The 54,386-nt window shown below is 65.8% G+C and carries 58 protein-coding genes and 6 tRNA genes (1 of these 64 running past the window's edge); 17 read left to right on the top strand and 47 right to left on the bottom strand.

Translation table 11 applies throughout. From position 1 onward, the window contains the following. Positions 1-184, bottom strand: partial view of an NADP-dependent oxidoreductase gene (locus D7T59_RS05015; RefSeq protein WP_180852088.1) — the start only. The gene continues 842 nt to the left of window position 1, outside the view; only the first 184 of its 1,026 coding nucleotides appear in the window; the start codon lies at positions 182-184; its stop codon lies beyond the left edge, outside the window. A 367-nt stretch (positions 185-551) separates the two neighbouring features. On the opposite strand from D7T59_RS05015, the gene D7T59_RS05010 reads away from it, so the two are divergent. The 6 genes from D7T59_RS05010 (at position 552) to dxs (ending at position 6,992) form a co-directional block, all read left to right on the top strand. Beyond that, a tRNA-Phe gene (locus D7T59_RS05010) sits at positions 552-627 on the top strand. 140 nt (positions 628-767) lie between these two features. After that, entirely contained in the window at positions 768-1,319 is a 552-nt protein-coding gene (locus D7T59_RS05005; protein ID WP_180852090.1) for a lipocalin family protein, read from the top strand. A gap of 167 nt (positions 1,320-1,486) precedes the next feature. Continuing rightward, entirely contained in the window at positions 1,487-1,963 is a 477-nt protein-coding gene (locus D7T59_RS05000) for an LEA/WHy family protein (protein WP_164138834.1), read from the top strand. A 65-nt stretch (positions 1,964-2,028) separates the two neighbouring features. After that, positions 2,029-3,819, top strand: a complete 1,791-nt coding sequence (locus D7T59_RS04995) for an acyl-CoA dehydrogenase C-terminal domain-containing protein (protein ID WP_164138836.1) — start codon at positions 2,029-2,031, stop codon at positions 3,817-3,819. A gap of 494 nt (positions 3,820-4,313) precedes the next feature. Then, the gene (locus D7T59_RS04990; RefSeq protein ID WP_019336875.1) at positions 4,314-4,979 is read left to right on the top strand and encodes an HNH endonuclease; all 666 of its coding nucleotides are present in this window, start codon (positions 4,314-4,316) and stop codon (positions 4,977-4,979) included. A 105-nt stretch (positions 4,980-5,084) separates the two neighbouring features. Next, positions 5,085-6,992 carry a 1-deoxy-D-xylulose-5-phosphate synthase gene (gene dxs / locus D7T59_RS04985; protein WP_180852116.1) on the top strand — a complete coding sequence of 636 codons (1,908 nt, stop codon included), beginning with the start codon at positions 5,085-5,087 and terminating at the stop codon, positions 6,990-6,992. Between the two features lie 149 nt (positions 6,993-7,141). Here the strand turns inward: dxs and D7T59_RS04980 are convergent, their stop codons facing one another. The 3 genes from D7T59_RS04980 to D7T59_RS04970 form a co-directional block, all read right to left on the bottom strand. Further along, a complete protein-coding gene (locus D7T59_RS04980; RefSeq protein ID WP_005410416.1) occupies positions 7,142-7,345 on the bottom strand; it encodes a hypothetical protein in 204 nt (67 codons plus the stop codon). Between the two features lie 169 nt (positions 7,346-7,514). Then, positions 7,515-8,075, bottom strand: a complete 561-nt coding sequence (locus D7T59_RS04975) for a DUF3011 domain-containing protein (RefSeq protein WP_180852092.1) — start codon at positions 8,073-8,075, stop codon at positions 7,515-7,517. Positions 8,076-8,208: 133 nt separating this feature from the next. Further along, positions 8,209-8,415 carry a hypothetical protein gene (locus D7T59_RS04970; RefSeq protein ID WP_180852094.1) on the bottom strand — a complete coding sequence of 69 codons (207 nt, stop codon included), beginning with the start codon at positions 8,413-8,415 and terminating at the stop codon, positions 8,209-8,211. 396 nt (positions 8,416-8,811) lie between these two features. Between D7T59_RS04970 and D7T59_RS04965 the strand changes: the two genes are divergently transcribed. The 4 genes from D7T59_RS04965 to D7T59_RS04950 all read left to right on the top strand — a co-directional run bounded on the left by D7T59_RS04965 (position 8,812) and on the right by D7T59_RS04950 (position 10,343). Further along, complete coding sequence (locus D7T59_RS04965; protein WP_164137566.1) at positions 8,812-9,096, top strand: hypothetical protein; 285 nt, start codon at positions 8,812-8,814, stop codon at positions 9,094-9,096. 12 nt (positions 9,097-9,108) lie between these two features. After that, complete coding sequence (locus D7T59_RS04960; protein ID WP_164137567.1) at positions 9,109-9,342, top strand: DUF1653 domain-containing protein; 234 nt, start codon at positions 9,109-9,111, stop codon at positions 9,340-9,342. Between the two features lie 82 nt (positions 9,343-9,424). Then, positions 9,425-9,997 carry a TetR/AcrR family transcriptional regulator gene (locus D7T59_RS04955; protein WP_180852096.1) on the top strand — a complete coding sequence of 191 codons (573 nt, stop codon included), beginning with the start codon at positions 9,425-9,427 and terminating at the stop codon, positions 9,995-9,997. Positions 9,998-10,010: 13 nt separating this feature from the next. Further along, positions 10,011-10,343, top strand: a complete 333-nt coding sequence (locus tag D7T59_RS04950; protein WP_164137569.1) for an SMR family transporter — start codon at positions 10,011-10,013, stop codon at positions 10,341-10,343. 22 nt (positions 10,344-10,365) lie between these two features. Here the strand turns inward: D7T59_RS04950 and D7T59_RS04945 are convergent, their stop codons facing one another. Further along, positions 10,366-10,539: a DUF1328 domain-containing protein gene (locus tag D7T59_RS04945; RefSeq protein WP_006380555.1), complete on the bottom strand. Its 174-nt coding sequence runs from the start codon at positions 10,537-10,539 to the stop codon at positions 10,366-10,368. Between the two features lie 94 nt (positions 10,540-10,633). Next, complete coding sequence (locus D7T59_RS04940; protein ID WP_180852098.1) at positions 10,634-11,275, bottom strand: LysE family translocator; 642 nt, start codon at positions 11,273-11,275, stop codon at positions 10,634-10,636. 153 nt (positions 11,276-11,428) lie between these two features. Here D7T59_RS04940 and D7T59_RS04935 point away from each other — a divergent pair, with 153 nt between their 5' ends. Continuing rightward, positions 11,429-12,121, top strand: coding sequence for an aspartate/glutamate racemase family protein (locus D7T59_RS04935; protein WP_180852100.1), 693 nt, complete (start codon positions 11,429-11,431; stop codon positions 12,119-12,121). 24 nt (positions 12,122-12,145) lie between these two features. On the opposite strand, the gene D7T59_RS04930 is transcribed toward D7T59_RS04935, so the two are convergent. Continuing rightward, on the bottom strand, positions 12,146-12,541 hold the full coding sequence (locus D7T59_RS04930; RefSeq protein ID WP_164137572.1) for a hypothetical protein: 396 nt from the start codon (positions 12,539-12,541) through the stop codon (positions 12,146-12,148). Positions 12,542-12,782: 241 nt separating this feature from the next. On the opposite strand from D7T59_RS04930, the gene D7T59_RS04925 reads away from it, so the two are divergent. Both D7T59_RS04925 and D7T59_RS04920 read left to right on the top strand, forming a co-directional pair. After that, positions 12,783-13,292 carry a DUF3011 domain-containing protein gene (locus tag D7T59_RS04925; protein WP_180852102.1) on the top strand — a complete coding sequence of 170 codons (510 nt, stop codon included), beginning with the start codon at positions 12,783-12,785 and terminating at the stop codon, positions 13,290-13,292. A gap of 86 nt (positions 13,293-13,378) precedes the next feature. Continuing rightward, complete coding sequence (locus tag D7T59_RS04920; protein ID WP_180852104.1) at positions 13,379-13,828, top strand: GNAT family N-acetyltransferase; 450 nt, start codon at positions 13,379-13,381, stop codon at positions 13,826-13,828. Here the strand turns inward: D7T59_RS04920 and D7T59_RS04915 are convergent. The 11 genes from D7T59_RS04915 to thrS form a co-directional block, all read right to left on the bottom strand. Then, on the bottom strand, positions 13,807-14,148 hold the full coding sequence (locus D7T59_RS04915) for a low molecular weight protein tyrosine phosphatase family protein (protein WP_180852105.1): 342 nt from the start codon (positions 14,146-14,148) through the stop codon (positions 13,807-13,809). The two genes, D7T59_RS04920 and D7T59_RS04915, sit on opposite strands and share 22 nt — an antisense overlap. Continuing rightward, positions 14,145-14,345: a hypothetical protein gene (locus tag D7T59_RS04910; RefSeq protein ID WP_164137576.1), complete on the bottom strand. Its 201-nt coding sequence runs from the start codon at positions 14,343-14,345 to the stop codon at positions 14,145-14,147. The genes D7T59_RS04915 and D7T59_RS04910 overlap by 4 nt, the downstream gene beginning before the upstream one ends. 117 nt (positions 14,346-14,462) lie before the next feature. Further along, positions 14,463-14,539, bottom strand: a tRNA-Pro gene (locus D7T59_RS04905). A 68-nt stretch (positions 14,540-14,607) separates the two neighbouring features. Continuing rightward, entirely contained in the window at positions 14,608-14,964 is a 357-nt protein-coding gene (locus tag D7T59_RS04900; protein ID WP_005410431.1) for a MerR family transcriptional regulator, read from the bottom strand. Next, complete coding sequence (locus D7T59_RS04895; RefSeq protein WP_005410432.1) at positions 14,945-15,244, bottom strand: integration host factor subunit alpha; 300 nt, start codon at positions 15,242-15,244, stop codon at positions 14,945-14,947. Before D7T59_RS04895 ends, D7T59_RS04900 begins: the two co-directional genes overlap by 20 nt. A gap of 27 nt (positions 15,245-15,271) precedes the next feature. Further along, the gene (gene pheT / locus D7T59_RS04890) at positions 15,272-17,653 is read right to left on the bottom strand and encodes a phenylalanine--tRNA ligase subunit beta (protein WP_164137577.1); all 2,382 of its coding nucleotides are present in this window, start codon (positions 17,651-17,653) and stop codon (positions 15,272-15,274) included. A gap of 83 nt (positions 17,654-17,736) precedes the next feature. Then, on the bottom strand, positions 17,737-18,732 hold the full coding sequence (locus tag D7T59_RS04885; RefSeq protein WP_005417865.1) for a phenylalanine--tRNA ligase subunit alpha: 996 nt from the start codon (positions 18,730-18,732) through the stop codon (positions 17,737-17,739). Positions 18,733-18,925: 193 nt separating this feature from the next. After that, positions 18,926-19,285, bottom strand: coding sequence for a 50S ribosomal protein L20 (gene rplT / locus D7T59_RS04880; protein WP_005410435.1), 360 nt, complete (start codon positions 19,283-19,285; stop codon positions 18,926-18,928). Positions 19,286-19,296: 11 nt separating this feature from the next. Beyond that, positions 19,297-19,494, bottom strand: coding sequence for a 50S ribosomal protein L35 (gene rpmI / locus D7T59_RS04875; protein ID WP_005410436.1), 198 nt, complete (start codon positions 19,492-19,494; stop codon positions 19,297-19,299). A gap of 264 nt (positions 19,495-19,758) precedes the next feature. Continuing rightward, a complete protein-coding gene (gene infC / locus D7T59_RS04870) occupies positions 19,759-20,301 on the bottom strand; it encodes a translation initiation factor IF-3 (RefSeq protein ID WP_005410437.1) in 543 nt (180 codons plus the stop codon). A gap of 48 nt (positions 20,302-20,349) precedes the next feature. After that, complete coding sequence (thrS, locus tag D7T59_RS04865; RefSeq protein WP_180852107.1) at positions 20,350-22,251, bottom strand: threonine--tRNA ligase; 1,902 nt, start codon at positions 22,249-22,251, stop codon at positions 20,350-20,352. Between the two features lie 430 nt (positions 22,252-22,681). Between thrS and D7T59_RS04860 the strand changes: the two genes are divergently transcribed. Genes D7T59_RS04860 through D7T59_RS04850 form a run of 3 tightly spaced genes read left to right on the top strand, consistent with a single transcriptional unit; the run spans position 22,682 to position 24,811 of the window. Further along, entirely contained in the window at positions 22,682-22,978 is a 297-nt protein-coding gene (locus tag D7T59_RS04860) for a hypothetical protein (RefSeq protein ID WP_049434122.1), read from the top strand. Continuing rightward, the gene (locus D7T59_RS04855; RefSeq protein WP_164137579.1) at positions 22,978-23,241 is read left to right on the top strand and encodes a hypothetical protein; all 264 of its coding nucleotides are present in this window, start codon (positions 22,978-22,980) and stop codon (positions 23,239-23,241) included. The genes D7T59_RS04860 and D7T59_RS04855 overlap by 1 nt, the downstream gene beginning before the upstream one ends. Positions 23,242-23,251: 10 nt before the next feature. Then, the gene (locus D7T59_RS04850; protein ID WP_180852109.1) at positions 23,252-24,811 is read left to right on the top strand and encodes a PepSY-associated TM helix domain-containing protein; all 1,560 of its coding nucleotides are present in this window, start codon (positions 23,252-23,254) and stop codon (positions 24,809-24,811) included. A 24-nt stretch (positions 24,812-24,835) separates the two neighbouring features. Here D7T59_RS04850 and D7T59_RS04845 read toward each other — a convergent pair whose 3' ends face one another. Both D7T59_RS04845 and D7T59_RS04840 read right to left on the bottom strand, forming a co-directional pair. Continuing rightward, a complete protein-coding gene (locus D7T59_RS04845) occupies positions 24,836-25,240 on the bottom strand; it encodes a VOC family protein (protein ID WP_164137581.1) in 405 nt (134 codons plus the stop codon). A 97-nt stretch (positions 25,241-25,337) separates the two neighbouring features. After that, positions 25,338-26,528 (bottom strand): glycoside hydrolase family 18 protein, encoded by a 1,191-nt coding sequence (locus D7T59_RS04840; RefSeq protein WP_180852111.1) that lies wholly within the window; start codon positions 26,526-26,528, stop codon positions 25,338-25,340. 229 nt (positions 26,529-26,757) lie between these two features. On the opposite strand from D7T59_RS04840, the gene D7T59_RS04835 reads away from it, so the two are divergent. Beyond that, a complete protein-coding gene (locus D7T59_RS04835; protein ID WP_258013049.1) occupies positions 26,758-27,753 on the top strand; it encodes a tetratricopeptide repeat protein in 996 nt (331 codons plus the stop codon). Positions 27,754-27,885: 132 nt separating this feature from the next. Here D7T59_RS04835 and pnp read toward each other — a convergent pair whose 3' ends face one another. The 27 genes from pnp to tpiA form a co-directional block, all read right to left on the bottom strand. Next, entirely contained in the window at positions 27,886-29,994 is a 2,109-nt protein-coding gene (gene pnp / locus D7T59_RS04830) for a polyribonucleotide nucleotidyltransferase (RefSeq protein ID WP_014037942.1), read from the bottom strand. Between the two features lie 151 nt (positions 29,995-30,145). Further along, complete coding sequence (gene rpsO, locus D7T59_RS04825; RefSeq protein ID WP_005410445.1) at positions 30,146-30,406, bottom strand: 30S ribosomal protein S15; 261 nt, start codon at positions 30,404-30,406, stop codon at positions 30,146-30,148. Between the two features lie 173 nt (positions 30,407-30,579). Beyond that, positions 30,580-31,488, bottom strand: coding sequence for a tRNA pseudouridine(55) synthase TruB (gene truB, locus D7T59_RS04820; RefSeq protein WP_164137584.1), 909 nt, complete (start codon positions 31,486-31,488; stop codon positions 30,580-30,582). A gap of 105 nt (positions 31,489-31,593) precedes the next feature. Next, entirely contained in the window at positions 31,594-31,977 is a 384-nt protein-coding gene (gene rbfA / locus D7T59_RS04815; protein ID WP_005410447.1) for a 30S ribosome-binding factor RbfA, read from the bottom strand. A gap of 81 nt (positions 31,978-32,058) precedes the next feature. Then, complete coding sequence (gene infB, locus D7T59_RS04810) at positions 32,059-34,704, bottom strand: translation initiation factor IF-2 (protein ID WP_049427045.1); 2,646 nt, start codon at positions 34,702-34,704, stop codon at positions 32,059-32,061. Between the two features lie 92 nt (positions 34,705-34,796). Continuing rightward, a complete protein-coding gene (gene nusA, locus D7T59_RS04805; protein ID WP_006458580.1) occupies positions 34,797-36,308 on the bottom strand; it encodes a transcription termination factor NusA in 1,512 nt (503 codons plus the stop codon). A gap of 4 nt (positions 36,309-36,312) precedes the next feature. Then, positions 36,313-36,903, bottom strand: coding sequence for a ribosome maturation factor RimP (gene rimP / locus D7T59_RS04800; protein ID WP_005410450.1), 591 nt, complete (start codon positions 36,901-36,903; stop codon positions 36,313-36,315). A 366-nt stretch (positions 36,904-37,269) separates the two neighbouring features. Beyond that, positions 37,270-37,346 (bottom strand) — tRNA-Met (locus tag D7T59_RS04795). A gap of 82 nt (positions 37,347-37,428) precedes the next feature. After that, a tRNA-Met gene (locus D7T59_RS04790) sits at positions 37,429-37,505 on the bottom strand. Positions 37,506-37,587: 82 nt separating this feature from the next. After that, positions 37,588-37,664: transfer RNA gene (locus D7T59_RS04785), tRNA-Met, on the bottom strand. Between the two features lie 127 nt (positions 37,665-37,791). After that, a complete protein-coding gene (gene nuoN / locus D7T59_RS04780) occupies positions 37,792-39,252 on the bottom strand; it encodes an NADH-quinone oxidoreductase subunit NuoN (RefSeq protein WP_005410451.1) in 1,461 nt (486 codons plus the stop codon). Between the two features lie 15 nt (positions 39,253-39,267). Continuing rightward, complete coding sequence (locus tag D7T59_RS04775) at positions 39,268-40,776, bottom strand: NADH-quinone oxidoreductase subunit M (RefSeq protein WP_005410452.1); 1,509 nt, start codon at positions 40,774-40,776, stop codon at positions 39,268-39,270. A 23-nt stretch (positions 40,777-40,799) separates the two neighbouring features. Further along, positions 40,800-42,974 (bottom strand): NADH-quinone oxidoreductase subunit L, encoded by a 2,175-nt coding sequence (gene nuoL, locus D7T59_RS04770; protein WP_099551931.1) that lies wholly within the window; start codon positions 42,972-42,974, stop codon positions 40,800-40,802. 7 nt (positions 42,975-42,981) lie between these two features. Continuing rightward, positions 42,982-43,287, bottom strand: coding sequence for an NADH-quinone oxidoreductase subunit NuoK (nuoK, locus tag D7T59_RS04765; protein WP_005410454.1), 306 nt, complete (start codon positions 43,285-43,287; stop codon positions 42,982-42,984). After that, entirely contained in the window at positions 43,284-43,940 is a 657-nt protein-coding gene (locus D7T59_RS04760; RefSeq protein ID WP_099551932.1) for an NADH-quinone oxidoreductase subunit J, read from the bottom strand. The genes nuoK and D7T59_RS04760 overlap by 4 nt, the downstream gene beginning before the upstream one ends. Before the next feature lie 9 nt (positions 43,941-43,949). Further along, positions 43,950-44,438: an NADH-quinone oxidoreductase subunit NuoI gene (nuoI, locus tag D7T59_RS04755; RefSeq protein ID WP_005410456.1), complete on the bottom strand. Its 489-nt coding sequence runs from the start codon at positions 44,436-44,438 to the stop codon at positions 43,950-43,952. Positions 44,439-44,442: 4 nt separating this feature from the next. Next, complete coding sequence (nuoH, locus tag D7T59_RS04750; RefSeq protein WP_049429536.1) at positions 44,443-45,537, bottom strand: NADH-quinone oxidoreductase subunit NuoH; 1,095 nt, start codon at positions 45,535-45,537, stop codon at positions 44,443-44,445. Further along, positions 45,534-47,768 carry an NADH-quinone oxidoreductase subunit NuoG gene (gene nuoG, locus D7T59_RS04745; protein ID WP_180852120.1) on the bottom strand — a complete coding sequence of 745 codons (2,235 nt, stop codon included), beginning with the start codon at positions 47,766-47,768 and terminating at the stop codon, positions 45,534-45,536. Before nuoG ends, nuoH begins: the two co-directional genes overlap by 4 nt. Further along, a complete protein-coding gene (gene nuoF, locus D7T59_RS04740; protein ID WP_180852122.1) occupies positions 47,765-49,105 on the bottom strand; it encodes an NADH-quinone oxidoreductase subunit NuoF in 1,341 nt (446 codons plus the stop codon). The genes nuoG and nuoF overlap by 4 nt, the downstream gene beginning before the upstream one ends. A gap of 4 nt (positions 49,106-49,109) precedes the next feature. After that, positions 49,110-49,637: an NADH-quinone oxidoreductase subunit NuoE gene (gene nuoE, locus D7T59_RS04735; protein WP_005410460.1), complete on the bottom strand. Its 528-nt coding sequence runs from the start codon at positions 49,635-49,637 to the stop codon at positions 49,110-49,112. A 97-nt stretch (positions 49,638-49,734) separates the two neighbouring features. Continuing rightward, entirely contained in the window at positions 49,735-51,042 is a 1,308-nt protein-coding gene (locus D7T59_RS04730) for an NADH-quinone oxidoreductase subunit D (RefSeq protein ID WP_106548825.1), read from the bottom strand. Then, positions 51,039-51,788, bottom strand: coding sequence for an NADH-quinone oxidoreductase subunit C (locus D7T59_RS04725; protein WP_005410462.1), 750 nt, complete (start codon positions 51,786-51,788; stop codon positions 51,039-51,041). Before D7T59_RS04725 ends, D7T59_RS04730 begins: the two co-directional genes overlap by 4 nt. A 33-nt stretch (positions 51,789-51,821) precedes the next feature. Beyond that, a complete protein-coding gene (locus D7T59_RS04720) occupies positions 51,822-52,376 on the bottom strand; it encodes a NuoB/complex I 20 kDa subunit family protein (RefSeq protein ID WP_005410463.1) in 555 nt (184 codons plus the stop codon). Then, positions 52,367-52,723 (bottom strand): NADH-quinone oxidoreductase subunit A, encoded by a 357-nt coding sequence (locus D7T59_RS04715; RefSeq protein WP_005414075.1) that lies wholly within the window; start codon positions 52,721-52,723, stop codon positions 52,367-52,369. Before D7T59_RS04715 ends, D7T59_RS04720 begins: the two co-directional genes overlap by 10 nt. A gap of 111 nt (positions 52,724-52,834) precedes the next feature. Then, positions 52,835-52,919, bottom strand: a tRNA-Leu gene (locus D7T59_RS04710). A 51-nt stretch (positions 52,920-52,970) separates the two neighbouring features. Then, positions 52,971-53,408 carry a preprotein translocase subunit SecG gene (gene secG, locus D7T59_RS04705; protein WP_049429531.1) on the bottom strand — a complete coding sequence of 146 codons (438 nt, stop codon included), beginning with the start codon at positions 53,406-53,408 and terminating at the stop codon, positions 52,971-52,973. Between the two features lie 31 nt (positions 53,409-53,439). Continuing rightward, positions 53,440-54,195, bottom strand: coding sequence for a triose-phosphate isomerase (gene tpiA, locus D7T59_RS04700; RefSeq protein WP_180852124.1), 756 nt, complete (start codon positions 54,193-54,195; stop codon positions 53,440-53,442). Positions 54,196-54,386 lie beyond the last annotated feature (191 nt).

Raw genomic sequence — 54,386 nt, 5'->3', positions numbered from 1 at the left:
AGGGGCCCTCATCCATGCGACCACGCATGTACGGGTCCAGCGACAGATAGCGGTTGCGCAGCAGCACGTCGCCGCGTGCAAGTTCCGGCAGTGCGGCCTGCTCCAGACGGAAGTTGGCTGCGCGTGGTGCGCCCTGCGGACGCGAGGCCAGCACGATACGGGAGGTAACGCGGGAATCGGACATGGTGACCGGCTCTGCTGTTGCCAGCATCAGGAAAGGAATGCCGACACTACGCCGCAACGATCGCCGGTAGCGGCCGCGAAAACAGCGTTCCATCGCCCGCCCCGACGCGGCACCGACACAGGCCTTGCCGTTGCGGCATTGCCGATCACCGCGGCCTGCTGATTTCCGCCACAGGGGATGATCAGGATCGCGCCGGGGCGCCCGCATCGATTCCAGGCCCTTCCCGCCCTGTACCGCGACGGCGGATCAACCACTTGCGGGCGCGCAGACGGCAATGTGAAGAAATCTTGGCAAAACGCTTGCCGAAGGCATCCGACCTCCGTAATATACGCCTCCTTGGCAGCGACCTCGCTGCTACGAAACATGTGGCCGAGTAGCTCAGTTGGTAGAGCAGGGGATTGAAAATCCCCGTGTCGGCGGTTCGATTCCGTCTTCGGCCACCAHHTTCRRAGRCCTGCAGAAATGCGGGTCTTTTTTTGTTCGCGCTCCGCGCAAGCGGCGGCCATACCACCCGGTTGACGAAACATTTACACCGGCATGTGCGGCGGCACCTACGCTCCAGACTCCTGCTTGGAGCCTGCCGATGCCTCTGCGCCCCGCCCTGCTCGCCTGCCTGCTGCTGGCCGCCTCCCCGGTGATCGCCGCCGAACCGGTGCGGGCGGTCGACACGCTGGACATCGACCGCTATGCAGGCCAATGGCACGAGATCGCGCACCTGCCGGTGTCGTTCCAGAAGCAATGCGTCGGCGACATCACCGCCAACTACGGGCTGCGCCGCGATGGCCGCATCAGTGTCACCAATGCCTGCCGCAACGCCGACGGTGAACGCGTGGTCGCAGAAGGCGTGGCACGCCCGGTGGCCGGCCATCCCGGCCAGCTGCAGGTGCGCTTCGTTCCGGACTGGCTGAGCTGGGTGCCACTGGTCTGGGCGGACTACTGGGTGCTGGCGCTTGACCCGGACTACCAGTGGGCGCTGGTCGGTGAACCGGACCGGAAATACCTGTGGATTCTCTCGCGCCTGCCGGAAATGGATCGCGCCCGGTTCGAACAGCTGAAAGAAAAAGCCGAAGCCATGGGCTACGACCTGGGCCCGCTGCGCCTGATGGCCCCGCTTCGCGATACGCCCGCCGATTGAGCTGCCGCTCGATCCGCACGCGCACCGCGCACCCGAAGATCCAGCGCCGCGCACGCCCGGCCGCCATCTTCACGCGCTACCCTCTGCGACGGGTCGCCACAGGCGATCCAAACGACCATACGCCGTAGTATGCTTATCCAACGCACCCCTCCAGAGGACCTGCGCCCATGCTCCACCGTTTCCGTATCGCCTTGATCGTCCTGTGCACCCTCGCCCTTGTTGCCTGCAACAACGGCATCGTCAAGCGTGTTTCGGAACCGGCGGCCAGCCTGCAGCAGCTGACCGTGCGCGCCGACGGCAACTGGACCGTGGCCCTGCGCCTGCAGAACTTCAGCTCCATGCCGATGACCTTCGACGATGTCTCGCTGGCGCTGACCGTCGGCGATGCCGAAGCCGGCACCCTGCAGGCCAAGCCGGGCATTTCCATCGGCGGCACCTCGGCCGACGTCATCAACGTCGACCTGGTACCCAGTTCGGCCGCACGCCTGGTGGTGGCCGATGCACTGGCCGGCAACCGCACCCTGGCCTATGGCCTGAAGGGAACGGTGGCAGCCACGCCGCAGGAAAAGAAGCAGCGCAGCTTCGATATCAGCAGCCGCAGCACGCTCAACCAGGCCCCGGGCCTGCCCGGCGTGCTGCGCTGATTCCCACCTTCCGTCGCGGCGCCTGGCGCCGTTCTCCCCTGCCCTGATCAAATCGAGACGTACCGATGAGCAGCTACACCGCCCCGCTTTCCGACCTCCGTTTCGCCCTGCACGACGTGCTCAAGGTCGAACCCCTGTTCGCCCGGCTGGGCTTCACCGACGCCACCGCCGACGTGGTCGATGCCGTGCTGGAAGAAGCCGGCCGTTTCAGCGCCACCGTGCTGGCCCCGCTCAACAGCGTTGGCGATGAGATCGGCTGCGTGCTCGACCAGGCCACCGGTGAAGTGACCACCCCGCCCGGCTTCAAGCAGGCCTACGACCAGTTCGTCGATGGCGGCTGGACCGGCCTGACCGCCTCGCCGGAGCTGGGCGGCCAGGGCCTGCCGCACACCCTGGGCGTGCCGCTCAACGAAATGATCAACGCCGCCAACCTCGCCTGGGGCAACTTCCCGCTGCTCTCGCATGGCGCCATCGAAGCGCTGAAGCAGCACGGCGAGGCCTGGCAGCACGAGGCCTTCCTCAAGCCGCTGATCGAGGGCCGCTGGACCGGCACCATGTGCCTGACCGAACCGCACTGCGGCACCGACCTGGGCCTGCTGAAGACCAAGGCCGAGCCGAACGCTGACGGCAGCTACTCGATCACCGGCACCAAGATCTTCATCACCGCCGGCGAGCACGACCTGACCGGCAACATCGTGCACCTGGTGCTGGCCAAGCTGCCCGACGCGCCCCCGGGCGCCAAGGGCATCTCGCTGTTCGTCACCCCGAAGTTCAAGGTCGACCGCGAGGGCAACGTCGGCGAGCGCAACGCACTGCGCTGCGGGTCGATCGAGCACAAGATGGGCATCAAGGGGTCGGTCACCTGCGTGATGAACTTCGATGGTGCGCAGGGCTACCTGGTCGGGCAGCCGCACAAGGGCCTGCAGGCGATGTTCACCATGATGAACACCGCGCGCCTGGGTGTTGGCCTGCAGGGCATCGGCCTGTCCGAGCGTGCCTACCAGAACGCGCTGAAGTACAGCCGTGAGCGCCTGCAGTCGCGCGCCCTCAGCGGCGCCAGGTTCCCCGACAAGCCGGCCGACCCGATCCTGGTCCACCCGGACGTGCGTCGCATGCTGCTGACGGTGAAGTCGCTGGTCGAAGGCAGCCGCCTGCTGGCCCTGCACGCCGCCACCCTGATCGACGTCGCCCACCACGCCGAAGACGCCGCCGAGCGCGAACGCGCCGACACCCTGGTCAGCTTCCTCACCCCGATCTCCAAGGCCTGCCAGACCGAGTGGGGTATCGAGAACACCTACAACGCCCTGCAGTGCTTCGGGGGCCACGGCTACATCCGCGAGCACGGCATGGAGCAGCTGGCCCGCGATGCCCGCATCACCACCCTGTATGAAGGCACCACCGGGATCCAGGCACTGGACCTGATCGGCCGCAAGACCGCCTCCAGCCAGGGCGCCGGCCTGAAGCTGATGCTGGCCGAGATCGAAGCCTTCGCCAAGGCGAACGAGGGCAACGAAGCGCTGGCCGAATTCATCGGCCCGCTGCGCGCCAAGGCCGCCGAATGGGGCAAGCTGACCCTGGACGTGCTGCAGCGCGCGGCCGCCAACCCGGACGAACTGGGTGCGGCCAGCTACGACTACCTGTTCTATTCGGGTTACGTGGTGCTGGCCTACTGGTGGGCCCGCAGCGTGGCCGCCGCCGATGCCAGCGCGCACGGCGCCGCCTTCGCCCAGGGCAAGCGCGAGACCGCGCGGTTCTACTTCGCCCGCGTGCTGCCGCGCACCCTCAGCCACGCCGCCGCCATCCAGGCGGGCGCCGCCCCGCTGATGGCGATGGACGACGAGCGCTTCGGCGCCTGAGCCGGGCTGCGCCCGGCACCCGCGGTAGTGCCGGCCGCTGGCCGGCAACCGCAACAGCAACCGCAACAGCAACATCAACGGCAAGAGCTGGCTTCCTGCGGGATGGCGCGGTGGGTCCAATTGCGGGGGACGCTGCAAGTACGTCCATGTAAGCTCGATCGCCGCATCCATGCGGCTCACGCCCCCGCAACCGGACCCACCCCGCCTTCGACAGATTTCTGCTGCTGTTGTGTAGGTGTCGACCTTGGTCGACACGGCAGATCCACGCCATGCGTGGACGAGGGGTCAGAGCCCTTTCCTGCGGAAAGGGATCCGACCCCAGCCTGACAGTCCGCCCCACAATCCATCTGGAGAAAAGCCCCCTTTTGTTAAAGGGGGCGCGCCGACAGGCGCGGGGAATAGGAGGAATGCGCGGACCTGAATTGTTGCGTTTTGGGTATMGCCCAAGTAGCGATACCCAAAACGCAACAATTCAGGTATAAGCTGTTCTCCCGATGGAGACAGACACTACACGCTTGGGTCTGATCGAAGCCGGAGCTCCGTTTTCTGCTCCGGGCGCCGAAGCATCGCCCAACGCCACGACGCTGCATCGCCCCGGTTCGGTCCGGCTGCTCTCGCTTGATGCCCACGGACGCGTACTGGACTGGATCACCTGGCAGGATGCGGCGTGCCTCTACGCCCGCGAAGCCGTCGCCTGGACACTCGGCGATCCCTGCCTGCACATCCACGGCGGCACCAACCGCTTCAGCGGCCTGCAGAGCGGGATGGACCTGCACCCGATCATCGCCGCCCGCGGCCACGCCCGCTCCCGCGCGATCGACCCCACGCCGAACCTGACCAACCCGGCCCTGTTCGCCCGCGACGCCCACCTGTGCATGTACTGCGGCCAGCAGTTCAACCGCCCCACGCTCACCCGCGACCACGTCATGCCACTGTCCAAGGGAGGCCTGGACTGCTGGGAAAACGTGGTCACCGCCTGCTTCCACTGCAACTCGCGCAAGAGCGACCGCACCCCGCAGCAGGCCGGAATGCCACTGCTGGCGGTGCCCTACCGGCCCAGCTGGATCGAGCATCTGATCCTGTCCAACCGCAACATCCTGGCCGACCAGATGGCCTTCCTGAAGGCGCAATTGCCGAAGCGGTCAAAACTGAGCACCTGAATCGCCGAAAATGCAACCCTCACCGTCCTGTCACGGGCGGCGGCGTTTGCTTGCCCCACCCCCGTTTGAGGGCGAAAATGGGCGTTCAGAACAAGTGCGAACATGATGATCGACTCTGCCCGCTATCCCCGCCTCGCGCGCATCCAGACACCGGATGACCTGCGCACGTTCGACGAATCCGAAATGAGGGCGGTCGCCGACGAACTGCGCGCCTACCTCATCGAATCGGTGGGCAAGAGCGGTGGCCACTTCGCCGCCGGCCTGGGCGTGATCGAACTCACCGTGGCACTGCACTACCTGTACCAGACCCCGCACGACCAGCTGGTCTGGGACGTGGGTCACCAGACCTACCCGCACAAGATCCTCACCGGCCGTCGCGACGAGATCCATACCGTCAAGCAGAAGGACGGCGTCGCGCCGTTCCCGAAACGCGAGGAAAGCGAATACGACACCTTTGGCGTCGGCCACTCCTCGACCTCGATCTCGGCCGCACTCGGCATGGCCATCGCGCGCCAGTCCGAAGGCGACGACCGCAAGGTCGTTGCGGTGATCGGCGACGGCGCGATGACCGCCGGCATGGCCTTCGAAGCCCTGATGCACGCCGGCGGCATGGACCCGGAACCGAACCTGCTGGTGATCCTCAACGACAACAACATGTCGATCTCCGAGGCGGTCGGCGGCCTGACCAAGATGCTCGGCCGTGCCACCGGCAGCCGCACGCTCAACGCGCTGCGCGAAGGCGGCAAGAAGATTCTCGGTGACAAGAAGAACAACCCGGCACGCTTCGTGAAGCGCTGGGAAGAACACTGGAAGGGCATGTTCGTGCCGTCCACGATGTTCGAGGAGATGGGTTTCCATTACACCGGCCCGATCGATGGCCACGACATGCCCGCCCTGCTGTCCACGCTGAAGACGCTGCGGGCCTCCAAGGGCCCGAAGCTGCTGCATGTGATGACCACCAAGGGCAAGGGCTACGAGCCGGCCGAGGGCGACCAGATCGGTTACCACGCCGTCGGCCCGTTCGACCCGGACAAGGGCCTGGTGGCCAAGGCCGGCGCCAAGAAGCCGACCTACACCGATGTGTTCGGCGACTGGCTGTGCGATGCCGCCGCCGCCGAGCCGCGCCTGTACGGCATCACCCCGGCGATGCGCGAAGGCTCCGGCCTGGTGCGATTCAGCAAGGAATACCCGCAACGCTACTTCGACGTGGCGATTGCCGAACAGCACGCGGTCACGCTGGCCGCCGGCATGGCGACCCAGGGCGGCAAGCCGGTGGTGGCGATCTATTCCACGTTCCTGCAGCGCGCGTACGACCAGCTGGTGCATGACGTGGCGATCCAGGACCTGGACGTGCTGTTTGCGATCGACCGCGCCGGCGTGGTCGGCCCGGACGGTGCAACCCATGCCGGCAACCTCGACCTGAGCTTCCTGCGTTGCGTGCCGAACCTGGTGGTGATGGCGCCGTCCAACGAGGCCGAGTGCCGGCAGATGCTCAGCACCGGCCTGCAGCACCCGGGCCCGGCCGCCGTGCGCTATCCGCGGGGCACCGGCACCGGCGTTGCAGCCGGCACCGATCTGTCCACCCTGCCGATCGGCAAGGGCGAACTGCGCCTGCAGGGCACCCGCGTTGCCCTGCTCGCCTTCGGCAGCACCGTGGCCGCCGCCGAACAGGTCGGCCGCGAACTGGGCCTGAGCGTGGTCAACATGCGTTTCATCAAGCCGCTGGATCGCGAACTGGTGCTGGCCATGGCCGCCCAGCACGAAGGCCTGGTGACGATCGAAGACAACGTGGTGGCCGGCGGCGCCGGCTCCGGTGTCGGTGAGCTGCTCAATGCCGAAGGCGTGCTGCGCCCGATCCTGCACCTGGGCCTGCCCGACAGCTACCAGCACCATGCCAGCCGCGAGGACCTGCTGGCCGAAGCCGGCATCGACGCAGCGGGCATCCGTGCGGCCGTGCTCAAGCGTTGGCCGCAGCTGGCTGCGGGTACCCCACCGCTGAGCGCGGCGGGCTGAGGCCCATCACACGTCCATGGATCCACGCATGGCGTGGATCTACTGTGGAGCAGAGGCCAGTCCACGCCATGCGTGGAAACAGATACAAGATGGATCCACGCCATGCGTGGATGGTGGCTCCCGGAAAAATGAGCCGGCGGGCCCCGCACTCAGCCGTAGCTGACCGCTTCCACGAAGGCGCCGCTGGCTTCCACGCGCACGGCAGCGCGCTGCCCGGTATCGACAAAGTGCAGGCGCGCCAGGGTTTCAGCGAAGTCGAAGGCCCGGGCACCGTCGCGGAAATCGATCGGCTCCGGCCGGTCCGGATGCAGCACGCGCCATTGGCGCTGTTCGCATTGCAGGCGGATCAACATGCGGCTCACTCCTTGAGGCAGCGTATCGATGGTGGCTGGACCATTCCTGCCGATCACGGCAGGAATCATCGCAACAGATCAGGGACACACAGAGGCGCCCTGATCGCAGAAGATACGACAGTTCAAAATGTGAGCTGTATCAGATTTTTCTGATTTTAGAGGGCCAGGCTCAATTCACCTGGAACTGTGCCCGACAGCCGTCACTGACCCAGATGCCACGACGACCCCAGCCCCAGGTCTGGCCCTCGATGCAGGCACTGCGCGAATCCTGCCGGACCAGGCGCACGCCGCGGCGGATGCGGGCGTCGCAGTACTCCTGGCGGTGGCCATTGGAATGGCAGGTGATCACCTCACCGCCGCCCCAACCGTTGCCATTGCCGTTGCCCCAACCCCCACCATTGCCCCAGCCGCCACCACGGCGGTACTCGCCAACGAACTCGGCGCGGCAGCCCTGGGTCACCCAGACGCCATAGCGCGACTGGCCCCAGGTCTCACCTTCCACGCACGGCGAGCCGGACAACTGGCGGATCATCCGCGCGCGGCCCTCCAGGCGGCACTCGTTGCTACGGTTCTTGATCGACTCGCAGCGCACGATGCCACTGCCCTCACGGCCGCCGTAGCGGTCGTCGTCATACCCGTACCCATAGCTCTGCGCCTGCGCGCCACCGGCGGCTGCCAGCATTGGCAGCAGGGTGCAGGCCACGGTGCGCCAGGTGAGTGCCTTGCCCATCGATGTCTCCAGATGAATACGATGGCGCAAGCATCCGGGATTCGCGGCACGACGCACAGGGGGGCGCGCTGTTCCGGTTTTTTCCCATTCAAACTACTCAACCGCGGCTGACCGCACCGGACTGCCCCAGGTTTCACTCTCCAACACGGACCGCTTCCACTGACGTGCCGAATGCGGCGACCCGCACCGTGCTGCACTGTCCCGTGCGGCGATGGTGCTCCTGGGCAAGCGCGAAGGCCGCGTCGAAAGCGTCGGCGCCACGGACGTAACACGCGGCATCGGGCGCATGTGGATGCAGCACGGCCCAGTGCCGGGCAGTGCATTGAACGGTGATGACCATGAAAGGCTCCTGCAGGTGAAAGGATGCAGCGGCAGGCGGTTGGATGCTGGCCGGTACCTCCACAGGCTAGCGATCGCCTCAGGGATGGCCTATCGGACATGTACGAAAATGCCACCGGACGCGGTCGGCCTCCCCTCACATCCCTGAGTCCGTTTAGCCTGTTCATTCCGTGATCCTTGTCACGGAGTCAGCCGGGCTTCACACTATCGTCATCAACAGGGGCCCCTTCCACATGCGCACCTTCTTCTCGCAGCAGCGCTGGACGTTGCTGAAGTTCTACTTCGTGGCCAGCTACCTCGTGCTGATCGAGGAACTGATCCGGGCCGCCGTGCACTGAGCGCTTGCTGCCGGCAAGGCTGCGGCAGACACTGTTGCTTTAGGCACGGAGCCCACCCGATGAAAGCGCTTCTTCTGATTCCAGCCCTGCTGGTCCTGGCCGCCTGCGCGAGCCAGGATCAGGCGGCCGCGCGCGCCGATGCTGCAGCCGCAACCCCGGCCACGCCGGTCGTCGGTGGCGATCGCGATGCCCATGGCTGCATCGGTTCGGCCGGCTACCAGTGGTGCGAGCACAGCCAGCGCTGCGAACGCCCGTGGGAACTGGCACAGGCGCAGGGCCTGGCCAACACCGCCGAGGCCATCGACAGCTACTGCGCGAAGCCGGCCAGCCCGGCCCGCAAGTAAGCGGTGCGCGCCATGGCTGAATTGAGCCCGCTGCCCACCCTCGCCCCGGGCCGCTACCGCCATTTCAAGGGCGGCGAGTACGAAGTGATCGACATCGTGCGCAGCAGTGAGACGCTGGAGCCACTGGTGCTGTATCGCGCCCTCTATGGTGAAGGCGGCCTGTGGGTGCGCCCGTATCCGATGTTCATTGAACAGGTCCCTGGCGAACACGGACCGCAACCGCGCTTCGCCCGCATCGGCGATTGAGTACAGGCTGCCGGCCTCGCGCCGGCAGTGGCAGTGCAGCGCCTGCGCTACAATCGTACCGTCCAGTCGGTTTCTTCCTGCCATGTCCGCATCCCCTTCCCGTTCGCGCCGCAAGGCGCCCGACAGCGTGCGCCAGTCGCTGCTGCAGGCCACCATTGAAGTGATCGGCCAGCAGGGCCTGGCGGCCTTGACCGTGCAGGACGTCGCGCAGGCAGCCGGGGTCAGCAAGGGCGCGCTGTTCCATCATTTCAGCAGCAAGCAGGCCCTGGTCGACGAAGCCATCGGGGCGCTCATCGGCGAGTTCGAAGCACGGGTGCGCGCCCTGCTGCAGGAAAATCCGGTGGGACATGGCAGCTTCAGCCGCGCCTATGTACAGGCCAACTTCGAACACCTGCTGCAGCAGGAACAGGAGAACGACATCGGCCTGACCCTGGGCAACCTGATGGAACCGGGCCTGCTTGCGCACTGGCGCGACTGGAAGCGCGCGATGCTGGCCGAGTTCCCCGACGAAGCCAGTGATCCACGGCTGTATGCCGCGCGCTGCGCCGCCGATGGCTACTGGGCCACCGCTTACGGCCGACCGCTGGACGAGGAAGAACGCATCAACGCATTGGCGATGGCCGAACAGGCGCTGAAGCTGTGCGACCCGCTGTGAGTCGGAGCCCGCGATGAATCCCTACGCTTATCTCGCCGCCGCAATCGTGCTGGAAGTGATCGCCACATCTCTGCTGAAGGCATCCGACGGCATGAGTCGACTGGCACCAACGCTGGGTGCGCTGGTCGGCTACGGACTGTGCTTCTACCTGCTGTCGGTGACCATGAAATCGATACCGACCGGAATCGCCTATGCGATCTGGTCCGGGGTCGGCATCGTGCTGATCTCGCTGATCGGGCTGGTGGTGTTCAAGCAGCGCCTGGATCCGCCGGCGCTGATCGGCATCGGCCTGATCTGCGCCGGCGTGCTGGTGATCAACCTGTTCTCGCGCAGCAGCGCACACTGAGCATGCTGCTGCGCGATCAACGCTAGCTGACCTTCTTCGCTACGGTCATGCCGAGCAGGAACAACACTACGGCGATGATGATGCCGGCCCAGAACAGGAACTTGGCGATGCCGACGGCGGCGCCGGCGATGCCGCCGAAGCCGAGCACGCCCGCAATGACGCCGATGATGGCGAAGATGATGGCCCACTTGATCATGTCGATCCTTTCCCCGCAGGGACTATAAACAGTGGGATCAGGCTAGGCCGGCGCCGATGCCGTACTCGTGAACAGGCCGCGTGCGCGGCGTGAATCAGCGCGGCCGGAAGCGCAGCAGCGCGACCGCGAATGCCAGGAACACGCTTCCGACCAGGCGCTCGAACCAGCGCCGCGCGAACGGCCTGGCCAACCAGCGGCGCAGGCCGTGTCCACCCGCCGCGTACATCACGTACCAGAACAGTTCGCAGGCGGCGAAGGTGGCCACCAGCACGCTGTACTGCACGGCCTGGCTGCGCGACGGATCGACAAACTGCGGAAGGAACGCAGCAGCGAACAACAGCAGCTTGGGGTTGCTCAGGCCGACCAGAAGCCCACCCCGGAACACGGGCCAGGCACCGAGCGCCGGTGTCATCGGCACTGCGGCATCCACCGTCACCGGTGGCGCGGGACGGCAGCTGTCGCGCCATGCCTTCAGGCCCAGCCAAGCCAGGTAGGCCACGCCCAGATAGCGCAGCACTTCGAACAGCATCGGCGAGGAATGCAGCAGCGCGCTCAGGCCAGCAGCGGACGCGGCCAGCACCAGCAGCATCGCCAGCAGGCATCCTGCCATCGCCGGAATGCTGCCACGGAAACCCAGCCCGACGCTGCGCCCCAGGATATGCAGCATGTTCGGCCCCGGCGTACCGCACAGGACAAAGACCGTGGCCAGGAACCACCACCAGGTATGCAGGGCCATTCGACATCCACCTCGGAAGAGCACGCCAGCATAGGCCGTGGGCACGGCACGTGGTACATACAGCACGGCATGGATGTGGAGGTTACAGATGGCACGCACCGCACGCCTGTGCCCATCTGTGCTGCAATGACAATCTCTTCCCTGGAGCAGCGCATGAAGACTCTCGGCCTGATCGGCGGCATGAGCTGGGAAAGCTCGGCGCAGTATTACCGGCTCATCAACGAGGAGGTACGGCGGCGGCTCGGAGGTGCACACTCCGCACAGCTGCTGCTGTGGTCGGTGGATTTCGCCGGCATCAAGCAGCTGCAGCACGACGGCGACTGGGACACCCTGGGTGATCACATGGTCGATGGCGCGCGGCGCCTGCAGGCGGGCGGCGCCGACCTGCTGATGATCTGCACCAACACCATGCACAAGCTGACCGATCGCATCGAGGCGGCCTGCACGCTGCCGCTTCTGCACATCGCCGATCCGACCGCGACCGCGATCCTGCAGGCAGGCGCGCGCAAAGTCGGCCTGCTCGGTACCGCCTTCACCATGGAGCAGGACTTCTATCGAGGCCGCCTGCAGGAACGCTTCGGACTGGAGGTCCTGGTTCCCGAAGCCGATGATCGTCGCAGCGTGCACGACATCATCTACCAGGAACTGATCGCCGGTGTGGTCAGCGAGCACTCGCGACAGGTCTACGCCGGCGTGATCGCGCGCCTGGTCGAGCGCGGCGCTGAAGCGATCATCCTGGGCTGTACCGAGATCATGCTGCTGGTACGGCCGGAAGACAGCGCCGTACCGCTGTTCGATACCACTGCATTGCATGCGCGGGCCGCCGTGGACGCGGTGCTGGCGTGAATCGATGCACGCCGGAGCGTGGAATCAGTCCGCGCCCTGCACTTCCAGCGCGGTGACCAACCAGTCGACCACGGCCTGCGAATCGCACAGGAAGAAGACGCCATCTCCCGAGCGCGCTTCGGTGAGCAGGCGATAGACGGTGATCGCCACCGCCGACTGGTTGGCAATGAACACTTCCGGGCTGCGCGGCCCCTCGCTGTGCCCTGCCACGGCCTGCAGCGCCTTGCGCGCAGCCACAGTGGCAGCCGGGTCCGCGCTGCGGGTCAGTTCCGGCCCGCGCAGCCCCCAGGCAACGAACACATGCTTGCCCTTGAACGTAGTGTCCAGGACCTGCACCTCGGCCGCGCCTGCGCCTACCGAGCGATGAATGACGATACTGCTGATCAACGCAACCCCCTGTGGTCGTCGTGGTCCGCGCATCGTCCTCCACAGGCCGGCCGCGCGCCAGTGACGGCCGCCACAGGCCGCGCCAACAGGCGTGGAAGACGTGTAAGAAGGTGTAACCCGATGCGATCGGATGTGCAGCGATGATACGGGATGTAAGCCTCTGCATGGACCTGCGCGCACTACTAAATCCCCACTGAGCCACGTCGGGAACGAAGCGTTCCAATGGACCCGGGCTGGGTCATTCTTGCCGCCCCGCTCCCTCAACGAGGCCCCCATGACCCATCGCCTGCTGCTGCCCATTGGCGGCATCTCCCTGGCCATGCTGCTTGCAGCCACCACCGTGACCGCCCAGGATTACGACGCAGCGCGCATTCCCGCACTTCGCTGCGAATCCCAGTTCAACAAGACCGAGCAATGCCCGGTCGAGGGCCCGATGCGCCTGGCCAGGCAACTGTCGGTCACCCGCTGCGTGGAAAACCAGAACTGGGGCCAGAGCCGTCGCATGCTGTGGGTGACCGATGGCTGCCGTGCCGAGTTCGTCGCCGACGGACATGGCCGCTGGCCGGGACGCGGCCGGGGCCGTGATCGCGACGATGAGGGTGAACGCCTGGTCTGTGAGTCCTATGAAAAGAAGGACAAGGAATGCCGCATCCGCGTGCGTCATGAGGTGCGCATGGTCAGGCAGAAGTCGGTGACGGCCTGCATCGAAGACCACAACTGGGGCTGGGACCGACGCGGTATCTGGGTCAGCGACGGCTGCAGGGCCGAGTTCCGGGTGTATTGACTGCCGGCCGCGCGCTGGCTGTGGCGGATGTGCAGACACGGCCGGCGTGATCGATAGACTGGGCGTACCTCCCCCGGGAGCCTTCGATGGTGCCGCCCGCTCCTTCTTCGACGATGCTGCATATCCGCGAGGCGTTGCCCGCAGACGTTCCCGCGTTGATCGCGCTCGACAGCGTTGCGCCCCACGATCCGCAGCGCGCACGGCAGATCAGCGACTGGCAGGCGAGCGGTGGCGTCCACGTGGCCGAACGGGCCGGCCAGCTGGCCGGCTACCTGGCCATCCACCATCACTTCTTCGGCGAAGCCTTCGTCGAGATGCTGATGGTGGCGCGCGAACAACGCAGCCAGGGCGTCGGCGCCGCACTGCTGCGGCACGCGATCGCACAGCGTGGACAACGCAAGCTGTTCACCTCGACCAATGCCTCCAACATCGCCATGCAACGCCTGCTCGCCGCCTCGGGTTTCATCGACAGCGGCATCGTGCATGGTTTGGACGCAGGCGATCCGGAGCTGATCTACCGCTTTGCCGGCAGCTGATCGAGATACGTGGTCACCTTGGTGTCCAGCAGGTCCATCAGCACGGGTTCCATGCAGCGATAGTCGTCGGGGATGTCCAGGCAATGCAGGCGCTTGTGCTCCAGCAGGCGCGCGTATGCGGCCTGCAGGCGATGCTGGTGCTTGGCCTCCATCACGAAGATGACATCGGCCCAGCGGATGTCCGCCGGGTCGATGGGGCGTCGTGCATGCGGGCTGGTGCCGGCCGACCGCGCAGTGAAGCCGGGCCGCCGTCGCCACATGGCTTCGGCGGTCGGGCTGCGCAGCTGGTTGCGGCTGCAAACGAACAGCAGGTTGATCATTCCTGTTCCTGCAGTTGGCGGGCGCTGAGGACCGGATAGGTGAAGCCCAGCTGGCGTGCGCGCGCGAGCTTGGCATCACGCGTATACAACAGCTTCCAGTTCTTCTCGGGCTTGTAGCTGTAGGCGGTCGTGGCGCGGTCGCCACCGCGGTTGCAGGCCTGGCTGCGACGCCAGGCACGGTTTCGTGCAGATTCCATGATGTGTTCTCGTGAGTACCGGGTTCAGCAGCCGCGGTAGTACGAGTGGCGCGCAGCATACACCGCGCGCACAAAAAAGCCCACGCATTGCTGCGCAGGCTTCTTGATTCATCACAGTGGTCGGGACGGCCGGATTCGAACCGACGACCCTCTGCCCCCCAGGCAGATGCGCTACCAGGCTGCGCTACGCCCCGACTGATGCTGCGATGTGCCCGCCAGTGCGGCGGGCCGTGAAGTATAGCGGATTACGATGGAAATGGGATCAGCGGCGCAGCAACTGCAGCACTTCTTCCAGCTCCATGCGCACCTGCTTGATGATCTGGTTGCTCAACGCCGATTCCTCGCGCGCATCGGGGCCGTCCAGACGCAGGCGCGCACCACCGATGGTGTAGCCCTGTTCGTACAGCAGGCTGCGGATCTGCCGCACCATCAGCACGTCATGGCGCTGGTAGTAGCGGCGGTTGCCTCGGCGCTTGGCCGGCTCAAGGCTGGGAAATTCGGTTTCCCAGTAGCGCAGGACGTGCGGCTTTACGTCGCACAGCTCGCTGACTTCACCGATGGTGAAGTAGCGCTTGGCCGGGATCGGCGGTAGTTCGCGGTTACTGCCCGGATCCAGCATAAGCTTCCACCCTCTCCTTGAGCTTCTGGCCCGGACGGAAGGTGACCACCGTACGGGCGGAAATCGGAATTTCCTCGCCGGTCTTGGGGTTGCGACCCGGGCGCTGGTTCTTGCGCCGCAGATCGAAATTACCGAAGCCCGACAGCTTCACCTGACGTCCCTGTTCCAATGCTTCACGCAGCACATCGAAAAACGCGTCGACGAATTCCTTGGCTTCCCGCTTGTTCAGACCGACTTCGTCGAACAGCTTTTCCGCCATCTCCGCCTTGGTCAATGCCATTGCCTGCTACCCCCGAGTGCTGCCCGCTCAGCCGCGGATCCGGGCGTGGTGTTCACGCTCGATGGCAGTGACCGCCTCGGCCACCACCGCATCCACGTCGCGGTCCGTCAGAGTGCGCGACTTGTCCTGCAAAATCAAGCCCATAGCGAGACTCTTGAATCCCGGCTCGACGCCCTGGCCAACATAGCGGTCGAACAGGTTCAGGTCGCGCAGCAGCGGGCCGGCGGCCTGGCGGACGGTCGCCGCCAGGTCGGCCCAGGCCACCTGTTCAGGCACCAGGAACGCCAGGTCGCGGCGCACGGCCGGGAAGCGCGACAGCTCGCCTGCACGCGGCAGGCGACGGGCGGTCAGCGGTTCCAGGTCCAGCTCGAAGGCGTACACGTCGGCTTCGATGTCCATCGCCTTGGCCAGGCGCGGGTGGACCTGGCCGATCCAGCCAATCGCCACGCCATCGCGGAACACCTCGGCCGAACGCGCCGGGTGGCCGTAGGGACGGGCCGACGGGCGGAACTCCAGCTGCGCACCACTGGCGGCGGCCAGCGATTCCAGGTCGCCCTTCAGGTCGTGGAAGTCGACCTTGCGGGTCGGCAGGCCCCACTGCACCGCCTGCGCATCGCCGCAGACCGCAGCGGCCACGCGCGGGGTTTCCAGCGGTGCCGGTTGACCGTCCCCGGCCTGCTCGGCAAACACGCGCCCGATCTCGAACAGGCGCACGCGGCCCAGCTGGCGCGCGGCATTGCGGCCGAGGGTGGCGACCAGGCCCGGCAGCAGCGACGGGCGCATCACCGCCAGTTCCGCCGACAGCGGGTTGGCCAGCGGCACCAGGCCGTCGCGCAGCTGCCACTGGGTCAGCAGCGCGTCGTCGACGAAGGCGAAGTTGACGGTTTCCTGCTGGTCACGGGCGACCAGCTGGCGACGCACGCTCAGCGCGTCCAGCTGGGTCTCGCTCGGCATCGCCACGCGCGAGGCACCGCCCGGCAGCGTGGTCGGGATCTGCTCGTAACCGTGGATGCGGGCCAGTTCTTCGATCAGGTCTTCTTCGATGGCGATGTCGAAGCGACGGCTCGGCGCGGCGACCTGCCAGCCCTCGGCCGTGGCAGCCACGTCCATGCCCAGCGCGCGCAGGATGCGCTCGACTTCTGCGTCGTCGATGGTGATGCCCAGCACGCGGGTGATGCGCGCGCGGCGCAGCACAATCGTCGCCGGCTGCGGCAGGTCATCGGCACGCACGGCCTCGGTGACCGGCGCCGGGTTGCCGCCGGCCAGGTCCAGCACCAGGCGGGTGGCGTATTCGATGGCGGTGCGCGGCAGCGCCGGATCGACGCCACGCTCGAAGCGGTGACCGGCATCGGTGTGCAGGCCCAGCTTGCGGCCACGGCCCATGATCGCGGCCGGCGCGAAGTGCGCAGCCTCCAGGAACACCGCAGTGGTGTCATCGGTGACGCGGGTGTCGAAGCCGCCCATCAGGCCGGCCAGGCCGACCGCACGGTCGGCATCGGTGACCACCAGGAAGCTGTCGTCCAGCGCGGCATCTCGGCCATCCAGCAGCTTCAGGCTTTCGCCGGCGCGCGAACGGCGCACGCCGATGCTGCCCTGCAGGGTGCCGAGGTCGTAGGCATGCATCGGCTGGCCCAGCTCCAGCATCACGTACTGGGTGATGTCGACCAGCAGCGAGACCGGACGCACGCCGCTGCGGCGCAGGCGCTCGGCCATCCACAGCGGGGTCCTGGCGGCGGCGTTGACGCCTTCGATGACGCGGCCCAGGTAACGCGGCGCTTCGGCGCCAGCGTCAAGCTGGATCGACAGTTCGCGGCTGCCGGCCGGCGCAATGGCATCGGCGGCGAAATCCAGCACTTCGCTGCGGGTGGCCGCAGCGACGTCGTAGGCGATGCCGCGCAGGCTGAAGCAGTCGGCGCGGTTCGGGGTCAGCTTGATCTCGATGCTGGCGTCCGGCAGCCCCAGGTACTCGACCAGGGTCTGGCCGACCGGGGCATCGTCCGGCAGCTCCAGCAGGCCGGACGCATCATTGTCCAGGCCCAGCTCCTTGGCCGAGCACAGCATGCCGTTGGACTCGACGCCGCGCAGCTTGGCCGGCTTGATCTTCAGCTCGCCGATCTGCGCACCGACCATCGCCAGCGGCGCAACCAGGCCCGGCCGCGCGTTCGGTGCGCCGCAGACGATCTGCAGCAGCTCGCCCTGCCCGGCGTCGACCTTGCACACCTGCAGGCGATCGGCTTCGGGATGGCGCACGGCTTCGACGATGCGTGCCACGACCACGTGGTCGAGGCCTTCGCCAAGTGCGGTCACCTCTTCCACTTCCAGGCCGATGGCGGTCAGCACCGCGCTCAGTTCATCGCGCGAGGCGGAGGTCGGGACGTGGCTGCGCAGCCAGTTTTCGGAGAATTTCATGGTGTCACCCTGGTGGGCCCGGCGCATGCGCCTGGGCCTGCGTTGTTGAATCGGCCGGGCATGGCCCGGCGCTACCTGGTTCGTTACGCGAACTGCTTCAGGAACCGCACGTCGTTCTCGAAGAACGCGCGCAGATCGTTGACGCCGTAGCGCAGCATCGCGAAACGCTCCACGCCCATGCCGAAAGCAAAGCCGGTGTAGCGCTCCGGATCGATGCCGACGTTGCGCAGTACGTTCGGATGCACCATGCCGCAGCCGAGCACTTCCAGCCAGCGGGTGCTGCCATCGGGCTGCTGCCAGGCGATGTCCACTTCCGCGCCCGGTTCAACGAACGGGAAGTAGCTGGGACGGAAACGCATCTCGAAATCGCGCTCGAAGAAGGCGCGCACGAACTCGGCCAGCGTGCCCTTCAGGTCGGCGAAGGTCGAATGCTCGTCCACCAGCAGGCCTTCCACCTGGTGGAACATCGGCGAGTGGGTCTGGTCGCTGTCGCTGCGGTACACCTTGCCGGCGGCGATCATGCGCAGCGGCGGCGCGTGGTCGCCCATGTAGCGCACCTGCACACCGGAGGTATGCGTGCGCAGCAGGCGGCCGTCACCGAAGTAGAAGGTGTCGTGCATGGCGCGCGCCGGATGGTGCGGCGGGAAGTTCAGCGCCTCGAAGTTGTGCCAGTCGTCCTCGATCTCCGGCCCTTCCGACAGCTCGTAGCCCAGCCGGCCGAAGATGCCGGTGATGCGCTCCAGGGTGCGGGTGATCGGATGCAGGCCGGCACGATCGCCGTTGCGGCCCGGCAGGGTGATGTCGATGGCTTCGGCGGCCAGGCGCGCATCCAGTGCCGCGTCTTCCAGCAGCGCCTTGCGCTCGCCCAGCGCGCGGGTCAGCGCGTCACGGGCCTGGTTGATCGCTTCACCGGCGGCCTTGCGCTCGTCGGCCGGCAGGGCGCCGAGCTGCTTGAGCTGCGAGGTGATGCTGCCACTCTTGCCAAGCAGGGCCACGCGCAGCTGTTCCAGCACGTCGGGGCTCTGTGCGGCGGCCACATCGGCCAGCGCCTGGGTGGTGAGGGATTGGATGTCGCTCATGGGGGGCCGGAACTCCAGTCGATCTGCCATCGCGATGCGCGAAGGGCCGACCCCTGTCGCCACCGCCGTCCCCGCGCTGCCGTCGTGGCCTCGCCGGGACCCAAAAAAGAATGGGGAAGGACTTGCGCCCTTCCCCATGCATTGCCTTGACCTGACACCGTTCCGAGTGAACGGTTACGGCATCGGGAAGGACTTATGCCGCCAGCGCGCCCTTGGCCTTTTCGGCCAGCGCGGCAAAACCGGCTGCGTCGTGCACGGCGATGTCAGCCAGGACCTTGCGATCCAGGGTGATGCCGGCCTTCAGCAGACCGTTCATGAAGCGGCTGTAGCTCAGGCCGTTGATGCGGGCAGCCGCATTGATACGGGTGATCCACAGCGAACGGAAGTTGCGCTTCTTCTGCTTACGGCCGATGTAGGCGTACTGCTGTGCCTTGATGACCGCCTGCTTGGCGACGCGGAAGACCTTGCGACGGGCGTTGTAATAGCCCTTGGCGAGATCCAGGATTTTCTTGTGGCGGCGACGCGCCTGTACGCCACGCTTAACTCGTGCCATTTTTCAGTTCCTCAGAGGTAAGGGAGCATGCGGTCCAGACGGCCTGCGTCTTCTGCACGGACATGGCCCGTCTGACGCAGATTACGCTTACGCTTGGTCGCTTTCTTCGTGAGGATGTGGCTACGGTTGGCGTGGCCGCACTTGTACTTGCCCGAGGCGGTCTTGCGGAAACGCTTGGCCGCTGCCCGGTTGGTCTTGATCTTGGGCATTGCAATGTCCTTGATGGGGGTGACCCTGGTTTCTGACTGATCTGGCGGCGGCCTGGGCCGCTCTTTCCGTCCTGCCATGATCGGCGTACGACCCGTCCTGGGTGGGTCGAGCCGGGCATGATACAGGCAAAACCACCCTGCCACCAGCCCCTGCAACCCTTTACCGGCAATTCACCGGCCTCCTGCAAAAGCAAAGGGACGCCAGCGGCGTCCCCTTACCCTGAACCATTCAGCCAGGCGCCCCGGAAGGCGGCCCGTCAGGCCTCAGGTCTTCTTCTTCGGCGCGATCATCATGACCATCTGACGCCCTTCCAGGCGCGGACGGGATTCAATGACGATGTCCTCGCCCAGATCGGTCTCGATCCGGTTGGCCATTTCGCGGCCCAGTTCCTGGTGGCTCATTTCACGGCCACGGAAACGGATGTTGACCTTGATCTTGTCACCATCCTCGAGGAACCCGCGCATCTTGCGCAGCTTGATCTGGTAGTCGCCCTCGTCCGTGACCGGACGGAACTTCACTTCCTTGATCTCGACCTGCTTGGTCTTCTTCTTGGCCTCGCTGGCCTTCTTCTGCGCTTCGAACTTGAACTTGCCGAAGTCCATGATCTTGCAGACCGGCGGATCGGCCTGCGGCTGGATTTCGACCAGGTCCAGGCCTTCATCTTCGGCCATGGACAGCGCTTCGTCGCGCGACAACACGCCGATCATTTCTCCGTCACTGCCGATCACGCGGACGCGCGGCACACGGATTTCCTGATTCTTGCGGTTCTGTTTGTTGTCAGGGGTGCTGATATTACGTTCTCCCAAGGGTATCGAACCGGTCCGGGTGCCTGTGCGCCCGGACCGGACCTTTGCTTACGCGCCCTCGGCGTGGAGCCGCTCGATGAAGGCCTGCAGGCTCATGCTGCCCAGGTCTTCGCCAGAACGCGTACGCACCGCCACAGCCCCATTTTCCTTCTCGCGGTCACCAATGACCAGCAGGTAGGGCACGCGCTGCAACGTATGCTCGCGGATTTTATAGCCGATCTTCTCGTTACGCAAATCCGAGCTGACGCGGAAGCCTTGCTCCGCAAGGGTTTTGGTCACGCCCGCGACGTAGTCGGCCTGGGCGTCGGTGATGTTGGCCACCACCACCTGGGTCGGGGCCAGCCAGGCCGGGAACTGGCCGGCATGGTGCTCGATCAGGATGCCCAGGAAGCGCTCCATCGAGCCGACGATGGCGCGGTGCAGCATGACCGGGTGCTTCTTCTGGCTGTTCTCGTCCACGTACTCGGCGCCCAGGCGGCCCGGCATCATGAAGTCGACCTGCATGGTGCCCAGCTGCCAGGTACGGCCGATGGCGTCCTTCAGGTGGTACTCGATCTTCGGGCCGTAGAAGGCACCCTCGCCCGGCAGCTCCTGCCATTCCACCCCATTGCTGGACAGGGCCGAGCGCAGGGCACCCTCGGCCTTGTCCCAGGTGGCGTCATCGCCCAGGCGCGATTCCGGGCGCAGGGCGATCTTGACCTGGATCTCATCGAAACCGAAGTGCTGGTAGACCGCCAGCGCCTGCTGATGGAACGCGGTTACTTCCGCCTCGACCTGGTTTTCGGTGCAGAACACGTGGCCGTCGTCCTGGGTGAAGCCACGCACGCGCAGGATGCCGTGCAGCGCGCCGGACGGCTCGTTGCGGTGGCAGGCACCGAACTCACCATAGCGGATCGGCAGGTCGCGGTAGCTGTGCAGGCCCTGGTTGAACACCTGCACGTGGCCCGGGCAGTTCATCGGCTTGAGCGCGTAGGTGCGCTTCTCCGATTCGGTGAAGAACATCGCGTCCTGGTAGTTGTCCCAGTGGCCGGATTTCTGCCACAGGCTCACGTCCAGGATCTGCGGGCAGCGCACTTCGCCGTAGCCGGTCTTGCGGTAGACCTTGCGCATGTACTGCTCGACCACCTGCCACAGCGCCCAGCCCTTGGGGTGCCAGAACACCAGGCCCGGAGCCTCTTCCTGCAGGTGGAACAGGTCCTGCTGCTTGCCGATGCGGCGGTGGTCGCGCATTTCGGCTTCTTCGATGCGCTTGATGTAGGCCTCGAGCTGCTTCTTGTCGGCCCAGGCGGTACCGTAGATGCGCTGCAGCTGTTCGTTCTGCGCGTCGCCACGCCAGTAGGCGCCGGAGATGCGGGTCAGCTTGAAGGCCTTCAGGAAGCGCGTGTTCGGCACGTGCGGGCCGCGGCACATGTCCACGTATTCCTGGTGGTAGTACATGCCCATCGCCTGGATGTCGTCGGACATGTCCTCGATCAGGCGCAGCTTGTAGTCCTCGCCACGGGCCTTGAAGATCTCGACCACTTCGGCGCGCGGCGTCATCTTCTTGATGACGTCGTAGTCCTGGGCGATCAGCTCACCCATGCGCTTCTCGATCGCGGCCATGTCGTCCGGGGTGAACGGGCGCTCGGAGTAGATGTCGTAATAGAAGCCTTCGGCGATCACCGGGCCGATCACCATCTTCACGTCCGGGTACAGCTGCTTGACGGCGTGGCCAACCAGGTGGGCGCAGGAATGGCGGATGATCTCCACGCCCTCCTCGTCCTTGGCGGTGATGATGCGCAGGCTGGCATCGTGGTCGATGACGTCGCTGGCATCGACCAGCACGCCATCGACGGCACCGGCGATGGTGGCCTTGGCCAGGCCGGCGCCGATCGACTGGGCGACGTCCATGACGCTGACGGGGTTTTCAAACTCGCGGCGGCTGCCGTCGGGGAGGGTAATGTTGATCATCGCATTGGCTTCGTGCGGGGCCCGCGGGGCGGGCTGGAAAGCGCTCCCGGGGCGGCGCCCGGGCAATGAAAAAGCGCCACGAGGGCGCCTGGAACACAGGGCCTTCGGGGGCAGGTCAACAGTGGGCGGTGGTAGTGCTCATGTCGCACGCTCGGCCGGCGCTGTGCGCGGGCCACCTTGTTCCAGTCAGGGCAGTGTGGATGATCTTAAACCAGCGCACCGGAAAGCCCAAGGGCTACCGTACGGTCCGCTGAATGGGTCTCGCTGGCGGCGTGAAATTGCAATGATTACCATGTCGGCGCAGGCCGCCCCGTGCCAGCCTGCCCGCTTTCCCCCAGGACCTCGTGATGCGCCACCCGCTCCGACCGGCTCCCGCCGGCCCCGCCCGTGCCCCGCGTTCGCCGGCCCGCTGCCGCGCCGGCCGCCCGCAATGATCACCGTCGGCCTTTCCACGCTCGGCTTCTGCAGCCTGGGCATGCTGGCAGCGATGTTCTCGGCACTGGCCTTCTATGCCGCCTCGCCGCATTGCCGCTGGCCGCGCCTGCGCCGCGCCGGCCGCCTGGGCCGCCAGATCGGCCTGGTCGCCGCTGCCGCCGCGCTTTGGCTGTGGATGGCCGAGCTTGGCTTTGCCGCTGGCCTGGTGGCGATGCTGTGCACCTGGATGCTGGCTGCGATGCTGTTGCCGGCCCTGGCCGCCTGGCACCGTCCCGGCCCGGAGTCGCCCTGATGTGGCCGCGCGCCTTCGCTGGCATCGTCGCCGGTTTCTTCCTGGCCGCGGCCGCGACCGGTCTGCTGGCCTGGCTGCCGCCCGGCCCCTGGCAGCGCGCGCTGGTGCCGACCCTGATCGCCTTCATCCCGCTGTGGATGCTGGCCGCCCTGTGGGCGTTCAGTTTCCGCAGCGCGCTGCGTGCCTGGCTGGTGCTGGGTGGCAGCGCCGCCACCGGCTTCGCCGTGCTTGGGCTGCTGCGCCTGATCGGCGCGGTGCAATGAGACCCGCCCCATGAAGTTCAGCTCCCAGACCCTGCGCACGTTCACCACCCTGCATACCTGGGTCGGCCTGGTGGCCGGCTTCGGCCTGTTCGTGGCCTTCTATGCCGGCGCATTGACCCTGTTCCACCACGACCTGCCACTGTGGCAGACGCCGGGCGCAGCCACCGCGCTGCCGGCCGGGCTGGACGATGCGCAGTACCTGCTGGAGGACGTGCTGGCCACGCATCCGGAAGCCCGCCGCCACGTCGGCATGACCTTCCCCGGCGCCGACCATCCGCAGCCACTGGCGTACTGGCAGGCCGATGACGGCAGCTGGCGTTATGCCTGGCCGGGCCAGATTGGCGGCAGCCCGACGCCGCCGCAGACCGGGCTGGCGGAACTGGTCAACGAGCTGCACTACAGCCTGGGCCTGCCGGTGGCCGGCATCTACGTGATGGGCATCGTCAGCCTGCTGTACGGCATGGCGCTGCTCAGCGGCCTGGTGATCCACCTGCCGAAGCTGCTCGGCGACCTGTTCGCGTTGCGTCCGGGCCGCAATCTGAAGCAACTGTGGCAGGACGCGCACAACGTGATCGGCGTGCTGAGCCTGCCCTTCCACCTGATGTTCGCGGTGACCGGCGCCCTGCTCTGCCTGGTGTTCGTGCAGATGGCCCTGCTCAACCCGCTGATCTTCGACGGCAAGGCCCTGCAGGCGGTGCCAACGGCAATGGACACCGCACCGGTCCGCGAAGCCACCGGCGTTCCGTCGCCGCCGGGCAGCCTGCGCGTGCTGCATGCACGGGCGCTGGAAGTGGCGCGCGCGCAGGGCGTGACCAGCTTCGAGCCGGCCTACCTGAAGCTGGCCAACGCCGGCGACGCCAACGCCACCATCGAGATCACCGGTGAATCCACCGGCACGCTCGGCCCACTCGGCGCCGTGGCGCTGGACGTTGCCACCGGCAATGTACTGGCGACCCAGCTGCCGGGCCAGCGCGACGCCAACCACGCCACGCTCAGCGCCGCCTATGCGCTGCACTTCGGCGAGTTCGGCAACGGCGTGGTGGTCTGGCTGTATTTCCTGCTCGGCCTCGGCGGTGCGTTCCTGTTCTACTCGGGCAACCTGCTGTGGATCGAGTCGCGGCGCAAGCGCCGCCAGCCGCAGCAGCCACGCGCCGGGGTGAACATGGCACGGGCCACGGTCGGCGTGTGCATCGGCCTGTGCGTGGCGATCTCGGTGGCATTCGCCAGCGCACTGGTGCTGGAACGGCTGGCACCGGCGGCGGTCGACCATGGCATCCGCTGGGCCTGCTTCGGCAGCTGGGCGGCCTGTGCGCTGTGGGCCGCGCTGCGACGCCCGGCACAGGCCGCACGCGAGCTGCTGTGGGCTGCGGCGATCAGCACCGCGCTGGTGCCGGTACTGCACGGCGCACTCAGTGGCGACTGGCTGTGGCGCGCCGCCGCGCAGGGCCATTGGCCGCTGTTCTGGATCGATGCCATCGCGCTGGCCATGGCCTTTGGCTTCGCCCGGCTGGCAGTCGCCAGCCAGCGTCGCGCCCGCAACGGCGATCCGAACAGCGTCTGGGCGAACTGAAGCGTTGCCGGGCATGGCCCGGCGCTACCGGAGCAGGTGCGCTTCGTCCGGGTAACGGCTGACTTCGATCAGGTTGCCATCCGGGTCGCGGAAGTACACCGATTCGATCGGACCCAGTGCGCCGGTGCGGGCCACCGGCCCTTCCTCCACCGCGACGGCCTGTGCCTGCAGGTGCGCCAGCACATCAGCCGTGGCGGTACGCGTGACCAGGCACAGATCGGCGCTGCCCGGCGTGGGTTGCAGCGCATGCGGCTGCAGCGGAGCGCTGGCCGGATGCAGGTTGATCTTCTGCCGGCCAAACTGCAGCGCGGTACGGCCGGCGCCGAAGCGCACGACCTGCATGCCAAGCACGCGCTGGTAGAAATCACAGCTGCGTTCGATGTCGGCGACGGTGAGGACCAGATGGTCCAGGCGTTCGAGATGGATCATGCCCGCAGCGTAACGCTGCGGGCATTGCCACGATGTGCGGGGCTGGGCCGATGGCGTTGCCGCATCCGCCGGGCATGGCCCACCGCCAACGGGTGGCTCAATCGCCGATGCGGGCTTTCTGCCACGGGCCAAGCATGGCGTTGAGCAGGCTGGCCTGTTCGTCGTCGCCGGTCAGCTCCCACATGAACACCCCGGCCAGGCCCTGCTCGCGGGCGAACTGCGCACGCAGGCCGATCGAGCGCGGATCTTCATAGCTGATGAAGATCTTCTGCGCGGCGTTGTACAGCCAGGGGCTCTGCGCCTGCGGCTGCCAATGCTTCGTCCAGCCCGGCTGGTCGAGATAGCGCGCCTTGATCACCCGCCAGTCGCCGGCATCGGCCGGTGCACTGTAGGCCTGGTACAGCCCATCCGGGGCGTCGCCGGTGACCTTGAAGCCGCGCCCATAGAACGGCACGCCCAGCACCAGCTTGTCGGCCGGCACGCCGTGCTCGCGGTAGAACTGCACGGCACCGGCCACGTTGTTCCAGCGCCGCAGCTCCGGCGCCAGCGGGTCGGCCGGCACTTCATGCAGGGGCGCATTGAAGGTCGACACCGAAGAGAAGCCGGTGCCCATGTCGTAGCTCATCAGGTTGATGAAATCGAACACCTTGGCCAGCGCCGGCAGGTCGTAGCTGGCGGCCGGATCGTAGGGGCCATCGGTCTGCAGCCGACCGGCGGCCAGCGCGGCGGTCAGCAGCATCGGCTGCCCCGCCTTGCGACCGCGCGCATCGAGTGCCACGCGGAACGCCTGCGCGAGCCGGGTCAGGTTGGCGCGATCCTGTGGACGGTGCGCAAGCTCCTTCGGGCCGCCACTGACCGGGAACTCCCAGTCGATATCCACGCCATCAAAGCTGCCGGCGTGGCGATCGAAGAACAGCGCCATGCACGAATCGACCAACCGCTTGCGGCTGGCCTCGGTCAGCGCCGCATCGGAGAACCCGCCCGCGCCCCAACCACCGATCGAGATCAGCGTGCGCAGATGCGGGTGTGCCTTTTTGAGGTCGGCCAGTGCAGCGAAGTTCTTCGGTGCTTCCGCACCAATCGTGCAGCGCCCGTCCTCGATGGTCGAGAACGCGTAGAACAGGTGGGTCAGGCGCTCGGCCGGAATGCTCGACACCGGATAGCGCTCGGCGGAGCCGCCGGGGTAGTAGGCACCGAAGATCGGCGGCCGTGCGGGCGCGGCGTGCGCGGCAATGGGCAGGGCGCCGGCAATCAGCACGGCAAGGACGGCCACGGTCTGGCGGAACATGGAATCTCCCGGTTCGAAGGCGCCGCCACGTTAGCAAACCGATGAGGCTGTGGGACCGATGTCGTGGCATGTCGTCCAGTGGACAGCAACGATCGGCCACAGGGCGACAACATGGCAGTCATGCCGCTGCCATCATGCATTGCAGCAGGACACGCACCGACGCACCGACGCAGCGCACCCGCCCCCTGCATCGGCTAAGGTGACCGCGGATCTTCAACCGCACATGGACATGAGCACCGATCACGACACCACTCCCGACGGCGACCTGCTGGACGACGCATCCCTCGACGGACAGCAGATACTGGAAGCGCGCGCCTACGACGCGTTCCACGAAGGCGACCTGCCACAGGCGGTGGAGCTGTTCGGCGAACTGATCGCCATCGCTCCCGAGGTGCCCTACCTGCACTACATGCGCGGGCTGGCGCACAAGTACCTGCGCGACTGGCCGGCGTCGCTGCAGGACAACCTGCGATCGGAGCAGCTGCGTGGGGAATTGGATGTCGCCACCGCCTGGAATGCCGGCATCGCGGCCACAGGCATGGCGGACTGGGCCGAAGCACGACGCCAGTGGACCCGCTGTGGCATCACCCTGCCCGAGGGCGAAGGCCCGATCGAGGGCAACTTCGGCGTGGCCTGCATGCGCCTGGCGCCGTGGTCCGACGCCGAAGTGGTGTACATGAGCCGCATTGATCCGGTGCGTGCACGCATCGACAACGTACCGCTGCCCGAAAGCGGCTTCCGCTTCGGCGACATCGTGCTGCATGACGGCGCATCGACCGGCCGCCGTACGTACCGCGAACACGAGGTGCCGGTGTTCAATGCAATGCAGCGCCTGCAGCCATCGGACATGGCGACCTTCACCGTGTTCGTGCAGTGCGATTCAGCCGACGACATCGCTGCCTTGGGCGCCATGAACCTGCCCGGCATCGGCATGGTCGAGGACTGGACCGCGACCGTGCGCCGGCTCTGCCGCCGCTGCAGCTATGGCACCCCGCATCAACATGACGACAACGCAGAGGCCGTCGAAGAAGGTACCTGGGCGCGCGAGCGCGATCTGGGCATTGCCGCGCAGGGCCGGGCTGCGGTGGAGACGCTGCTGGCGACGTGGACCGCTGCGGCCCCGGGACGCGTGCTGGAGGCCATCGAACAGCGCGAGCATCCGCTGAGTGACCCCGAGCCGGGCCAGGTGTGGTGGCTGGGGGAAGAGGAAGACGAGGAAGCGTAGCAGCGCCGCCGGGCATGGCCCGGCGCTGCCTGATGGCGGCAGGCAAAGAAAAAGCGGGCCGAAGCCCGCTTTTTCATTTGCGAAAGCGTGAGGACCAGCGGTCCTCACCCACCGCACAATCAGCAATACCGATTATTCGGCGCTGACGGCGTCGCCTTCTTCCACGGCCTTCATCGACAGGCGGATACGGCCCTGCTTGTCGACTTCCAGCACCTTGACCTTGACCACATCGCCTTCCTTCAGCACGTCGCCGACCTTCTCGACGCGGTCGCTGGAGATCTGCGACACGTGGACCAGGCCGTCCTTGCCCGGCAGGATGGTGACGAACGCACCGAAGTCCATGATCTTGGCGACCTTGCCTTCGTAGATGCGGCCCGGCTCGACGTCCGAGGTGATCTGCTCGATGCGGGCCTTGGCGGCCTGGGCAGCGATGGCGTTGACCGAGGCGATGACGATGGTGCCGTCGTCCTGGATGTCGATCTGGGTGCCGGTTTCCTTGGTGATGGCCTGGATGGTCGAGCCACCCTTGCCGATCACTTCGCGGATCTTGTCCGGGTGGATCTTGATGGTCAGCAGGCGCGGCGCGTAGTCCGACAGCTCTTCACGCGGAGCGGTCAGGCCGTGGGCCATCTCGCCCAGGATGTGCAGACGGCCAGCCTTGGCCTGCTGCAGGGCCTGCTTCATGATCTCTTCGGTGATGCCTTCGATCTTGATGTCCATCTGCAGGGCGGAGATGCCCTCAGCGGTACCGGCCACCTTGAAGTCCATGTCGCCCAGGTGATCTTCGTCACCCAGGATGTCGGACAGGACGACGAAGCGCTCGCCTTCCTTGACCAGGCCCATGGCGATACCGGCAACCGGCGCCTTCACCGGCACGCCGGCGTCCATCAGGGCCAGCGACGAACCGCAGACCGAGGCCATCGACGAGGAACCGTTCGACTCGGTGATTTCCGAGACGACGCGGATGGTGTACGGGAAGGATTCCAGCGACGGCATGACAGCCAGCACGCCGCGCTTGGCCAGGCGACCGTGGCCGATTTCGCGGCGCTTCGGGCCCATCATGCGGCCGCACTCACCCACCGAGAACGGAGGGAAGTTGTAGTGGAACAGGAAGTTTTCCTTGTACTCACCGGCAACGGCGTCGATGACCTGGCCGTCACGGGCAGTGCCCAGGGTGATGGTCACGATGGCCTGGGTTTCGCCGCGGGTGAACAGCGAGGAACCGTGGGTACGCGGCAGCACGCCGGTCTTCACGGCGATCGGGCGGACGGTGTCCAGCGCACGGCCGTCGATGCGGACCTTGGTGTCCAGCACCGAGTCACGCATGGTGCGGTATTCCAGCTCGCCGAATTCCTTCGACAGCTCGGCCGGGTTCCAGCCCTCGGCAGCCACGCGGCCAGCCAGGGTTTCGACCACGTCCTTCTTGATCGCCGAGATGGCGTCGCGGCGCTGCAGCTTGTCGCGCACCTGGAAGGCTTCGCCCAGGCGCGGGCCGATGGCTTCCTTCAGGGCGGAGATCAGCGCGTCGTTCTTGGCCGGAGCTTCCCAGGTCGACGGCTTGGTGCCGGCTTCGACGGTCAGCTCGTTGATCGCGTTGATGACCTTCTGCATTTCGCGGTGACCGAAGGTCACGGCGCCCAGCATCACTTCTTCGGACAGCAGCGCGGCTTCGGATTCGACCATCAGCACGGCGTTGGAGGTACCGGCGACGACCAGTTCCAGCTGCGAGTCAGCCAGTTCGCTGACGGTCGGGTTCAGGATGTACTCGCCGTTCTTGTAACCAACCTTGGCAGCGCCGATCGGACCCATGAACGGGGTGCCGGCCAGGGCCAGGGCAGCCGAGGCGCCGATCAGGGCCGGGATGTCACCGTCCACGTCCGGGTTCAGCGACATGACCGTGGCGATGATCTGCACTTCGTTCTTGTAGTCTTCCGGGAACAGCGGGCGGATCGGACGGTCGATCAGACGCGAGATCAGGGTTTCCTTCTCGGTCGCACGGCCTTCACGCTTGAAGAAACCACCCGGGATACGGCCGCCGGCGTAGAACTTTTCCTGATAATCGACGGTCAGCGGGAAGAAGTCCTGGCCTTCGCGCGCGCTCTTGGCGGCGACGGCGGTGACCAGCAGTACGGTGTCGTCCATCTTGACGATGACGGCACCGCTGGCCTGACGGGCGACTTCGCCGGTCTCGAGCGTGACGGTGTGCTTGCCGTACTGGAAGGTTTTGGTGATTTTTGCCACGGAGGGTGTCCTTGGGGATGCTGTCTGCGAATTTGGACCGTCGGCGACCCTTGCCGCCAGCGGGTGGCCGGATCGTTCCGGCCTGAATCGGGGATTGCGGTGCTACAAAACAAAACCGCGGCGCATCGCTGCGCCGCGGGGGATTCGTTGCTTAGCGACGCAGGCCAAGCTTTTCAATCAGGGCCTTGTAGCGCTCGACGTCCTTCTTCTTCAGGTAGTCGAGCAGGCTGCGACGGCGGTTGACCATCTGCAGCAGGCCGCGGCGGCTGTGGTGGTCCTTCTTGTGGGTCTTGAAGTGGCCGGTCAGCAGTTCGATGCGGGCGGTCAGCAGGGCAACCTGGACTTCCGGGGAGCCGGTGTCAGCCGAGCTGCGCTTGTTGTCTTCAATGACCTTCTGGGTGTCGATCGACATTTCTTTTTTCTCTGTGATGCGTGGCCGGCAGGAACGCGCTTCGCGCACCGCCAGGCTCGCCGTGGACTACGAGGATGAAACCTGCGCGAGGCAGGCTGCCGGAAAACGGCCGCGAAATTGTAACGGTCGGGGGGGCCGGGAACAAGGTCCGGGGCTGAACCGCCCTGCCCCGTTCAGAGGTTGAAGCGGCGCTGCGGGGCCAGCAGCCCGCTGTCATCGACCTGCCCGAGCCCCTGGACAGCATCGTCCGGACCGAACACGGCGACCAGGCCATGCGGCCAGGACGGGTCGCGCTGGCGCTGGCCAACGCAGAAGCGGTGGGCCTGCTCGGCATCGAGATCGACCCGCGGGTATTCCGCCAGCCCGGCCGCCAGCGGCAGCAGCAGCGCGTCCATGGCCGCCTCGTCGCCGGCCTCGACCATTGCCCGCAGCTGGTCCAGGGTAACCATGGCCGGTTCGCGGAACGGCTCCACCCAGAGCCGGCGCAGCGCACTGATGTGTGCGCCACAGCCCAGCGCCTCGCCCAGATCACGGGCCAGGCTGCGGATGTAGGTGCCCGAGCCGCAGGTGACGCGCAGGCGCAGCCGCTCGGGCTGCTGCTCCAGCACCTCGATGGCATGCACCTGGACCTCGCGTTCCGGCGCTTCGATGACATCGCCGCGGCGGGCCTTCACATACAGCGGTTCACCGCCCTGCTTCAGCGCCGAATAGATCGGAGCGCGCTGGCGGATGTTGCCGGTCAGCGGTGCAAGCGCGGCCTGCAGCGCTTCGGCACTGAGGGCCGGCACCGGGCGCTGCAGCAGCACCTGGCCTTCGGCGTCATCGGTATCGGTGGTCTGGCCGAGCACGATCTCGGCGTCGTAGGCCTTGGCCGAACCGAGCAGCAGGCCGGCGATCTTGGTCGCCTCGCCGAAGCACAGCGGCAGCAGGCCGGTGGCCAGCGGGTCGAGGCTGCCGGTGTGGCCGCCCTTCTCGGCGCGGAACAGGCGGCGGGCCACCTGCAGGGCGGCGTTGGAGCTCATGCCGGTCGACTTGTCGAGCAGCAGGATGCCATCCAGGCGGCGGAACTGAATTCGGGTCATGACGGGATGTTGTAGAGCCGAGCCATGCTCGGCTGCCGCAGCGCGGCCCGCACAGGCATCGCGTTGCCGGAATGGAAAGACGCCGGGCATGGGCCCGGCGCTAGCTTATTCTTCGTCGCTCTCGCGACGCTTCTCCGCAGCCAGCGTATCGGGCAGGTCGCGCAGGATGTTGTCGATGTGCTCACCACGGTCGACCGAATCGTCGTAGTGGAAATGCAGCTCCGGCACGTGGCGCAGCTTCATCGCGCGGGCCAGGTCCATGCGCAGGCGGTAGCCCAGTTCCTTCAGGCCGGCCACGGCTTCAGCCGAACGCTCCGGCATCAGCGCGGTGACGAACACCTTGGCATGGGCCATGTCGCGGGTGATTTCCACGTCGGACACGCTCACCGAGGGCAACCCATGCTCGCGCACGGCGTTGTGCACCAGGGTGCCGAGTTCACGGCGCAGCTGGGCGGAGACACGGTCGGTTCGATGGAAAGTCTTGGGCACGCGTCAGGCTCGTATGGGTTGCGTTTTTTCAGTTTACGGGATGAAACAGGACCGGCCCGTGAGGGCCGGTCCGTTGCAGCATTACAGGGTGCGCGGCACTTCGATACGCTCGAAGCACTCGATCTGGTCACCCGGCTTGACGTCGTTGTAGGCCTTCACCGCGATACCGCATTCGGTACCGTTGCGGACTTCCTCGACGTTTTCCTTGAAGCGGCGCAGCGATTCCAGCTCGCCTTCGAAGATCACCACGCTGTCGCGCAGGACGCGGATCGGCTTGTTGCGCTTGACCACGCCCTCGATGACCATCGAGCCGGCAACGGCGCCCAGCTTGGAGCTGCGGAACACGTCGCGGACCTCGGCGATACCGATGATCTCTTCGCGGATCTCCACGCCCAGCAGACCGGAGGCCACCTGCTTCACCTGATCGATCACGTCATAGATGATCGAGAAGTAACGCAGGTCCACGCCGTTGGATTCGATGATGCGACGGGCCGAAGCATCCGCACGCACGTTGAAGCCGATGACGGTGGCCTTCGAAGCGGCCGCCGAGTTGGCGTCCGATTCGGTGATGCCGCCCACGCCGGAGTGGATCACGTTGATGCGGATGTCTTCGTTGGACAGCGCGACCAGTGCCTGGCTCAGGGCCTGCACCGAACCCTGCACGTCGGCCTTGATGACCAGGTTGAGGACCTGCTGGCCCTCGCCCTTGCCCAGGGTCGCCATGATGTCTTCCATGCGGCTGCCAGCGGTGGCGACCAGGCGCGATTCGCGGCGCTTGGTCTCACGCTGCTGGGCAACGTCCTTGGCCAGGCGCTCGTCCTCGACGACCACGAAGTCGTCACCGGCTTCCGGCACGCCGGACAGGCCCAGGACCTGCACCGGGATGGACGGGCCGGCGAACTCCGGCTGCTTGCCGGTTTCGTCGAACAGCGCACGCACGCGGCCATACTGGATGCCGCACACCAGGTAGTCGCCCTTCTTCAGGCGGCCCTGCTGCACCAGCACGGTCGCGACCGGGCCGCGGCCCTTGTCCAGCGACGATTCGATCACCACGCCCGAGGCGCGGCCTTCGTCGACGGCCTTCAGTTCCAGCAGTTCGGCCTGGATCGAGATGGCGTCCAGCAGGTCGTCGATGCCCAGGCCGGTCTTGGCCGAGATCTCGACCATCTGGGTATCGCCACCGAAATCTTCGGCCACGACCTGCTCGGACAGCAGTTCGTTCTTGACCCGCATCGGGTCGGCGTCGGACTTGTCGATCTTGTTGATCGCCACGATCAGCGGCACACCCGCCGAACGGGCGTGCTGGATCGCTTCCTTGGTCTGCGGCATGACGCCGTCATCGGCGGCCACGACCAGCACCACGATATCGGTCAGCTTGGCACCGCGGGCACGCATCGAGGTGAAGGCCGCATGGCCCGGGGTATCCAGGAAGCTGATCACGCCCTTCGGCGTATCCACGTGGTAGGCACCGATGTGCTGGGTGATGCCGCCGGCTTCGCCGGTGGCGACCTTGGTGCGGCGGATGTAATCCAGCAGCGAGGTCTTGCCGTGGTCGACGTGGCCCATGATGGTGACCACCGGCGGACGCTGGGTGGCTTCGCCCTGGTTTTCACCGGTCGAGGCCAGCAGTGCGTCTTCGGCGTCGTTGTCGTTGGCACGGATCGCCTTGTGGCCGAGTTCTTCGGTCACCAGCGCGGCGGTGTCATGGTCGATGGACTGGGTGATGGTGGCCATCACGCCCATCTTGAACAGCGCCTTGACCACCTCGCCACCCTTCAGCGCCAGCTTCTGCGCCAGGTCGGCCACGGTGATCGTGTCGCCGATCGCCACTTCACGCACCACCGGCGCGGTCGGACGCTCGAAGGCGTGCGGACCGGCATTGTTGCCACCGCGCGACATGTCGCGACGGCCACCGGCCTGGTTACGCCCGCCCGGACGACCCCGGGTGTTGCTGTTGTTGCTGTTGCCACGACGCGCACGGTCGGCAGCCGACAGGTGCATCTGGCCGGCGAAACGGTCGCCCGGGCCACGCTCGTTGCGCGGCGCGCTGCGGTTGTTGCGGTCGTCGTTGCGCGGCGGCGGCGGTGCGCTGCGCGGCGCAGCCGGAGCGGCGGCCGGAGCACGCGGCGGGCGCGGCGCGGTTTCATCGATCGGAGCGCGCTTGGGCTTGCTGGCCGCCAGCGCCTCGGCAGCCTTGGCGGCGGCCGCAGCTTCCTCGGCAGCCTTCTTCTCGGCCTCTGCGCGCTCCTTGGCCGCAACCTCTTCCTCACGGGCACGGACGATGGCTTCGTCGCGCAGACGATCCTTCTCGGCCAGGGCCTGCTGTTCGGCGAGGTTGCGGGCACGCGACTCTTCCAGCTTGCGCAGGATGTCGGCGCGCTCTTCGTCCGGCGTCATGGCGCGCGCACCATCCTTGACGTAGGTACGCTTCTGGCGCACCTCGACATTCACGGTCGTCTTGCTGCGACCGGAATTGACCGTCACTTCCTGCTGCTTCCGGCGGTTGAGCGTGATCTTCTTTGCAGACTGATCGGTCTCTTCCGGGGCCTGCTCGGGCTTGCCGTGCGAACGACGAAGGAAGCCCAGGAGCTTCACCTTCTCGGAGCTGGTCACGACCTGGTCGGGACCGCTGAACTTCATGCCGGCACCGGCCAGCTGTTCCAGCAGTTTTTCGACCGGCGTGTTGACCAGTTCGGCAAGCTTGCGGATGGTGGTTTGCTGCGACATTCGGATCCTATGATCTTGTGGGCGCCCCCCCGCATCTGGAGGTGGCGCGGATTCTACGCCCTGAGCGGCTCAGGGCCCTGTTCATTGCCGGCTCATTCGCCGCGTTCCAGTCGGGCGATCTCTTCGGCACGGGCGGCCAGGATCAGCGCAGCGGCGCGCGCCTGATCCAGTCCCTCGATGCCGAAGTCCATGACCTCGTCGGCGGCCAGGTCGGACAGGTCCTCGCTGGTACGCACGCCGTGGCCGGCCAACGCATACGCGGTGGCTTCGTCCATGCCCTTCAGGGACAGCAGGTCCTGCGCCGGCTGGCCGTCTTCAAGGCCTTCTTCGACTGCCAGGGCCTCATTGAGCAGCGCATCGCGGGCACGAGCGCGCAGCTCTTCGACGATGTCTTCGTCGAAACCTTCCACAGCCAGCAGTTCGCCGACCGGGACATAAGCGATTTCCTCGACGGTGCCGAAGCCTTCGCTGACCAGGATGCCGGCGATCTCTTCGTCCACTTCCAGCTTGTCCATGAACAGCTGGCGGGCCGAAGCCTGCTCGGCTTCCGACTTGGCGGTGACCTGGTCCTGGGTCATCACGTTGAGCTGCCAGCCGGTCAGGCGGCTGGCCAGGCGCACGTTCTGGCCGCCCTTGCCGATCGCCTGGGCCAGGCGGTCTTCAGCGACAGCCAGGTCCATCGAGTGCTTGTCTTCATCGACGATGATCGACTGCACTTCGGCCGGCGCCATCGCGTTGATGACGAAGTTGGCCGGGTTGTCGTTCCACAGCACGATGTCCACGCGCTCGCCATTGAGCTCGTTGGACACGGCCTGCACGCGCGAACCGCGCATGCCGATGCAGGCACCGATCGGATCGGTGCGCTGGTCGTGGGCGAGCACGGCGATCTTGGCGCGGTCGCCCGGATCGCGGGCACAGGCCTTGATTTCCACCAGGCCCTGGCCGACTTCCGGCACTTCCAGCTTGAACAGCTCGATCATGAATTCCGGGGCGGCGCGGCTGATGAACAGCTGCGGGCCACGCGGTTCCGAACGGACTTCGGCCAGGTAGCCGCGCACGCGGTCGCCGGCACGCAGCACGTCGCGCGGAATGCCCTTGTCCTTCGGGATGAAGCCTTCGGCATTGCCACCGAGGTCGACATAGATGTTGCCGCGCTCGGCGCGCTTGACCACACCGGTGATCAGTTCGCCGACGCGATCCTTCCACGCATCCACGACCTGCTGGCGCTCGGCTTCGCGCACGCGCTGGACGATGACCTGCTTGGCGGCCTGGGCAGCGATGCGGCCGAAGTCCGGGTTCTCGATCTGCTCTTCGATGTAGTCGCCGACGTCCACGCCTTCGGCTTCATCGACGGCGTCCATCAGGCGGATCTGGCGGTCGGGCGATTCCATGACCACGTCATCGGCCACCACTTCCCAGCGGCGGTAGGTTTCGTAGCTGCCATCCTTGTGGTCGATGACCACGCGGGTCAGCACTTCCTCGTCGGGATAGCGCTTCTTCGCTGCCGAGGCCAGGGCGGCCTCGATGGCATCGAAGATCACTTCACGCGGCACGCCCTTCTCGTTGGCGACCGCGTCGACTACCAGCAACAGTTCCTTGCTCATTGGCTCACTCCGCGCGCGGCTTCTTTGCCGCCGGCTCGTTGGAAGAAGAATTCGTGTTCGGCTTCGGACGCTTCGGTGCCGGACCGGTCGGCTTGCTCGGGGCCAGCCCCAGCGCCACCCAGTCGGGCATGATCCGTGCCTTGTCGATGTTGTCGGCCGACACCACCACTTCGGTCTTGTCGACGATGAAGGTGATGGTGCCTGCGGCCTCGTCGGTCGCTTCGATACGGCCCTGCAGGCGACGACGGTTGTCCTGCGGCAGCTTCAGCGTGACCTTGGCCGATTCACCCTGGTGGCGAGCGAACTGCTCCAGGTTGAACAGCGGGCGATCCACGCCCGGCGAGGACACTTCCAGCGTGTAATTGCCGCTGATCGGGTCTTCGACGTCCAGCTGCGCCGACACTTCGCGGCTGACCCGCTCGCAGTCGTCGACATTGATGATGCGCTCGGGCTGTTCAGCCAGCGGCACGTCGATGTAAAGGCGCAGGGTCGCACCGCCGGGGGCCGGCAGATACTCAACGCCCAGCAGCTCCAGGCCCAGCGACACAACGGTCGGGGCGAGCAGATTCGCGATGTCGGTTGCCTTGTCGCTCACAGCCTGCCTTGATCTCTTGGTTGGGTGCCGGCCTTGGCCGGCGTGAAAACATGACGCCCCGGAAACGACAAAGGGCCCGCTGGGCCCCTTTTCCGGAAAGACTCCGGTGACTGGATTCCGGTTGCAACCTGCATTGCCTGCCGGTTGCGGCCCTCCTTCCGGGTCCGGACTCCCGCCGGGAGGCCGCCTTCAGGGGTACTGCTAGGCCGCTGATGATAGCGGCTGCACCGCGCTGGTGCAAGGTGCGGGCCAGGGGTCAGATCCCTTTTCCGCAGGAAAAGGGATCTGACCCCGATCGTGCGGAAACGACACAAACCCCAAAGAAAAACGCCTTCGAAGCAGGACTTCGAAGGCGATCTCTTTACTTGGTAGCGGGGGCAGGATTTGAACCTGCGACCTTCGGGTTATGAGCCCGACGAGCTGCCAGACTGCTCCACCCCGCATCAGAAGCGGAATTATGAGCGATAACTTCAAAACATGCAAGCTTTCCCTCATTCATCAAGCCGGTTGGCGCCGATTCGATGTTGGTAGCGGGGGCAGGATTTGAACCTGCGACCTTCGGGTTATGAGCCCGACGAGCTGCCAGACTGCTCCACCCCGCATCAGAAGCGGAATTATGAGCGATAACTTCAAAACATGCAAGCTTTCCCTCATTCATCAAGCCGGTTGGCGCCGATTCGATGTTGGTAGCGGGGGCAGGATTTGAACCTGCGACCTTCGGGTTATGAGCCCGACGAGCTGCCAGACTGCTCCACCCCGCACCGGAAGTGTTTGAACTGCTGCCCTGCTCTTTCGAGGAGGGCTACCGCAACGATGTTCTGGCTGAACCGCTGCAGTGACAACTCAGGCTGCGCATATTACACGAATCGCGCAGCTTTGTGTCAACTTTTATGCAAGATGCGCAAATGCCTGCTGGCACCAGACCATGATCGGGTTCCAGGCCAGGCCCAGGGCCAGCAGCGCCAGCGCGTTCACGCCCAGCACCAGGCCCAGCACGCGGTCGTTGCTGCGCGGCATGGCCTCGCCCACCGGCTCATCGAAGTACATGACCTTGATGACGCGCAGGTAGTAGAAGCAGCCGACCACGGCGCACAGCACGCCGAGGATGGCCAGCCACAGCAGGCCGCCATTGACGGCCGCGCCCAGCACCGCCAGCTTGGTCCAGAAGCCCAGGAACGGCGGGATGCCGGCCAGCGACGCCATGATGCACAGCACCAGGCCGGCCATCCACGGGTTACGGGCATTGAGGCCCTTGAAGTCCTCGATGTTCTCGGCTTCAAAGCCGGCACGCGACAGCGCGATGATCGCGCCGAAGGCGGCGGTGGACATGATGGCGTAGGCCAGTGCGTAGAACAGCGCAGCGGCATAGCCCTGCGCACCACCACCGGCGATGCCCATCAGCAGGAAGCCGATGTGCGAGACGGTGGAGAACGCCAGCATGCGCTTGAGGTTGCTCTGCGCGATGGCCATCAGGTTGCCGATGACCAGCGAGACCGCGGCCAGGCCGGCGATCAGCAGCTGCAGTTCGGTCGACAGCGGGCCCACGCCCATTTCCAGCAGGCGGTAGGCCATGCCGAAGGCGGCCAGCTTCGGCGCCGAGCTGATGAACAGTGCGATCGGTGCCGGGGCACCCTGGTACACGTCCGGCAGCCACATGTGGAACGGTGCGGCACCCAGCTTGAAGGCGACGCCGGCGATCATGAACACCGCACCGGTGATCAGCAGCACGCGCTCTTCCGAGTGCGGGATGGCGTCACGGATGACGTCCAGGTGCAGGCTGCCGGTGGCGCCGTAGATCAGCGACATTCCGTACAGCAGCAGGCCCGAGGCCAGCGAGCCGAGCACGATGTACTTCATCGCCGCTTCGGAGGCCAGGCCGTTCTCGCGGTTGCTGGCGACCAGGGCATAGGAGCACAGCGCCAGCAGTTCCAGGCCCAGGTAGACCATCAGCAGGCTGCCGGCCGAGACCAGGATCATCATGCCGGCGGTGCCGAACAGGATCAGCACCGGGATCTCGCCCTGGAACAGGTTGCGGTCACGCAGGTAGCGCCAGCCGTAGACGAGGGTCAGGCCGCTGAGCAGCACGATCCCGGTCTTCATCACGTCCGCGGCGGTATCGCGCACGAACATGCCATGGAAGACCTCCCCCTGCCCGCCCACGCCGGTGGCCAGCATGAACAGCACCACGGCCAGCGCAGCGAGCGAGAACAGGTGGGTGACGATCTTGTTCCGGTTGCTGACGAACAGGTCGAGGATCATCAGGGCGAAGGCGCTGCCGATCAGCACCAGCTCGGGAGCGAGCGGTGGCAGGTCAGCGGCGGTCAATGGCAGCAGCGGCGAGGTGGTCATCATCAAATCCTGGAATTACAGCAGCTTGCTGGATGCGATCTGCATCGCCAGCTTCGCGATCGAGGGCTCCATCAGGTCGGTCAGCGGCTTGGGGTAGATGCCCAGGGCCAGCACGCCGATGGCGAACACGCCCAGCACCAGCCATTCGCGGCCGTTGATGTCCTTCAGTTCGGCCACGTGGCTGTTGGCCACTTCGCCGAAGAAGATGCGCTTGTACAGCCACAGGGTGTAGGCGGCGCCGATGATCAGGGTGGTGGCCGCGCCCAGTGCGATCCACGGATTACGCTGGAAGGCCGACAGGATGACCATGAACTCGCCGACGAAACCGCTGGTGCCCGGCAGGCCCGCATTGGCCATGAAGAACAGCATGGCGAAGGTGGCGAACCACGGCATCACGTTGACCACGCCGCCGTAATCGGCGATGCGGCGGCTGTGCATGCGGTCGTACAGCACGCCGACGCAGGAGAACATCGCGCCGGACACGAAGCCGTGCGAGATCATCTGCACCATGGCGCCCTGCAGGCCCAGGCGGGCAGCATCGGCGTTGCCGGCTTCACGCACCAGCCACAGGGCGATGAAGGTGCCCAGGGTGACGAAGCCCATGTGCGCGATCGACGAATAGGCGATCAGCTTCTTCATGTCGTCCTGCACCAGGGCGACCAGGCCGACGTAGATCACCGCGATCAGCGACAGCGCGATCACCAGCCATGCCCATTCCTGCGACGCGTCCGGGACGATCGGCAGGTTGAAGCGCAGGAAGCCGTAGCCACCGATCTTCAGGGCGATGGCGGCCAGGATCACCGAACCGGCGGTCGGCGCTTCCACGTGGGCGTCCGGCAGCCAGGTGTGGACCGGGAACATCGGCACCTTGACCGCGAAGGCGATCAGGAAGGCGAAGAAGATCCAGGTCTGTTCCTTGGCCGACAGCGGAAGCGCGTACAGGTCGGCCAGCTGGAAGCTGCCGCCCTTCATGTACAGGTAGATCAGCGCCACCAGCATCAGCACCGAGCCGAGGAAGGTGTACAGGAAGAACTTCAGCGCAGCGTAGATGCGGCGCGGGCCGCCCCAGACACCGATGATCAGGAACATCGGGATCAGCATTGCTTCGAAGAACACGTAGAACAGCATCGCGTCGGTCGCAGCGAAGATGCCGACGGTGACGCCTTCCAGGATCAGGAAGGCCGCCACGTACTGGTTCACGCGCTTGTCGATGGCGCTCCAGGCGCCGATCAGGGCAAGCACGCTGACCAGGGTGGTCAGCAGGATCAGCGCCACGGCGATGCCGTCCACGCCCAGGTTGTAGCCGATCTTGTAGGCCGGGATCCAGGCATGGGTCTCGACGAACTGCAGACCGTCGATGCCCGCGTTGTAGCCGCTCAGCAGCGAGAGGCTTGCAACGAAGGTGAGCACCGCGACGCCCAGCGACGCCCAGCGGGCAGTCTGCGCATCACGGATCGCAAGGATCAGGGCGCCACCGATGATCGGCAGCCAGATGAGGACACTGAGTAGAGGCCAGTTCGACACGTCTTCTTATTCCGTACAGGTCATCAACGCAGGTAATGCATCAGCACGCCCAGCAGGGCAATCAGGCCGATGATCATCGCGAAGGCGTAGTGATAGAGGAAACCGGATTGGGTACGACGCAGCACGCCGGCTGCAACGTCCACAACACGTGCCGAGAGATTGACCACGCCGTCGACGATGTTGCTGTCGATCCAGCGCGAGACCTTGCCCAGCTTGACGCTGCCACCGGCAAAGCCATCGATCCACAGCTTGTCGAAGCCGTACTTGTTTTCCAGCACCGAAACGATCGGGGCGAAGGTCTTGCGCGCCTTGCCCGACAGGTCCGGCTTCCACAGGTAGAACAGCGCGGCCAGCAGGAAGCCCGCCAGGGTCAGCCAGAACGGCGGCAGCATCATGCCGTGCAGCGCGAACGCGACCGGGCCATGGAACTCTTCACCCAGGAACGCGACGGTGTTCTTGGCCGGATCGTAGAAGTCGACGATGCCGGTGAAGAACGTCTGTGCCTGGCCCTTGATCGCCTCGTGCGCATGGTGGCCGGCCCAGTCGGTGCCGTGCAGCATCGGACCGATGCTGAAGAAACCGATGGCGATCGACGGGATGGCCAGCAGGATCAGCGGCAGGGTCACCACCCACGGGGTTTCGTGCGGCTCATGCGGACCGTGGCCATGGCCGTGGTCGTCATGGGCGTCGCCGTGGTGGGCATCGGCATGGTGCGCATCTGCAGCGTGGTGATCGTCATGGCCGTGGCCATGGTCATCATGCGCGTCGCGGAAGCGCTCCTTGCCATGGAAGGTCATGAACAGCAGGCGGAAGCTGTAGAAGCTGGTCACCAGCACGCCACCCAGCACCGCCCAGTAGCCATAGGTGGCCACCCAGCTGTTCTGCATGTGGGCGTGGATCTCGGCGGCCTCGATGATGGTGTCCTTCGAGTAGAAGCCGGAGAAGAACGGCGTGCCGACCAGCGCCAGCGTACCGATCCACATGGTGATGAAGGTGATCGGCATGTACTTGCGCAGGCCGCCCATCTTGCGCATGTCCTGCTCGTGGTGCATCGCGATGATGACCGAGCCGGCGCCCAGGAACAGCAGGGCCTTGAAGAAGGCGTGGGTCATCAGGTGGAACACGGCCGCCGAGTAGGCCGACACGCCCAGGGCGACGGTCATGTAGCCCAGCTGCGACAGCGTGGAGTACGCGACAACGCGCTTGATGTCGTTCTGCACGATGCCGATCAGGCCGGTGAAGAACGCGGTGGTAGCACCGATGAACAGCACGAAGTTCAGCGCGGTCTGCGACAGCTCGAACAGCGGCGACATGCGGGTGACCATGAAGATACCGGCGGTCACCATCGTCGCGGCGTGGATCAGTGCCGAGATCGGGGTCGGGCCTTCCATCGAGTCCGGCAGCCACACGTGCAGCGGAACCTGGGCCGACTTGCCCATGGCGCCGATGAACAGGCAGATGCAGATGACGGTGGCGATCGACCAGATCACCGGCTCGTTCAGCAGCTGCATGCCCAGGATCGTGCCGTCCCAGATCTGCAGCTGGGCGCGCGGGTCGGCCAGCATGCCGGCCTGCGAGAACACCTGCGAGTAGTCCAGGGTGCCGAACACCCACAGCACGCCGGCAATGCCCAGAAGGAAGCCGAAGTCACCGACGCGGTTGACCAGGAACGCCTTCATGTTGGCGAAGATCGCGGTCGGGCGCTTGAACCAGAAGCCGATCAGCAGGTACGACACCAGGCCCACCGCTTCCCAGCCGAAGAACAGCTGCAGGAAGTTGTTGCTCATCACCAGGGTGAGCATCGAGAAGGTGAACAGCGAGATGTAGCTGAAGAACCGCTGGTAGCCCGGATCGTCCTGCATGTAGCCGATCGTGTAGATGTGGACCAGCAGCGACACGAAGGTCACCACCACCATCATCATCGCGGTCAGCTTGTCGACCATGAAGCCGACGTGGGCCGAGTACTGGCCGACTTCGAAGAACGTGTAGATGTTCTGGTTGAACGGCTGCGCGCCGCCCCACATCAGCTGGTAGAACGTGTACATCGACAGGCCGCAGGCTACCGCGACGCCGAGGATGGTGATGGTCTGCGCGCCGAAGCGCTTGACCTGGCGACCGAACAGGCCGGCGATGATGCTGCCGAACAGCGGTGCAAGCACCACTGCGATCAACAGACTCTTGGAGAGAGTGATTTCCATCTGTGGATCAGCCCTTCAGCGAATCGACTTCGCCGACATTGATCGTGCGGCGGGTACGGAACAGGGTCACCAGGATCGCCAGGCCGATGGCGGCTTCCGCGGCGGCGACGGTCAGGATGAAGAACACGAACAGCTGGCCGGACGGATCGCCCAGCTGACGCGAGAAGCCGACGAAATTGATGTTCACCGACAGCAGCATCAGTTCGATCGACATCAGCAGGACGATGACGTTCTTCCGGTTGAGGAAGATGCCGGCCAGGCTGATGGCGAACAGCACCGCGCCAAGCGCAAGCATGTGGCCAAGGGTAATCACGGCTGGGTCTCCTCGCCGGTGGCCGGCTTGCTGTTGCTGTGCACGACCGGTGCTTCGGCGCCCATCTTGACCATGCGCAGGCGCTGGTCGGCCTTGACCATGGTCTGCTCACCCGGGTTCTGGCTCTTCACGCCGGTACGGCGACGCAAGGTCAGCATCACGGCGGCGACCACGGCCACGGTCAGGATGACGGCGGCGAACTCGAACGGCAGCAGGTACTCGGTGAACAGCGTGCGCGCCAGCCAGGTGACGTTGGAGCTGTCGGCAGCGACCGCAGCGGCGTTGTCGGCCGGGAACGGGGTGACCGCCCTGCCCTTCACGCCGATCAGGATCAGCATCTGCACCAGCATCGCCACCGCAACGATCAGGCCGACCGGCAGGTAGCGCACCCAGCCTTCACGCATCTTGGTGGGATCGATGTCCAGCATCATCACCACGAACAGGAACAGCACCATCACCGCGCCGACGTAGACCAGCACCAGCGCCACGCCGAGGAACTCGGCGCCCACCAGCAGCCACACGCAGGCAATGGAGAAGAAGGTCAGCACCAGGCACAGCACTGCATGCACCGGGTTGCGCACGCTGATCACCGCACCGGCCGAAACCGTTGCCGCGATGGCGAACACCCAGAAAGCGATATTTACCCAATCCATCTCTCGACCTCAGCGGTAAGCGGCATCGGCGGCACGACGCTCGGCGATCTCGTTTTCGAGACGATCGCCAAGGGCCAGCAGCTGCGGCTTGGTAACGATGTTTTCGCCACGGTTCTCGAAGTGGTACTCGAGGATGTGGGTTTCGACGATCGAGTCCACCGGGCAGCTTTCTTCGCAGAAGCCGCAGAAGATGCACTTGAACAGGTCGATGTCGTAGCGGGTGGTGCGGCGGGTGCCGTCCTCGCGCTTGGCCGAGTCGATGGTGATGGCCAGGGCCGGGCACACCGCTTCACACAGCTTGCAGGCAATGCAGCGCTCTTCGCCGTTGGGATAACGGCGCAGTGCGTGCAGGCCACGGAAGCGCGGCGACTGCGGGAACTTCTCCATCGGGTACATCATCGTGTACTTCGGCTTGAAGCTGTACTTCAGCGTCAGCCAGAGGCCCGCCAGCAGTTCGAGCAGCAGCAGGCTCTTGAAGTAATGGGTAATCCTGTTCATCACTTTAGACGCCCTTTTGAATCACGCCGAAGAACACCATGACGGCGGTAACCGCGATCCACAGAATGGCCAGCGGGATGAAGACCTTCCAGCCCAGGCGCATGATCTGGTCATAGCGGAAGCGCGGGAAGCTGGCACGGAACCAGATGTAGGCACTGGCGAAGAAGAACACCTTGACGAACAGCCACGGTGCACCACCCTTCCAGATCCAGTCGACCAGCGGCGAGACATCGCCGAAGTTGACCCAGCCCTGGACCGGGCTCAGCCAGCCACCGAGGAAGAAGATCGAGATCAGGAAGCTGATCAGGATCATGTTCGCGTATTCGGCCAGGAAGAACAGGGCGAACGCGCCGCCGGAATATTCGACCATGTGGCCGGCGACGATTTCCGATTCGCCTTCCACCACGTCGAACGGCGCGCGGTTGGTTTCAGCCACGCCCGACACCCAGTAGATGACGAACAGCGGGAACAGCGGCAGCAGGAACCAGTCGAAGAAGCCGGAATTGCCGGCCTGCGCCATCACGATGTTGCTCAGGTTCAGGCTGCCAGCGGCGATCATCACGCCGACAAGCGCGAAGCCCATGGCGATTTCGTAGCTGATCATCTGCGCCGAGGCGCGCATCGCACCCAGGAACGCGTACTTCGAGTTGGATGCCCAACCGGCCAGGATGATGCCGTAGATGCCCAGCGAGGTCATCGCCAGCAGGTACAGCAGGCCGGCGTTGGCGTTGGACAGCACGATCTGCGAATCGAAGGGCACCACCGACCAGGCCGCGAAGGCCGGGGCCAGGGTGATCAGCGGCGCCAGCAGGTAGATCGCCTTGTTGGCGCTGCTCGGCTGGACCACTTCCTTGAACAGCAGCTTGAAGACGTCGGCGAAGGCCTGGAAGATGCCCATGCCCACGTACATCGGGCCATGGCGGACATGCATCCAGCCGATCAGCTTGCGTTCCCAGACCACGTAGAAGGCCACCGAGACGATCACCGGCACGGTGATCACCAGGATCTTCAGGATGATCCAGATCAGCGCGCCGATGTCACCGAGGCCAAGCAGCCACTGGTGCAGCGGGTCGACCGCGTTCAACAGCAATTCGTTCATGCAGCCACCACCGATACGCGAGCGGCACCCAGCGGCGCGGTCGCGCCGTGGCCCGATTCAATCCAGACCGAACCCGCAGCGACGCGGGCGTCGACCACCACCGGCAGGGTGGCCTTGCCGGCATCGGTGCCGACCTTGGCCATCTGCCCTTCCTGCAGCTGCAGGCGAGCGGCATCTTCAGCGTTCAGCACGATGCGCGGGGCGTTGTTGAGCGGATGCGACTGCAGCGCCGGCGCGCGACGGACCACCGCATCGGTGCGGTAGATCGCGGCGGTCGAAGCCACTTCCAGGCCTTCACCGGCAACCACCGGCTGTGCCGAAGCGGCAACGGCGACCGACACCGGGGCCAGGCTGGCACGCAGGCCGGCCAGGTCGGTGAAGTCGAAACCGGCCAGCGCCATGTCGCCGCCCAGTGCACGCAGCACGCGCCAGCCTTCACGGGCCTCGCCCGGCAGCTTGCCGCCGGCACGGGCCGACTGCTCGCGGCCATCGAGGTTGGTCAGGGTGGCGTCGATTTCCGGCAGCGCGCCGATCGGCAGGATCACGTCGGCAACGTCGCGGGTGGAGACACAGGCGAACTGGCTGAAGGCCACCACCTGGGCACCGGCCAGCGCCTTGCGCGCAGCGGGAGCGTCGGCGAAGTCCAGGCCCGGCTCCAGGCCGTACACCACGTAGGCCTGGCGCGGCTGCGCCAGCATGGTGGCCACGTCCTTGCCGGCCGGCAGCACGCCGGCGCGGGTCAGGCCCACGGCATTGGCGCCCTGCGGGATGCGGCACAGCTTGGCGCCGGTGGCGGCGGCGAACTCACGCGCAGCGGCGCGGATCGCGGCAGCCTGCGGATGGTTTTCGGCGATGCCACCGACGATCAGCACGGTGTTGTTGCCGCCCTGCACGGCCGAACGCAGCTCGGCGCTGGCCAGCGCGTCGACGAACTTCGACGGCGCGACGATCTGCTTGCCGGCGACACTGAAAGCGAAGTCGAAGTCCACCGGGTTGACGACGTGGATCTTCGCGCCCTTGGTGGTCTGCGCCTTGCGCAGGCGGGCGTGCAGCAGCGGCAGTTCGTGGCGGATGTTGCTGCCCAGAACGACGATGCGGTCGGCGCCTTCGATCTCGGCCAGCGGCAGGCCGAACACTTCGGCGGTTGCGGCGTCGGAGAAATCGCGGTTGTTGATGCGGTGGTCGATGTTGCTCGAGCCCAGGCCCTTGGCCAGGCGGGCCAGCAGCGCGCCCTCCTCGTTCGAGGTGGACGGATGCACCAGCACGCCCAGGTTGTCGCCCTGGTTGGCCTTGAGGATCTCGGCGGCCGCGGCCAGGCCTTCGGCCCAGCTCACTTCCTTCCACTCGCCATTGACCTTGCGCAGCGGCTTGACCGCACGGTCTTCGCTGTACAGGCCCTGGTGCGAGTAGCGGTCACGGTCGGACAGCCAGCACTCGTTCACGGCTTCGTTGTCGCGCGGCACGGTGCGCAGCACTTCGCCGCGACGCACGTGCAGGAACAGGTTCGAACCCATCGCGTCGTGGTAACCCAGCGACTCGCGCGCGGTCAGTTCCCACGGGCGGGCGCGGAACTGGAACACCTTGTTGGTCAGCGCGCCGACCGGGCAGACGTCGACGACGTTGCCGGACAGCTCGGTGGTCAGCGGCTTGCCGTCGAAGGTACCGATCTGCAGGTTCTCACCGCGGTACATGCCACCCAGTTCGTAGGTACCGGCAACGTCGGCGGTGAAGCGGACGCAGCGGGTGCACTGGATGCAGCGGGTCATCTCTGTGGCGACCAGCGGACCCATGTCCTCGTCCGGCACCACGCGCTTGCGCTCGTTGAAGCGGCTGACCGAACGGCCATAGCCCAGCGACACGTCCTGCAGCTCGCACTCGCCGCCCTGATCGCAGATCGGGCAGTCCAGCGGGTGGTTGATGAGCAGGAACTCCATCACCGAGCGCTGGAACTTCAGTGCCTTCTCGCTGCGGGTGGCGACCTTCATGCCGTCCATCACCGGGGTAGCGCAGGCCGGCGCCGGCTTCGGCGACTTCTCCACGTCCACCAGGCACATGCGGCAGTTGGCGGCGATCGGCAGCTTCTCGTGGTAGCAGAAGCGCGGAATGGAGATGCCGGCCTTGTCGGCGGCCTGGATGATCATCGAGCCCTTGGGCACGACCAGCGACTTGCCATCGATCTCGATGGTGACGTGATCGGGTGGGACGCTCGGATTTACGGGTTGCGCGCTCATGCAGCGGCTGCCTCCACCTTCTTGCCGTCAACCATCGAATGACCGTTGACGATGTAGTACTCGAACTCGTCCCAGAACTGGCGCAGGAAGCCCTGGATGGGCCATGCAGCCGCTTCGCCGAACGCACAGATGGTGTGGCCTTCGATCTGGCCGGCCACCGCCTTCAGCTGGTGCAGGTCTTCCATCGTGGCCTTGCCGGCGACGATGCGCTCCAGCACGCGGTGCATCCAGCCGGTGCCTTCACGGCACGGGGTGCACTGGCCGCAGGATTCCTTGTGGAAGAACTGGCTGATGCGGCAGGCGAACTTGACGCAGCAGACGCTGTCGTCGAGCACCACGATCGCACCCGACCCCAGGCCGGAGCCCAGTGCGCGGATGGTGTCGTAGTCCATCGGCAGGTCCTTCAGCTCGGCCGCGGTCAGCACCGGCATCGACACGCCGCCCGGGATCGCGCCCTTCAGCGTGCGGCCCGGACGCAGGCCACCGGCCATTTCCAGCAGGTCATGGAATTTGGTGCCGAGCGGCACTTCGAAGTTGCCGCCGTTCTGCACGCAGCCGGACACCGAGAAGCACTTCGGGCCGCCGTTGGCGGTCAGGCTCAGGCCCTTGAACCACTCCGGACCGTTGCGGATGATCGCCGGCACCGAACCGTAGGTTTCGGTGTTGTTGATCGTCGACGGCTTGCCGTACAGGCCGAAGTTGGCCGGGAACGGCGGCTTGTAGCGCGGCTGCCCCTTCTTGCCTTCCAGCGATTCCATCAGCGCGGTTTCTTCGCCGCAGATGTAGGCGCCGGCGCCCAGCGCACCGTAGATGTCGATGTCCACGCCCGAGCCCATCACGTTCTTGCCCAGCCAGCCGTTCGCATAGGCGTCGGCCAGGGCCTGCTCGAAGTGCTCGAACGGCTCGTGGTGGAACTCACCGCGCAGGTAGTTGTAGCCCACGGTCGAACCGGTGGCGTAGCAGGCGATCGCCATGCCTTCCACCACCGAATGCGGGTTGTAGCGCAGGATGTCGCGGTCCTTGCAGGTGCCCGGCTCGGACTCGTCCGAGTTGCAGAGGATGTACTTCTGCATGTTGCCCTTGGGCATGAAGGACCACTTCAGGCCGGTCGGGAAGCCCGCGCCACCGCGGCCGCGCAGGCCCGAAGCCTTGACCATCTCGATGACCTGCTCCGGCGGGACCTTCTCTTCGAGGATCTTGCGCAGGGCGGCGTAGCCACCGGTCTTCAGGTAGCTTTCGTACGACCACGGGGTGTCGTAATGCAGGGTGGTGTAGACCACCTGGTGCGGCAGCGGCGCGGGGCCGACCGGACCCTTGGATTCGTGGTGATGTGCCATGCCCTTACTCCAGCCCGTCCAGCAGCTCGTCGACCTTTTCCAGGGTCAGACGCTCATGGTAGTGACCGTTGATGACCATCATCGGCGCGCCACCGCAGCCGGCCAGGCACTCTTCCTCGCGCTTGAGGTAGACGCGGCCGTCCGGGGTCGATTCACCGTGCTTGATGCCCAGCTTCTTCTCGCAATGGCGCACGATGTCCTCGGCGCCATTGAGCCAGCAGCTGATGTTGGTGCAGATGGCCACGTTGTTGCGGCCCACCTTCTCGGTCTCGAACATCGAGTAGAAGCTGGCGACCTCGTAGGCCCACACCGGCGGCAGGTCCAGGTACTTGGCCACGCCGGCGATCAGTTCGTCGGTCAGCCAGCCCTGGTTCTGCTCCTGGGCCGCATGCAGGCCCTGCAGCACGGCAGAGCGCTTGCGGTCCGGCGGGAACTTGGACAGCCAGTGATCGATGTGAGCGCGGGTCTTGTCGCTCAGCACCACCATCGGGTCGACGTCGCGCGCCGCCTCGAAATTACCTGTCGCCTTCATCGGCCGACCTCAGCGAAATGCATAACGTGAAATTCCAGAAACTGCGGCGCCGGCTTGCGCCGGCTGCCTGCAGCGGGCGTTGGCGTGGCGGACGGCATTACCGGTCAACCTCGCCGAACACCAGGTCGTAGGTACCGATCATCGCCACCACGTCGGCCAGCATGTGGCCGCGCACGATCGAATCGATCGAGGACAGGTGGGCGAAGCCCGGTGCGCGCAGGTGCACGCGGAAGGGCTTGTTGGCGCCATCGGAGACCAGGTAGCAGCCGAACTCGCCCTTCGGGGCTTCCACCGCCGAGTAGGTCTCGCCGGCCGGCACGCAGTAGCCTTCGCTGAACAGCTTGAAGTGGTGGATCAGCGCTTCCATGTCGTCCTTCATGTCCTCGCGCTTGGGCGGAGCGACCTTGAAGTTCTTCACCATCACCGGGCCCGGGTTGGCCTTCAGCCACGCCACGCACTGCTTGATGATGCGGTTGGATTCGCGCATTTCGGCAACGCGGACCAGGTAACGGTCGTAGCAGTCGCCTTCCTTGCCCAGCGGGATGTCGAAATCGACGGCATCGTACTTGGCGTACGGACGCTTCTTGCGCAGGTCCCAGGCAACGCCCGAGCCGCGCAGCATCACGCCGGTCATGCCCCACTGGTGAGCCAGTTCCGGAGTGACCACGCCGATGCCGACGGTACGCTGCTTCCAGATGCGGTTGTCGGTCAGCAGGGTTTCGTATTCGTCGATGCGCTTGGGGAACTCGACGGTGAAGTTTTCCAGGAAGTCCAGCAGCGAACCTTCGCGCGAAGCATTGAGCTGCTTCAGCGCCTTGCCCTTGTGCCAGCGCGATTCCTTGTACTTCGGCATGTGGTCCGGCAGGTCGCGGTAGACACCGCCCGGACGGTAGTACGCCGCGTGCATGCGCGCGCCGGAGACCGCTTCATAGCAGTCCATCAGCTCTTCGCGCTCGCGGAAGGCATACAGCATCACCGCCATCGCACCCAGGTCGAGCGCGTTGGAGCCCAGCCACATCAGGTGGTTGAGGATGCGGGTGATTTCGTCGTACATGGTGCGGATGTACTGCGCACGCTCCGGCGCCTCGATGCCCATCAGGGTCTCGATCGCGCGCACGTAGGCGTGCTCGTTGCACATCATCGACACGTAGTCCAGGCGATCCATGTAGCCGATCGACTGGTTGAACGGCTTGGACTCGGCCAGCTTCTCGGTACCACGGTGCAGCAGACCCACGTGCGGGTCGGCGCGCATGATGGTTTCGCCGTCCATTTCCAGGATCAGGCGCAGCACGCCGTGCGCGGCCGGATGCTGCGGGCCGAAGTTCATGGTGTAGTTGCGGATTTCCTGCCGTGCTTCGGCCGGATTGCTCGCGAACGCTTCGCGGGCCTGGTGGAACTCGCTCACTTCACTGCCTCCTGCGCGCGCTCGCCTTCTGCGGTCTGCAGACGGGCGTCGTCACGGATCACGCGCGGCACGCCGACACGCGGCTCCACCGAGGTGACCGGTTCGTAGATCACGCGCTTCTTTTCTTCGTCGTAGCGGACTTCGACATTGCCGATCAGCGGGAAGTCCTTGCGGAACGGATGGCCGACGAAACCGTAGTCGGTCAGGATCCGGCGCAGGTCCGGGTGGCCTTCGAAGATCACGCCATACAGGTCGAACGCTTCGCGCTCGAACCAGTTCAGGCCCGGCCAGATGCCGGTCAGCGAGGACACCACCGGCAGTGCTTCGTCAGGGGCGAAGCAGCGCAGGTGCATCATCAGGTTGTGCTGGTACGAACGCAGCTGGGCGACCACGGCGAAACGCTGGGTCGGCATGTGCTGCGGGCGGGCGCCGTCGGCACCGTTTTCCTCGGTGGGGAATTCGCCCCACGCGAAACGGCCCTGGGCCTTGCCTTCGACACCGCGGCTGAAGCCCTGCGAGGACACGTCGGCGGTGTCCCATTCGTCGGAGCCATAGCCAAGGTAGTCGACGCCGCAGAGATCCACGGCCTGCTCGAAACCAAACTCGTCACGCAGCGCCAGCGCGGTGGCATGCCACTCGGCGGCAGGCACCTCCAGCGTCACTTCGCCGCGGGGTTCGACCACGATGACCTTCGCACCAGCGAAACGTGCGGAGAGTCGGTCGATGAAGGATGCTTGCTCTGCCATGGGGGCTTGGCGCGCTCTTGTAGTGTGGAAGGGTCAGCGGGCGATGGTCTGTGTACGCCAGATCTTCTTCTGCAGCTGCAGGATCCCGTACACCAGCGCCTCGGCGGTCGGTGGGCAGCCCGGGACGTAGACGTCCACCGGCACCACGCGATCACAGCCGCGCACGACAGAATAGGAGTAATGGTAGTAGCCGCCACCGTTGGCGCAGCTGCCCATCGAGATGACCCACTTCGGGTCCGGCATCTGGTCGTAGACCTTGCGCAGCGCCGGGGCCATCTTGTTGACCAGGGTACCGGCCACGATCATCACGTCGGACTGACGCGGCGACGGGCGGAACACCACGCCATAGCGGTCAAGGTCCAGGCGCGCGGCGCCGGCGTGCATCATCTCGACCGCGCAGCAGGCCAGGCCGAAGGTCATCGGCCACATCGAGCCGGTGCGCGCCCAGTTCAGCAGCGCGTCGACGCTGGTGGTGACGAAGCCCTTTTCCAGCAGCGGGTTGTCGCCTTCCGGCCGCAGGATGTCATCAACCCGGCCTTCCGGCGTGGGGTTGTTCATGAGGCCATCGAGAGTCTGAATCACTCCCATTCCAGCGCTCCCTTCTTCCAGACGTAAATGAAACCGAGGAACAGCATGCCGACGAACAGGCCCATGGTGACGAGCGAACGGGCGCCCAGCTCCATGAAGACCTGGGTCCACGGCACGATGAAGATGATTTCCAGGTCGAAGACGATGAACTGGATCGCGATCAGGTAGTAGCGCACGTCGAACTTCATGCGCGCGTCTTCGAAGGCTTCGAAGCCGCACTCATACGGCGACAGCTTTTCCAGATCGGGGCGGCGGGGACCGAGGAATCGACCAACCAGCATCAGCGTAATGCCGATACCGGTGGCAACGATCAGAAACAGCAGAGACGGCAAATATTCGGCCAGCACAGCGATTCTCTCTTGCCTCTGCCGCTGCGCCTGCAGGCGCTTTGGCATGGGGGAGTGGACGGGAATCTACCTGGCGCCTTGCGCGCCAGGCGAACCCGCTTTACTTACAAATGGTGCCCAAGAGGGGACTCGAACCCCTACGACCTAAGTCGCTACCACCTCAAGGTAGTGCGTCTACCAATTCCGCCACCTGGGCAAACGATCACATCAGACTATCTTCCCGATGCGCCGCGTATTGTAACCGGCTTCAGTGTTTCTGGGAGCCTTCCGAAGGCTTTTCTTCACCAGAAACCGAAGATTCCGCCTGAGCCGGCACATTCGCGGCCGGAACCGGGGCTGCCGGGACCGCATCGGCCTTCGGGACGGCCGGCAATTCGCCCGCCGGAGCCGCCGGAGCGGTCACCGCCGGGGCGGACATCAGACCCAGATCCTGGTCGGCCGCCGGGCGGCTGCCATGACCGGCATACCAGGCCATGAAGAGGCTGATGCCGAAGAACACGACAGCCAGCCACTTGGTCGACTTGGACAGGAAGTTCGAGGCGCCACGCGCACCGAACACCGTACCCGAGGCACCGGCACCAAAGCCCGAACCCGCCGCCGCACCCGAGCCACGCTGCATCAGGATCAGCGCGATCATGGCCACAGCGACCAGCACGTAGACGACATTGAGGATCAACATCAGCATTGGAAACCGCCCTCGGACAATACTTCTAGGATTAGTTCGCGGCCGCCGCCCCTGCGATGGCCAGGAAGTCCGCGGCCACCAGGGAGGCGCCGCCGACCAGCCCACCATCGACATCCGGCTGCGCGAACAGTTCCCCGGCATTGTCGGGCTTCACGCTACCGCCGTAAACAATGGGCAGTGAATCAGCGATTCTAGCATCGATACGCGCGACTTCGCCACGGATGAACGCGTGCACCTGCTGTGCCTGCTCCTTGGTGGCGGTACGGCCGGTACCGATGGCCCAGACCGGCTCGTAGGCGACCACTGCCTGGGCGAAACCGGCAGCGCCGACCAGTTCCAGCACCGGTGCCAGCTGGCTGGCAATGACCGCCTCGGTCTGCCCCGCTTCGCGCTGCTCCAGGGTCTCGCCCACGCACAGCACCGGCACCAGGCCGGCATGCAGGGCCGCGGCGAACTTGCGCGCGACCAGTTCGCTGCTTTCATGGTGGTACTGGCGGCGCTCGGAGTGGCCGACCAGGCCATAGCGGGCACCCACCTCGTGCAGCATGGCGGCGCAGACCTCGCCGGTGTAGGCGCCCTTCTCGTTGCTGCTGACGTCCTGGGCCCCGAACACCAGGCCGGTGTCACCAAAGTCCTCCACCAGCTCGCCCAGGTACGGCAGCGGCGGCAGGATCACCACGTCCACCCCGTCCAGCGGCAGCCCGGCGGCCACCTGCCCCAGCAGTTCATTGGCGAATTGACGGCTGCCATGCAGCTTCCAGTTTCCGGCGACGATCTTGCGGCGCATGAGCGGGTGGCTCCTGTGTGAAGTCAGCCGATCATGATACCCGTTACGGCAAAAATCCGTTTCCGTGTAAGCGGTTACATGGATTTTCAGCCAACGGCGAAGCCCCTCGTGGCGGGGTGGGGTTGGTCGAGGAGAGCCCCGGTTGGATTGGCGGGCTTGGCCGGGGGGGGGGGGGGGGGGGGGGGGGGGCG

It is taken from the genome of Stenotrophomonas maltophilia (assembly GCF_013464915.1).
GTDB lineage: Bacteria > Pseudomonadota > Gammaproteobacteria > Xanthomonadales > Xanthomonadaceae > Stenotrophomonas > Stenotrophomonas maltophilia_AT.
This window is presented reverse-complemented; position numbering and strand designations above follow the sequence as displayed.

Excerpts from the sequence above, each read along its gene's own strand:
- tpiA (WP_180852124.1), bottom strand. The coding sequence starts at position 54,195 with ATGCGCCGCAAGATCGTCGCCGGAAACTGGAAGCTGCATGGCAGCCGT.
- nuoH (WP_049429536.1), bottom strand. The coding sequence starts at position 45,537 with ATGAACGAATTGCTGTTGAACGCGGTCGACCCGCTGCACCAGTGGCTG.
- pheT (WP_164137577.1), bottom strand. The coding sequence starts at position 17,653 with ATGAAATTCTCCGAAAACTGGCTGCGCAGCCACGTCCCGACCTCCGCC.
- D7T59_RS04910 (WP_164137576.1), bottom strand. The coding sequence starts at position 14,345 with ATGGAATCTGCACGAAACCGTGCCTGGCGTCGCAGCCAGGCCTGCAAC.
- D7T59_RS05005 (WP_180852090.1), top strand. The coding sequence starts at position 768 with ATGCCTCTGCGCCCCGCCCTGCTCGCCTGCCTGCTGCTGGCCGCCTCC.
- D7T59_RS04950 (WP_164137569.1), top strand. The coding sequence starts at position 10,011 with ATGAATCCCTACGCTTATCTCGCCGCCGCAATCGTGCTGGAAGTGATC.
- D7T59_RS04900 (WP_005410431.1), bottom strand. The coding sequence starts at position 14,964 with ATGCTGGATCCGGGCAGTAACCGCGAACTACCGCCGATCCCGGCCAAG.
- D7T59_RS04930 (WP_164137572.1), bottom strand. The coding sequence starts at position 12,541 with ATGCGCGGACCACGACGACCACAGGGGGTTGCGTTGATCAGCAGTATC.
- nuoL (WP_099551931.1), bottom strand. The coding sequence starts at position 42,974 with ATGGAAATCACTCTCTCCAAGAGTCTGTTGATCGCAGTGGTGCTTGCA.
- D7T59_RS04970 (WP_180852094.1), bottom strand. The coding sequence starts at position 8,415 with ATGGTCATCACCGTTCAATGCACTGCCCGGCACTGGGCCGTGCTGCAT.
- D7T59_RS04835 (WP_258013049.1), top strand. The coding sequence starts at position 26,758 with ATGAGCACCGATCACGACACCACTCCCGACGGCGACCTGCTGGACGAC.
- D7T59_RS04990 (WP_019336875.1), top strand. The coding sequence starts at position 4,314 with ATGGAGACAGACACTACACGCTTGGGTCTGATCGAAGCCGGAGCTCCG.
- D7T59_RS04995 (WP_164138836.1), top strand. The coding sequence starts at position 2,029 with ATGAGCAGCTACACCGCCCCGCTTTCCGACCTCCGTTTCGCCCTGCAC.
- dxs (WP_180852116.1), top strand. The coding sequence starts at position 5,085 with ATGATCGACTCTGCCCGCTATCCCCGCCTCGCGCGCATCCAGACACCG.
- nuoE (WP_005410460.1), bottom strand. The coding sequence starts at position 49,637 with ATGAAGGCGACAGGTAATTTCGAGGCGGCGCGCGACGTCGACCCGATG.
- D7T59_RS04760 (WP_099551932.1), bottom strand. The coding sequence starts at position 43,940 with ATGGATTGGGTAAATATCGCTTTCTGGGTGTTCGCCATCGCGGCAACG.
- D7T59_RS04940 (WP_180852098.1), bottom strand. The coding sequence starts at position 11,275 with ATGGCCCTGCATACCTGGTGGTGGTTCCTGGCCACGGTCTTTGTCCTG.
- D7T59_RS04860 (WP_049434122.1), top strand. The coding sequence starts at position 22,682 with ATGATCACCGTCGGCCTTTCCACGCTCGGCTTCTGCAGCCTGGGCATG.
- D7T59_RS04855 (WP_164137579.1), top strand. The coding sequence starts at position 22,978 with ATGTGGCCGCGCGCCTTCGCTGGCATCGTCGCCGGTTTCTTCCTGGCC.
- nuoN (WP_005410451.1), bottom strand. The coding sequence starts at position 39,252 with ATGACCACCTCGCCGCTGCTGCCATTGACCGCCGCTGACCTGCCACCG.
- D7T59_RS04960 (WP_164137567.1), top strand. The coding sequence starts at position 9,109 with ATGGCTGAATTGAGCCCGCTGCCCACCCTCGCCCCGGGCCGCTACCGC.
- D7T59_RS04935 (WP_180852100.1), top strand. The coding sequence starts at position 11,429 with ATGAAGACTCTCGGCCTGATCGGCGGCATGAGCTGGGAAAGCTCGGCG.
- D7T59_RS04945 (WP_006380555.1), bottom strand. The coding sequence starts at position 10,539 with ATGATCAAGTGGGCCATCATCTTCGCCATCATCGGCGTCATTGCGGGC.
- D7T59_RS04955 (WP_180852096.1), top strand. The coding sequence starts at position 9,425 with ATGTCCGCATCCCCTTCCCGTTCGCGCCGCAAGGCGCCCGACAGCGTG.
- rpmI (WP_005410436.1), bottom strand. The coding sequence starts at position 19,494 with ATGCCCAAGATCAAGACCAACCGGGCAGCGGCCAAGCGTTTCCGCAAG.
- rpsO (WP_005410445.1), bottom strand. The coding sequence starts at position 30,406 with ATGTCGATCGACACCCAGAAGGTCATTGAAGACAACAAGCGCAGCTCG.
- D7T59_RS04920 (WP_180852104.1), top strand. The coding sequence starts at position 13,379 with ATGGTGCCGCCCGCTCCTTCTTCGACGATGCTGCATATCCGCGAGGCG.
- infB (WP_049427045.1), bottom strand. The coding sequence starts at position 34,704 with ATGTCGCAGCAAACCACCATCCGCAAGCTTGCCGAACTGGTCAACACG.
- nuoG (WP_180852120.1), bottom strand. The coding sequence starts at position 47,768 with ATGAGCGCGCAACCCGTAAATCCGAGCGTCCCACCCGATCACGTCACC.
- D7T59_RS04845 (WP_164137581.1), bottom strand. The coding sequence starts at position 25,240 with ATGATCCATCTCGAACGCCTGGACCATCTGGTCCTCACCGTCGCCGAC.
- nusA (WP_006458580.1), bottom strand. The coding sequence starts at position 36,308 with ATGAGCAAGGAACTGTTGCTGGTAGTCGACGCGGTCGCCAACGAGAAG.
- D7T59_RS04840 (WP_180852111.1), bottom strand. The coding sequence starts at position 26,528 with ATGTTCCGCCAGACCGTGGCCGTCCTTGCCGTGCTGATTGCCGGCGCC.
- truB (WP_164137584.1), bottom strand. The coding sequence starts at position 31,488 with ATGACCCGAATTCAGTTCCGCCGCCTGGATGGCATCCTGCTGCTCGAC.
- D7T59_RS04975 (WP_180852092.1), bottom strand. The coding sequence starts at position 8,075 with ATGGGCAAGGCACTCACCTGGCGCACCGTGGCCTGCACCCTGCTGCCA.
- D7T59_RS04850 (WP_180852109.1), top strand. The coding sequence starts at position 23,252 with ATGAAGTTCAGCTCCCAGACCCTGCGCACGTTCACCACCCTGCATACC.
- D7T59_RS04915 (WP_180852105.1), bottom strand. The coding sequence starts at position 14,148 with ATGATCAACCTGCTGTTCGTTTGCAGCCGCAACCAGCTGCGCAGCCCG.
- D7T59_RS04965 (WP_164137566.1), top strand. The coding sequence starts at position 8,812 with ATGAAAGCGCTTCTTCTGATTCCAGCCCTGCTGGTCCTGGCCGCCTGC.
- thrS (WP_180852107.1), bottom strand. The coding sequence starts at position 22,251 with ATGATCAACATTACCCTCCCCGACGGCAGCCGCCGCGAGTTTGAAAAC.
- secG (WP_049429531.1), bottom strand. The coding sequence starts at position 53,408 with ATGCTGATGTTGATCCTCAATGTCGTCTACGTGCTGGTCGCTGTGGCC.
- rplT (WP_005410435.1), bottom strand. The coding sequence starts at position 19,285 with ATGGCACGAGTTAAGCGTGGCGTACAGGCGCGTCGCCGCCACAAGAAA.
- D7T59_RS05000 (WP_164138834.1), top strand. The coding sequence starts at position 1,487 with ATGCTCCACCGTTTCCGTATCGCCTTGATCGTCCTGTGCACCCTCGCC.
- nuoI (WP_005410456.1), bottom strand. The coding sequence starts at position 44,438 with ATGAACAGGATTACCCATTACTTCAAGAGCCTGCTGCTGCTCGAACTG.
- D7T59_RS04980 (WP_005410416.1), bottom strand. The coding sequence starts at position 7,345 with ATGTTGATCCGCCTGCAATGCGAACAGCGCCAATGGCGCGTGCTGCAT.
- D7T59_RS04720 (WP_005410463.1), bottom strand. The coding sequence starts at position 52,376 with ATGGGAGTGATTCAGACTCTCGATGGCCTCATGAACAACCCCACGCCG.
- D7T59_RS04725 (WP_005410462.1), bottom strand. The coding sequence starts at position 51,788 with ATGGCAGAGCAAGCATCCTTCATCGACCGACTCTCCGCACGTTTCGCT.
- nuoF (WP_180852122.1), bottom strand. The coding sequence starts at position 49,105 with ATGGCACATCACCACGAATCCAAGGGTCCGGTCGGCCCCGCGCCGCTG.
- D7T59_RS04885 (WP_005417865.1), bottom strand. The coding sequence starts at position 18,732 with ATGAGCGACATCCAATCCCTCACCACCCAGGCGCTGGCCGATGTGGCC.
- D7T59_RS04895 (WP_005410432.1), bottom strand. The coding sequence starts at position 15,244 with ATGGCATTGACCAAGGCGGAGATGGCGGAAAAGCTGTTCGACGAAGTC.
- D7T59_RS04925 (WP_180852102.1), top strand. The coding sequence starts at position 12,783 with ATGACCCATCGCCTGCTGCTGCCCATTGGCGGCATCTCCCTGGCCATG.